General features: G+C 71.8%; 38 protein-coding genes (1 of these 38 cut by a window edge). 14 read left to right on the top strand and 24 right to left on the bottom strand.

Annotated elements, in window-relative coordinates; translation table 11 throughout:
- Positions 1-119: 119 nt before the first annotated feature.
- Genes ACIBK5_RS33845 through ACIBK5_RS33825 form a run of 5 tightly spaced genes read right to left on the bottom strand, consistent with a single transcriptional unit; the run spans position 120 to position 5,793 of the window.
- Positions 120-1,430 (bottom strand): DUF58 domain-containing protein, encoded by a 1,311-nt coding sequence (locus ACIBK5_RS33845; RefSeq protein WP_399025623.1) that lies wholly within the window; start codon positions 1,428-1,430, stop codon positions 120-122.
- Positions 1,430-2,419 (bottom strand): AAA family ATPase, encoded by a 990-nt coding sequence (locus ACIBK5_RS33840; protein ID WP_399025649.1) that lies wholly within the window; start codon positions 2,417-2,419, stop codon positions 1,430-1,432. The genes ACIBK5_RS33845 and ACIBK5_RS33840 overlap by 1 nt, the downstream gene beginning before the upstream one ends.
- Entirely contained in the window at positions 2,419-3,615 is a 1,197-nt protein-coding gene (locus ACIBK5_RS33835; protein ID WP_399025621.1) for a DUF4350 domain-containing protein, read from the bottom strand. Before ACIBK5_RS33835 ends, ACIBK5_RS33840 begins: the two co-directional genes overlap by 1 nt.
- Positions 3,612-4,382 (bottom strand): DUF4129 domain-containing protein, encoded by a 771-nt coding sequence (locus tag ACIBK5_RS33830; protein WP_399025620.1) that lies wholly within the window; start codon positions 4,380-4,382, stop codon positions 3,612-3,614. The genes ACIBK5_RS33835 and ACIBK5_RS33830 overlap by 4 nt, the downstream gene beginning before the upstream one ends.
- Before the next feature lie 4 nt (positions 4,383-4,386).
- On the bottom strand, positions 4,387-5,793 hold the full coding sequence (locus ACIBK5_RS33825) for a glycerophosphoryl diester phosphodiesterase membrane domain-containing protein (protein ID WP_399025618.1): 1,407 nt from the start codon (positions 5,791-5,793) through the stop codon (positions 4,387-4,389).
- 140 nt (positions 5,794-5,933) lie between these two features.
- Here ACIBK5_RS33825 and mtnA point away from each other — a divergent pair, with 140 nt between their 5' ends.
- The 7 genes from mtnA (at position 5,934) to ACIBK5_RS33790 (ending at position 15,199) form a co-directional block, all read left to right on the top strand.
- On the top strand, positions 5,934-7,085 hold the full coding sequence (gene mtnA / locus ACIBK5_RS33820) for an S-methyl-5-thioribose-1-phosphate isomerase (RefSeq protein WP_399025616.1): 1,152 nt from the start codon (positions 5,934-5,936) through the stop codon (positions 7,083-7,085).
- A gap of 200 nt (positions 7,086-7,285) precedes the next feature.
- A complete protein-coding gene (mtrA, locus tag ACIBK5_RS33815; protein WP_009188938.1) occupies positions 7,286-7,975 on the top strand; it encodes a two-component system response regulator MtrA in 690 nt (229 codons plus the stop codon).
- 1 nt (position 7,976) lies between these two features.
- Positions 7,977-10,250, top strand: coding sequence for an MtrAB system histidine kinase MtrB (mtrB, locus tag ACIBK5_RS33810; RefSeq protein ID WP_399025614.1), 2,274 nt, complete (start codon positions 7,977-7,979; stop codon positions 10,248-10,250).
- The gene (locus tag ACIBK5_RS33805) at positions 10,240-12,072 is read left to right on the top strand and encodes an LpqB family beta-propeller domain-containing protein (RefSeq protein WP_399025612.1); all 1,833 of its coding nucleotides are present in this window, start codon (positions 10,240-10,242) and stop codon (positions 12,070-12,072) included. Before mtrB ends, ACIBK5_RS33805 begins: the two co-directional genes overlap by 11 nt.
- Positions 12,073-12,344: 272 nt before the next feature.
- Complete coding sequence (locus ACIBK5_RS33800) at positions 12,345-13,238, top strand: ComF family protein (protein WP_399025610.1); 894 nt, start codon at positions 12,345-12,347, stop codon at positions 13,236-13,238.
- A gap of 313 nt (positions 13,239-13,551) precedes the next feature.
- On the top strand, positions 13,552-14,247 hold the full coding sequence (gene hpf / locus ACIBK5_RS33795; RefSeq protein ID WP_399025608.1) for a ribosome hibernation-promoting factor, HPF/YfiA family: 696 nt from the start codon (positions 13,552-13,554) through the stop codon (positions 14,245-14,247).
- A 205-nt stretch (positions 14,248-14,452) separates the two neighbouring features.
- Positions 14,453-15,199 (top strand): response regulator transcription factor, encoded by a 747-nt coding sequence (locus ACIBK5_RS33790; RefSeq protein WP_010039804.1) that lies wholly within the window; start codon positions 14,453-14,455, stop codon positions 15,197-15,199.
- A 34-nt stretch (positions 15,200-15,233) separates the two neighbouring features.
- Here the strand turns inward: ACIBK5_RS33790 and ACIBK5_RS33785 are convergent, their stop codons facing one another.
- Together ACIBK5_RS33785 and ACIBK5_RS33780 are read right to left on the bottom strand one after the other, a co-directional pair.
- Positions 15,234-16,406 carry a winged helix-turn-helix domain-containing protein gene (locus tag ACIBK5_RS33785; protein ID WP_399025605.1) on the bottom strand — a complete coding sequence of 391 codons (1,173 nt, stop codon included), beginning with the start codon at positions 16,404-16,406 and terminating at the stop codon, positions 15,234-15,236.
- A 242-nt stretch (positions 16,407-16,648) separates the two neighbouring features.
- A complete protein-coding gene (locus ACIBK5_RS33780) occupies positions 16,649-17,236 on the bottom strand; it encodes a GNAT family N-acetyltransferase (protein ID WP_399025603.1) in 588 nt (195 codons plus the stop codon).
- A gap of 280 nt (positions 17,237-17,516) precedes the next feature.
- Here ACIBK5_RS33780 and secA point away from each other — a divergent pair, with 280 nt between their 5' ends.
- Positions 17,517-20,363: a preprotein translocase subunit SecA gene (secA, locus tag ACIBK5_RS33775; RefSeq protein ID WP_399025601.1), complete on the top strand. Its 2,847-nt coding sequence runs from the start codon at positions 17,517-17,519 to the stop codon at positions 20,361-20,363.
- A 100-nt stretch (positions 20,364-20,463) separates the two neighbouring features.
- On the opposite strand, the gene ACIBK5_RS33770 is transcribed toward secA, so the two are convergent.
- On the bottom strand, positions 20,464-21,390 hold the full coding sequence (locus ACIBK5_RS33770; RefSeq protein ID WP_399025600.1) for an Rv3235 family protein: 927 nt from the start codon (positions 21,388-21,390) through the stop codon (positions 20,464-20,466).
- Between the two features lie 320 nt (positions 21,391-21,710).
- On the opposite strand from ACIBK5_RS33770, the gene ACIBK5_RS33765 reads away from it, so the two are divergent.
- The 4 genes from ACIBK5_RS33765 to ACIBK5_RS33750 all read left to right on the top strand — a co-directional run bounded on the left by ACIBK5_RS33765 (position 21,711) and on the right by ACIBK5_RS33750 (position 30,086).
- Entirely contained in the window at positions 21,711-22,226 is a 516-nt protein-coding gene (locus tag ACIBK5_RS33765; RefSeq protein ID WP_399025598.1) for a DUF6912 family protein, read from the top strand.
- A gap of 82 nt (positions 22,227-22,308) precedes the next feature.
- On the top strand, positions 22,309-22,977 hold the full coding sequence (locus ACIBK5_RS33760; protein WP_399025596.1) for an HAD family hydrolase: 669 nt from the start codon (positions 22,309-22,311) through the stop codon (positions 22,975-22,977).
- Between the two features lie 526 nt (positions 22,978-23,503).
- Positions 23,504-28,465 carry an NAD-glutamate dehydrogenase gene (locus ACIBK5_RS33755; protein WP_399025594.1) on the top strand — a complete coding sequence of 1,654 codons (4,962 nt, stop codon included), beginning with the start codon at positions 23,504-23,506 and terminating at the stop codon, positions 28,463-28,465.
- 127 nt (positions 28,466-28,592) lie between these two features.
- Positions 28,593-30,086 (top strand): hypothetical protein, encoded by a 1,494-nt coding sequence (locus tag ACIBK5_RS33750; protein ID WP_399025593.1) that lies wholly within the window; start codon positions 28,593-28,595, stop codon positions 30,084-30,086.
- 294 nt (positions 30,087-30,380) lie between these two features.
- Here the strand turns inward: ACIBK5_RS33750 and ACIBK5_RS33745 are convergent, their stop codons facing one another.
- The 4 genes from ACIBK5_RS33745 to ACIBK5_RS33730 form a co-directional block, all read right to left on the bottom strand.
- Positions 30,381-32,027: a glycosyltransferase family 2 protein gene (locus ACIBK5_RS33745; protein ID WP_399025591.1), complete on the bottom strand. Its 1,647-nt coding sequence runs from the start codon at positions 32,025-32,027 to the stop codon at positions 30,381-30,383.
- Positions 32,024-34,219 carry a CDP-glycerol glycerophosphotransferase family protein gene (locus tag ACIBK5_RS33740; protein ID WP_399025589.1) on the bottom strand — a complete coding sequence of 732 codons (2,196 nt, stop codon included), beginning with the start codon at positions 34,217-34,219 and terminating at the stop codon, positions 32,024-32,026. Before ACIBK5_RS33740 ends, ACIBK5_RS33745 begins: the two co-directional genes overlap by 4 nt.
- 80 nt (positions 34,220-34,299) lie before the next feature.
- Entirely contained in the window at positions 34,300-35,142 is an 843-nt protein-coding gene (locus tag ACIBK5_RS33735; RefSeq protein WP_399025587.1) for an ABC transporter ATP-binding protein, read from the bottom strand.
- Positions 35,135-36,061, bottom strand: coding sequence for an ABC transporter permease (locus tag ACIBK5_RS33730; protein ID WP_399025585.1), 927 nt, complete (start codon positions 36,059-36,061; stop codon positions 35,135-35,137). The genes ACIBK5_RS33735 and ACIBK5_RS33730 overlap by 8 nt, the downstream gene beginning before the upstream one ends.
- Positions 36,062-36,255: 194 nt before the next feature.
- On the opposite strand from ACIBK5_RS33730, the gene ACIBK5_RS33725 reads away from it, so the two are divergent.
- The gene (locus tag ACIBK5_RS33725) at positions 36,256-36,921 is read left to right on the top strand and encodes a TetR/AcrR family transcriptional regulator (protein ID WP_399025583.1); all 666 of its coding nucleotides are present in this window, start codon (positions 36,256-36,258) and stop codon (positions 36,919-36,921) included.
- Positions 36,922-36,949: 28 nt separating this feature from the next.
- Here the strand turns inward: ACIBK5_RS33725 and galE are convergent, their stop codons facing one another.
- The 3 genes from galE to ACIBK5_RS33710 are packed head-to-tail and all read right to left on the bottom strand — an operon-like array spanning position 36,950 to position 40,166.
- The gene (galE, locus tag ACIBK5_RS33720; RefSeq protein ID WP_399025582.1) at positions 36,950-37,930 is read right to left on the bottom strand and encodes a UDP-glucose 4-epimerase GalE; all 981 of its coding nucleotides are present in this window, start codon (positions 37,928-37,930) and stop codon (positions 36,950-36,952) included.
- 56 nt (positions 37,931-37,986) lie between these two features.
- The gene (locus ACIBK5_RS33715; protein WP_399025580.1) at positions 37,987-39,606 is read right to left on the bottom strand and encodes a glycosyltransferase family 2 protein; all 1,620 of its coding nucleotides are present in this window, start codon (positions 39,604-39,606) and stop codon (positions 37,987-37,989) included.
- A 56-nt stretch (positions 39,607-39,662) separates the two neighbouring features.
- The gene (locus tag ACIBK5_RS33710; RefSeq protein ID WP_399025578.1) at positions 39,663-40,166 is read right to left on the bottom strand and encodes a MarR family winged helix-turn-helix transcriptional regulator; all 504 of its coding nucleotides are present in this window, start codon (positions 40,164-40,166) and stop codon (positions 39,663-39,665) included.
- A 93-nt stretch (positions 40,167-40,259) separates the two neighbouring features.
- Here ACIBK5_RS33710 and ACIBK5_RS33705 point away from each other — a divergent pair, with 93 nt between their 5' ends.
- Positions 40,260-40,673, top strand: coding sequence for an Ohr family peroxiredoxin (locus tag ACIBK5_RS33705; protein WP_391109635.1), 414 nt, complete (start codon positions 40,260-40,262; stop codon positions 40,671-40,673).
- On the opposite strand, the gene ACIBK5_RS33700 is transcribed toward ACIBK5_RS33705, so the two are convergent.
- The 9 genes from ACIBK5_RS33700 to ACIBK5_RS33660 form a co-directional block, all read right to left on the bottom strand.
- Positions 40,663-42,243: a hypothetical protein gene (locus ACIBK5_RS33700; protein ID WP_399025647.1), complete on the bottom strand. Its 1,581-nt coding sequence runs from the start codon at positions 42,241-42,243 to the stop codon at positions 40,663-40,665. The genes ACIBK5_RS33705 and ACIBK5_RS33700 overlap by 11 nt on opposite strands.
- Positions 42,244-42,315: 72 nt before the next feature.
- Positions 42,316-44,121 carry a hypothetical protein gene (locus tag ACIBK5_RS33695; protein ID WP_399025576.1) on the bottom strand — a complete coding sequence of 602 codons (1,806 nt, stop codon included), beginning with the start codon at positions 44,119-44,121 and terminating at the stop codon, positions 42,316-42,318.
- The gene (locus ACIBK5_RS33690) at positions 44,118-46,358 is read right to left on the bottom strand and encodes a CDP-glycerol glycerophosphotransferase family protein (RefSeq protein WP_399025574.1); all 2,241 of its coding nucleotides are present in this window, start codon (positions 46,356-46,358) and stop codon (positions 44,118-44,120) included. Before ACIBK5_RS33690 ends, ACIBK5_RS33695 begins: the two co-directional genes overlap by 4 nt.
- Before the next feature lie 8 nt (positions 46,359-46,366).
- Complete coding sequence (locus ACIBK5_RS33685) at positions 46,367-48,577, bottom strand: CDP-glycerol glycerophosphotransferase family protein (protein ID WP_399025572.1); 2,211 nt, start codon at positions 48,575-48,577, stop codon at positions 46,367-46,369.
- 189 nt (positions 48,578-48,766) lie between these two features.
- Positions 48,767-51,025, bottom strand: coding sequence for a CDP-glycerol glycerophosphotransferase family protein (locus tag ACIBK5_RS33680; RefSeq protein ID WP_399025569.1), 2,259 nt, complete (start codon positions 51,023-51,025; stop codon positions 48,767-48,769).
- Positions 51,026-51,167: 142 nt separating this feature from the next.
- Entirely contained in the window at positions 51,168-52,028 is an 861-nt protein-coding gene (locus tag ACIBK5_RS33675) for a carbohydrate ABC transporter permease (RefSeq protein ID WP_399025567.1), read from the bottom strand.
- The gene (locus tag ACIBK5_RS33670; protein WP_399025565.1) at positions 52,025-53,371 is read right to left on the bottom strand and encodes an ABC transporter permease subunit; all 1,347 of its coding nucleotides are present in this window, start codon (positions 53,369-53,371) and stop codon (positions 52,025-52,027) included. The genes ACIBK5_RS33675 and ACIBK5_RS33670 overlap by 4 nt, the downstream gene beginning before the upstream one ends.
- Before the next feature lie 4 nt (positions 53,372-53,375).
- Positions 53,376-54,782: an ABC transporter substrate-binding protein gene (locus ACIBK5_RS33665; protein ID WP_399025563.1), complete on the bottom strand. Its 1,407-nt coding sequence runs from the start codon at positions 54,780-54,782 to the stop codon at positions 53,376-53,378.
- A gap of 199 nt (positions 54,783-54,981) precedes the next feature.
- On the bottom strand, positions 54,982-56,634 hold the 3' end of the coding sequence (locus tag ACIBK5_RS33660) for an FHA domain-containing protein (RefSeq protein WP_399025645.1). The gene runs 2,478 nt beyond the window's last position; the window shows 1,653 of its 4,131 coding nt (coding positions 2,479-4,131); its start codon lies off the right edge, out of view — the gene reads right to left on this strand; it ends in the stop codon at positions 54,982-54,984.

Raw genomic sequence — 56,634 nt, 5'->3', positions numbered from 1 at the left:
TGGTACTGCAGGGGGGACCCTGTGGGAGAGTAGGACGCCGCCGAACAATTTTTATAGGAAACCCCGCATCTTCGGATGCGGGGTTTTCTGCGTTTCAGGGCCCCGCAGGGCCCTGAATGTCATAGGCGGCCGGCTGCCTTCAATGCCAAGTACGCATCCGCGAGTGCCGGTGCCAGGTCGTCCGGGGTCGCGTCCACGACTGTGACGCCGTGACGGCGGAGCTGTTCTGCCGTGCGGTGGCGTTCGGACTGGGCCTGGGCTGCCGCTGCGGCCTCGTAGACGGCGTCGGTGCTTCCGCGTGCTTTGGCCATTTCGGTGATGTGCGGGTCTGCCACCGATGCCAGTAGGACTGTGTGGCGCTGGGTGAGCTGGGAGAGAACCGGGAGCAGGCCTTCTTCGATGGGGGCCGTGTCCAGGGTGGTGAGCAGGACGATCAGGGAGCGGCGGGGGGACGTACGGAGGGCGGTGGCCGTGAGGCCCCGGGCGTCCGTTTCTACGAGCTCCGGCTCCAGCGTGGCCATCGCGTTGACCAGGGACGGAAGGACGTCGCCTGCGGTGCGGCCCTGGACGAGGGCGCGGACCCTGCGGTCATAGGCGAGGAGGTCGACACGGTCGCCGGCTCGGGACGCGAGGGCCCCGAGCAGCAGGGCCGCGTCCATGGAGGCGTCGAGGCGGGGTGCGTCGCCCACGCGGCCTGCCGAGGTGCGGCCGGTGTCGAGGACCAGGAGGATGTGGCGGTCGCGTTCGGGGCGCCAGGTGCGTACGGCGACCGTGGACTGGCGGGCTGTGGCGCGCCAGTCGATGGAACGGGTGTCGTCGCCGGGGACGTACTCGCGGAGGCTGTCGAATTCGGTGCCCTCGCCGCGGGTGAGCACGCTGGTGCGGCCGTCCAGTTCGCGGAGGCGGGCCAGTTTTGAGGGCAGGTGCTTGCGGCTGGTGAACGGGGGCAGGACGCGAACCGTCCAAGGGACCTTGTGGGTGCCCTGGCGGGAGAAGAGGCCGAGGGGGCCGTAGGAACGGATGGTGACCCGGTCGGCTTGGCGGTCGCCTCGGCGGGTGGGGCGGAGGCGGGTCGTCACGCGTCGGCGTTCGCCTGCGGGGACAGTGAGGCGGTGGCGGGAGGCTGTCGATTCCGTGCCCTGCTGCCAGCTGCTGGGGGGCCAGGCGTCGCGCAGGTGGGTGCGCAGCGGGCGGCGGGACGGGTTGGCGATCGTGAGAGTCACATCTGCTGTGTCTCCCAGGCGTACCGAGGTGTCGCCGGAGCGGGTCAGGCCCAGGCGTCGTACGGGCGCGGCCAGCGCGAAGTCGCAGGCGCAGGCCACGGCCAGGGGTGCGTTGACGGCCAGGATGCCCGTCCATCCGGGTTCCCAGATGCCGATGGGGAGGGAGCCCAGGGCCGCGATGAGGGCGGCGCGTCCGGTGAGTGCCATCAGCGGGGGACGGGGACGTGGGTGAGGATCGCGTTGATGACGGAGTCGGCTGTCACGCCTTCCATTTCGGCCTCCGGGCGGAGTTGAACGCGGTGGCGGAGGGTGGGGAGGGCCAGGGCCTTCACATCGTCCGGGATGACGTAGTCGCGGCCGGTCAGCCAGGCCCAGGCGCGGGCGGTGGCCAGGAGGGCCGTGGCGCCTCGGGGGGAGACGCCGAGGGTGAGGGACGGCGACTCGCGGGTGGCGCGGCAGATGTCGACGACGTAGCCGGTGATCTCCGCGGAGATGGTCGTCTTGGCGACCGCCACGCGGGCTGCTTCCAGGTCCGCGGGGCCCGCTACGGGGCGTACGCCGGCGGCGTGGAGGTCGCGTGGGTTGAAGCCCTCGGCGTGGCGGGTGAGGACGTCGATCTCGTCCTGGCGGGAGGGGAGGGGGATGGTGAGTTTGAGGAGGAAGCGGTCAAGCTGGGCTTCCGGGAGCGGGTAGGTGCCTTCGTACTCCACCGGGTTCTGGGTCGCTGCGACCAGGAACGGGTCGGGGAGGAGGCGGGGGGTGCCGTCCACCGTGACCTGGCGTTCCTCCATGGCTTCCAGGAGGGACGACTGGGTCTTGGGGGGCGTGCGGTTGATCTCGTCCGCGAGGAGCAGGTTGGTGAAGACCGGGCCGGGCTGGAAGGAGAACTCGGCGCTGCGGGTGTCGTAGACCAGGGAGCCGGTCACGTCGCTCGGCATCAGGTCGGGGGTGAACTGGACGCGCTTGGTGTCGAGTTCGAGGGCCGAGGCGAGGGCGCGGACCAAGAGGGTCTTGGCGACGCCGGGGACGCCTTCGAGGAGGACGTGGCCGCGGCAGAGCAGGGCGACGACGAGGCCGGTCACGGCGGGGTCCTGGCCGACCACGGCCTTGGCGATCTCGGCGCGCAGGGCCTCCAGGGCGGCTCGGGCGGTGCCCGGGTCCCCGGTCTGCCCGGCGTTGTCAGTGGTCGGGTCCATCATGGACGGCGTACCTCTCTTTCGAGGGCGTCGAGTCGGTCGGCGAGTGCGATGAGTGCTGCGTCGGTGCTGGGCGCTGGGCCGAAGAGGAGGGCGTGCAGGTCCTGGCCGTCGCCGTGGAGGTGGGCGGACAGGGCGGGGAGCAGGGCCTCGGGCGTGTGTGCCTGGGTGACGGGGACGCCGGTGAGGGGGGCGAGGCGGGTGCGGGTCGTGGAGCGAAGAGCGTTTGCCGCGCGGTCGCGGGCGTCGGCCTTGCGGTAGAGGCGGGCGCGGCCTTCGGCGGTCTCGGAGGCGCGGATCGCCACGGGGAGTTTTTCGGGCACGAGGGGGCCGAGTCGGCGTGCCCGCCAGAGGGCGGCCAGGGCTGCGGCGATGAAGAGTTGCAGGGTGCCCCAGAGCCAGCCCGAGGGGAGCAGGTCGAAGAAGCCGCGTTCGTCGTCGGTGCCGGTGGCCGACGTGTCGGAGAGCGAGGGGAGGTACCAGACCAGATGGGGTCGGGAGCCGAGGAGTTGGAGGGCGAGCGAGGCGTTGCCCTGCTGGTCGAGGCGGTCGTTGAGGAGGATGTCGGGAGCGCCGAGGGCGACGGTGTCGCCGTTCCCGGTCGTGTCCGGGACGCGCAGCAGGGTGGCCAGGCGCTCGCTGGGGTAGCACTGGTCGGCGTCGAGGTGCGTGGTGCTGTAGCGGACGCCGCCCGTGTCGGCGGTGCCCGCGCGCTGGGCGGCGGGCAGGTCGCAGTCGGGGGCGAGCGTCGAGTCGAGGCTGGTGGCGGGGTCGGCGGTGACGCCGGGGGCGAGCCGTTCGACGGAGGCGCTGCCGGAGGCGACCAGGACGGTTCGGCCGCCGGAGTCGGCGAACGAGTCGTGCAGGCGGGACTGCTGACCTCGGGTCAGGAGGTCGGGGGCGGCGACCAGGAGGGTGGTGTCCGGGCCGGATGCGGCGGCGGCCTCGTCCAGGGTGGTCACCACTCGGGTGTCCACGCCGCGGTCGGCGAGGAGTTCGGCCACGGCGCGGCTGCCGCCCGGGTCGGCGGAGCGCGGGTCGAGTTCGCCGTGGCGGGCGTCGGAGCGGATCACGGCGATGGCGATTGCTCCCGCGACGAGCAGCACGAGGGCGAGCACGATGCCGCGCGTGCGGGTCCACATCTGGCGGGCGGTGGGCGAGGCCGAGGTGGACGGGAGCGTGGCCTCGGTGGTCATTCGGCGGCTCCCTGGCGGGTGTGGGGGGCCGTGCTCTGGGCGCTGCTGGTGGCGAGCTGGGGCTTGGTGCGTTCCAGGTCGCGGTCGAGTTCGGCGATGCGGTGGTACGACTGCTCGGTCGCCGAGCGGCCGCCGTACGTCACGTCGTCGAAGTCCCGGGCGGCGGCGCGCAGTCGGTCGGTGTGGGCGGGCAGGGCCCGGCCGGCTTCGGCGGCCGCCTCGTCGGCGGTGCGGCCGGGGCGAACGTCGAGGAGTGCGCGTTCCTCCAGGGCACGGACGAGGGCCCGCATGCGTTCCTGGACGGCCTGGTTCCAGTGGCCCTGGGCGGCGTGTGCCTCGGCGGCGGAGCGGTGGTCGGCGGCGCTGCGGGGGCGGTCGTCGAACAGGGCGGCGGACGAGGTGGGCCCGCGGCGCGGGGTGCCCAGGCGCCACCACAGGGCGCCCAGGACCGCGACGACGGCCAGGATGATGACGGCCAGGCCGAGTGTGCCGCCGGGTGTCGCGGACGAGGCGGCGTTGAAGAGTTTGTCGAGCCAGTTCCAGAAGGCGTCGAGGGCGCGCTGGAAGAGGCTGGGGTCGTTCTCGTGGTACATGCCCTTGGACAGCTCGCGTCGGGCCGCCTCGCGCGCGGGGTCGCGTGGGGTGGTGAGGGGCGGCTCGTCGGTGGAGCGCGCCGACGACAGTACGGAGGTGTCGCCGGCGCGCAGGAGCGTCCGTATGGCGGTGTGTGGCAGTGCCGTTGTGAGAGGTTCCCCCGCCCAGCTCACGGCATCAGCTCCCCGGGGTGGTGCCGGGGGCGTTGGGGCCGTAGCCCTGGACGCCTGCGGCGCGGGCCAGTTCGAGGTCGAGGGCCTCGCGGCGGATGCGCTGGTCGATGTAGAGGAGCACGGTGACGCCGGCTGTGATCGGGAAGGTGATCATGGAGCCGATCACCGCGCCGATGCCGCTGACGATGAGGAAGGTCCAGCCGAGGCCGGCGCCGCCGCTGTTGAGCCAGCCGGTCACGCCGTCGCCGCTGAGGGCCGCGGCGAGGAAGGTGAACGGGATGACGATGATCGAGGCGACGACGTTCGCGATGATCGTGGCGAGCAGCTGGATACCGAAGATCCGCCACCAGGTGCCCTGGACGAGCTTCGCGGAGCGGCTCATGGCCTTCTTGATGCCCTGCTTCTCCAGCATCAGGGGGGGCGAGGCCAGGGAAAAGCGGATCATCAGCCAGAGGGCGACGATGCCGGCGCCGATGACGCCCAGGACGGTGAGGGCGACGCCTGGCCCGGTGCTCCCGGAGGCGGTGATGAGAATGCCGGGCAGGGTGCCCACGGTGACGATGCCGGCGGTGATGAGCAGCAACAAGCAGATGAGGCCGAACAGTTTGACGACCTGAGGGCGTGCGTCCCGCCAGGCCTCGCCGATGGTCACCGGCTTGCCGAGTACGGCGCGGCTGGTGACGGTGGTGAGCAGTGCGGTCGCGATGACGGTGCCGACCAGGGAGATCACGAAGACGACGCTGGAGTTGAGCAGGGCGTCGCTCATGGCGCGGCTCAGCTCGCTGAGGGTGGCGCTCGGGTCGTTGAGGGCTTCGGTGCTGGAGTTGTCCAGGACGAGGCCCTGGAACAGGACGACGATGATCTCGGTGAGGACCGCGACGGTCAGGGAGATGCCGAGGACCGTGCGCCAGTAGGTGCGCATGGTGGAGACGGCGCCGTCGAGGATCTCGCCCACGCCGAGGGGGCGCAGCGGGATGATGCCGGGTTTGGCGGCGGGCGGGGGGCCGCCCCAGCCGCTTCCCCAGCCGCCGTAGGCGCCGGGGCTACCGGGGGCTCCGTATCCGCCGCCGTATCCGCCGGGGCCTGCGGGTCCGCCAGGACCGTATCCGGCCGGGCCGTGGCCGCCGGGGGGCTGGGTGCCCCAGCCCGGGCCGGGTGGCGGGGGCGGGGGAGCCTGGCCGGGGACGGTCGGGGCGCTGGGGGCGGACCACTGGGCGGGTGGCGGCTGGTCCTTGGACCACTGCGGGCCGGGGCCCTGCGGGGCCTGGCCAGGCTGGCCCGCTTGGCCGGGCTGGTCCGTGGGCTGTCCCGGGCCGGGGCGGTCGGTGGGCTCGGCAGTACCGGACGGGTCCGGCTTCTGCCCGTCGGACGGGGCGGATCCGGGCGAGGCCCAGCCCGGAGTGTCGTTCATCGTCGCTCCTTCACGGTGCCCGTCCGCGGTCGCGGCGGCAGGTTGGCAGCCATCGTGCCATGGGGTGGTCTTGGAATGACCGGCCGCGGTATGGGCTGCGTACCTTCAATTGTCCGCTCGATTGGGGGCAGACTGACCGCATGGCTGATCAGTACGCGTACAGCGGCGATGACAAGCGGCCGACCGAGATCTCCGCGATCCGTTGGGAGGAGCCACCGGAAGGACCCGTACTGGTCCTTCTCGACCAGACGAGGCTGCCGGCCGAGGAGGTCGAGCTGGTCTGCACGGACGCGCCCGCGCTGGTGGAGGCGATCCGCTCGCTCGCGGTGCGCGGGGCGCCGCTGCTCGGTATCGCGGGGGCGTACGGTGTCGCGCTCGCCGCCGTGCGGGGCTTCGACGTGGACGAGGCCGCGGCGGCGCTGGCGAGTGCCCGGCCCACCGCGGTGAATCTGGCCCTCGGTGTGCGCCGGGCGCACTCGGCCCATGAGGCGGCGCTCGCCAAGGGCGGTGATGTCAGGCAGGCGGCCTCGGCAGCGCTGGCCGCGGCGCGGCAGTTGCACCGGGAGGATGCCGAGGCGAGTGCGCGGATGGCCGAGCACGGGCTGACGCTGCTGGACGAACTGCTGCCCGGCGGTGGGCACCGGATCCTCACCCACTGCAACACCGGTTCGCTGGTGTCGGGCGGGGAGGGGACGGCGTTCGCGGTGGCGCTCGCGGCGCACCGGGTGGGCAGGCTCCGGCGCCTGTGGGTGGACGAGACGCGGCCGTTGCTGCAGGGCGCTCGCCTGACGGCGTACGAGGCGGCGCGCAGCGGGATGGCGTACACGCTGCTCACCGACAACGCTGCGGGGTCGCTGTTCGCCGCAGGGGAGGTGGACGCGGTGCTGATCGGGGCGGACCGCATCACGGCGGACGGCTCGGTCGCGAACAAGGTGGGGAGTTATCCGCTGGCGGTGCTGGCGCGGTACCACCATGTGCCGTTCATCGTGGTGGCGCCGGTGACGACGGTGGATCCGGACACCCCGGACGGGGCGTCCATCGAGGTCGAGCAGCGTCCTGGTCACGAGGTGACCGAGGTGGTGGCGCCGCAGGCGCCGGTGGCCGGTGCGTCGGAGGCGGGGGGTGGCATTCCCGTGGCGCCGCTGGGGACGCAGGCGTACAACCCGGCGTTCGATGTGACTCCGGCCGAGCTGGTGACGGCGATCGTCACGGAGGAGGGTGTGGTTTCGCCGGTGACGGCGGAGGCGCTGGCGGAGGTGTGTGCGCGGTCGCGGAGGGTGACGACGGGCTGAGTCGGACGGCTGTCGGAGCGGGTGCGGGGCGGGCGGGCTCCGGCGGTCGCGTCCCTCGCCCGTGTGCCGCGGGCCCGGTCGGCGGGCGCCGTGGAGATCAACTATGGGCGGGCGAGGGCAGACAGTAGCGCTTGCTGCGACTATGGTCACTGGCCGGTGACCTACCTCACCACTGCCTTCGCCACTGTTATGAGAATGGGATGATGTCGTTTATGAAGGGACGAGTCCTTGTCGTCGACGACGACACCGCACTGGCCGAGATGCTCGGCATCGTGCTGCGTGGTGAGGGTTTTGAGCCGTCTTTCGTGGCCGACGGTGACAAGGCGCTGGCCGCTTTCCGTGAGGCCAAGCCCGATCTGGTGCTGCTGGACCTGATGCTGCCCGGTCGGGACGGCATCGAGGTGTGCCGTCTGATCAGGGCGGAGTCCGGGGTGCCGATCGTGATGCTCACGGCGAAGAGCGACACGGTTGACGTCGTGGTGGGCCTGGAGTCGGGTGCCGACGACTACATCGTGAAGCCGTTCAAGCCGAAGGAGCTGGTCGCCCGGATCCGGGCGCGGCTGCGGAGGTCGGAGGAGCCCGCTCCGGAGCAGCTCGCCATCGGTGACCTGGTCATCGACGTGGCCGGGCACTCCGTGAAGCGGGACGGGCAGTCGATCGCGCTGACGCCGCTGGAGTTCGACCTGCTGGTCGCGCTCGCGCGCAAGCCGTGGCAGGTGTTCACGCGCGAGGTGCTGCTGGAGCAGGTGTGGGGCTACCGGCACGCGGCGGACACGCGGCTGGTCAACGTGCATGTGCAGCGGCTGCGCTCCAAGGTCGAGAAGGACCCGGAGAAGCCGGAGATCGTGGTGACCGTCCGTGGTGTCGGGTACAAGGCAGGACCGAGCTGACATGTCCGGCGACAGTGCCGCTTCGGCGCCCGGACGGTCCGGGGCCCGCCCGGGGCGGCCTGTCGGGCGGAAGAAGGCGGGTTCCCGCTGGGGACGGTTCCTGGAGAGCGGGCTGCTGCTCCAGGGCGGCGTTCAGGGCAGTCCGGTCATCCGCCTGTTCATGCGGTGGGTGCGCCGGCCCTTGCTGCCCGTCATGCGGCTGTGGCGGCGCAACATCCAGCTCAAGGTCGTCGTCACGACGCTGCTGATGTCGCTGGGTGTGGTGCTGCTGCTGGGCTTCGTCGTCATCGGGCAGGTGCGCAACGGCCTGCTGGACGCGAAGGTGAAGGCGTCCCAGAGTCAGGCCACCGGCGGGTTCGCGGTGGCCAAGCAGCGGGCCGACGAGGCGGCGAGCGGGACCGGCGACGATGTCGCCACGGCGGACGGCCGTCCCGCGCAGAACGTCATCCAGTGGATGAGTGATCTGGTGTCCTCGCTGTCCAGTGGCGGGCAGGGCGCGTTTGACGTGGTCACGCTTCCGGCTTCCGACGCCGATGGTGCGGGCGGGCGCGGTCCGCGTGCCTCCGGTGAGGTGGACTGGAGCAAGAGTGTGCCCGCGGCGCTGCGGGAGCGGATCGGCAGCAGTACGGCGGCCGCGCAGAGCTACAGCCGGGTCATCTACAACAACGACACCAAGGACTCCCAGCCCGCTCTGGTCATCGGCAAGCAGGTCAACGACCCGAACGGCGATCCTTACCAGCTCTACTACCTCTTCCCGCTCACCCAGGAGGAGAAGTCGCTGAGCCTGGTCAAGGGGACTCTGGCGACGGCCGGGCTGTTCGTCGTGGTGCTGCTCGGGGCCATTGCCTGGCTCGTGGTGCGGCAGGTCGTCACGCCGGTGCGGATGGCGGCGGGGATCGCCGAGCGGCTGTCGGCCGGGCGGCTTCAGGAACGTATGAAGGTCACCGGCGAGGACGACATCGCGCGGCTCGGCGAGGCCTTCAACAAGATGGCGCAGAACCTTCAGCTGAAGATCAGCCAGCTGGAGGACCTGTCGCGCATGCAGCGCCGGTTCGTGTCGGACGTGTCGCACGAGCTGCGTACGCCGCTGACGACCGTACGGATGGCGGCGGACGTCATCCATGAGGCGCGGGAGGACTTCGACCCGATCACCGCGCGGTCGGCGGAGCTGCTCGCCGACCAGCTGGACCGGTTCGAGTCGCTGCTCGCGGACCTGCTGGAGATCAGCCGTTTCGACGCGGGTGCCGCGGCGCTGGAGGCGGAGCCGATAGACCTCAGGGAGGTCGTGCGGCGGGTGGTCAGCGGGGCCGAGCCGCTCGCGGAGCGCAAGGGCACGCAGATCCGGGTGTCCGGAGACCAGCAGCCCGTCGTCGCCGAGGCCGACGCCCGGCGCGTGGAGCGTGTGCTGCGCAATCTCGTCGTGAACGCCGTGGAGCACGGTGAGGGCAGGGATGTCGTCGTCAAGCTCGCCGCTGCCGGTGGCGCGGTCGCCGTCGCGGTGCGGGACTACGGGGTCGGGCTGAAGCCGGGCGAGGCGACCCGGGTGTTCAGCCGCTTCTGGCGGGCTGACCCGGCACGCGCGCGTACCACGGGTGGTACGGGGCTCGGGCTGTCCATCGCCCTGGAGGACGCGCGGCTGCACGGCGGCTGGCTGCAGGCTTGGGGTGAGCCGGGCGGCGGTTCACAGTTCCGGCTGACGCTGCCCAGGACGGCGGACGAGCCGCTGCGGGGCTCCCCGATACCGCTGGAGCCCAAGGACTCACGGCGCAACCGGGGGCTCGACGACGCGGGTCTGCCGCGCGGCGGTAGGGACGGCGAGAAGCGGGCGACCGTGCCGGCGCAGCCGGCGAGCGGTCCGGTGCCGCCGGGTCAGGCGCGGAACCCGATACCGCCGCGGGCGGCCACGGTGGCTCCTACGGCCGATCCGACGGCGCTGCCCGGCAACGGCGCGCGCGTGGTGCCGCGGCCCGCCTCCGGCACGCGGCGGCCGGACGATCCGGCAGCGGAGCCGTCGGCTCGTGGCGGGAGTGCGGAGGGCCCGGCGGGCTCGGTCGGCACCGGCGGTGTGGGTGGTACGGCGGGGGCGGCTCGCGACGAGGATGCGGGCGATCCGGCCGGTACGGCTGGTGACGGGGCCGGCAGTGATTCTGCGGGGACGCCCCGGGAACCGGTCGCGAGCGAGCCGCGGCACAAGGACAACGGCTCCGCGGGCTCGGGCAGGGAAGTCGAGCCGGGACACGCGGACAGGCAAGGGGAGGCATCTCGTGGGCGCTGACCGCGAGGGGCGCGGTCGGCGTACGCCCGCGCGCGTGATGGCGTACGCCGCCGGTGGAGTGCTGGTGCTGGCGGGGTGTGCCTCGATGCCGGACAGCGGGGATCTGCGGGGCGTGGAGTCCACGCCGCGCCAGGACACCCAGGTGCGGGTGTTCGCCGTACCGCCGGGGGAGGACGCGCCGCCCTCGGAGATCGTGCAGGGCTTCCTGGAGGCGCTCACCAGCGACGATCCGCACTACAAGACCGCGCGCCAGTACCTGACCGGCGAGGCCGCGAAGACCTGGCGGCCTGAGCTGTCCACCACGGTGCTCACGGACGGGCCGGGTGCCAAGGCCGAGGGTGCCGGCGGCCGGGAGGACACGGGCGAGATCTCGTACACGCTGACCGGCACCAAGGTGGCCACCGTGGATGCGCAGCAGTCGTACGCGCCGGCGACCGGGGCCTACGGCAGGACCGTGCACCTGACGCAGGACGAGAAGACGAAGCAGTGGCGGATCGACGTGCTGCCCCAGGGTGTCCTGATGGGCCAGTCGGACTTCCAGCGCAACTACATGTCCGTCAACAAGTACTACTTCGCCTCGAACACCATGGCGGCCGGGGCGAACACGCAGCCCACGGCGGTCGCCGACCCCGTCTACGTCCGCCGGCGCGTGCAGCCCATGACGCAGATGGTGCGCTCCCTGCTCAACGGGCCCACGCGGTGGCTGGGGCCTGTGGTCAGGTCGAGCGTGCCCACGGGTGCGGCGCTGGCGAAGGACGCCGGCTCACTGACGCCCGACGAGCGGAACAAGCTCACGGTCCCGCTCAACGACAGGGCCGCGGGCATCGGCACCAACCGGTGCCAGGAGATGGCCGCCCAGATGCTGTTCACGCTGCGGAATCTCAGCCCGGCGGTGGACGAGGTCGAGCTGCGGGCCGGCGGGGCGGAGCTGTGCTCGCTCACGCAGGAAGCGGCCGATGCGGCGGCCTTCCGGACCACGGCGCGCCACCCCGACTACCTGTACTTCGTCGACGCCAAGGACCGGCTCGTACGGATCCCGGCGGGCAGCAGCGACACCAAGCCGGACACGGCGCCGGGGGCGCTGGGCGAGGGTGACACCGCGCTGCGGTCGGTGGCGGTGTCGCGGGACGAGCACACCGCGGCCGGTGTCGGCCTCGACGGCAGGTCGCTGTATGTGGGGTCGCTGGTCTCGGGCGGTTCGCTGGGCGAGCCGGTGCTGCGCAGCCAGGGCCGGACCGAGGAGGACCGGCTGACGACACCCAGCTGGGACGCGGACGACGGCCTGTGGGTGGCCGACCGTGACCCGGACGACCCCCGCCTGCTTCTGTTCCAGGAGGGCAAGGGCGATCCGCTGGAGGTGCGCACACCGCACCTGGACGGACGGATCCAGTCCGTGCGGGTGGCCGCCGACGGGGTGCGGATCGCGCTCGTCGTGGAGAAGGGCGGCAAGAAGACCCTGCTCATCGGGCTGATCGAGCGGGAGGAGAAGCCGGGCGGGAAGCCGGCCGTCCGGGTGGTCGAACTTCGCTCCGCGACGCCGGAGTTGGAGGAGGTCACGGCCATGTCGTGGGCCGGGGACAGCCGGCTCGTGGTGGTCGGGCGCGAGCACGGGGGCGTGGAGCAGATGCGGTACGTCCAGGTCGACGGCTCCACGCCGGACGTGCCGGCGCCCGCGGCGCTGACCGGCGTCAAGGAGGTGACCGCCGCCGAGGACGACCGGCTGCCGCTGGTGGCGTACTCGGTGGACGGGATCGTCCGGCTGCCGTCGGGCGCGCAGTGGCAGAAGGTGACCGAGGGGACGGCGCCGGTCTATCCGGGGTGAGCTCCGGTCCATGGTGCCGGTCTACCCGGGGTGAGCCCCGGTCCATGGTGCCGGTCTACCCGGGGTGAGCCCCGGTTCATGGCGCCGGTTTTTGTCCCGGGTGAGCGCCGGTTCATGCCGCCGGTTTGCCCTGGGTGAGGCGTCCCGGTGGGGATGCGGTGGGTGCTGGCGAGGGCCGGTGGAAGTCGGCCGTCGGCCTGGGGCGACGCGTTGTTCACAGGGAGTTGTCCACAGGGGTGGCAGGGGGTCCTCGCTGTTGGCACAGTGGTGCCATGCGGGGGTGGTGGCAGGACCTCACCGACCTGGTGCTGCCGGGCGAGTGCGGGGGCTGCGGGGCGCCTCGTACGGTGCTGTGCGCGAAGTGCCGTGCGGTGCTGAGCGGAGCCGTGGCGCATCGGGTGCGGCCGGTGCCGGAGCCACCGGGGCTGCCGGTGGTGCACGCGGCTGCTCGGTACGCGGACGAGGTCCGGGCGACGCTGCTGGCCCACAAGGAACGGGGGGCCCTGGTACTCGCCGGCCCGCTCGGGGCTGCTCTGGCGGGAGCGGTACGGGAGGGGCTTGCAGCAGTGCGGAGCGGGTCCAGGCGCGGAGGGGCGCGGTCGTGGGGCAGCGGGCCGCCTGTGCTGCTCGTGCCCGTTCCGTCCGGGCGGCGGGCCGTGCGGGCCCGGGGGCATGATCCGGCGCGGCGGATCGCGCTCGCGGCGGCGGGTGAGCTGCGGCGGAGCGGGGTGCCGGCCAGGGTGCTCGGCGTGCTGCGGCAGCGGCGGGCCGTGGCCGACCAGTCGGGGCTCAACTCCCGGCAGCGGCTGGACAATCTCGCGGGCGCGCTGGCGGTGGTGCCCGGTGGTGCCCGGCTGCTCTCCGAGGGCCCGGTCGTCCTGGTCGACGACGTGATGACCACGGGGGCGTCCCTGACGGAAGCCGCGCGTGCCGTGCGGTCGGTGGCGGGGCTGGTTTCGAACGCTGCGGGGACTGGGGCCGTGTACAGGGGAGAGACGTGGGAAAGCAGAGAAGAACAGAACGTCGGAACAAGGCGAGAGAGGACGGGCCGATGGCCCGCCCGGCAGGGAATCACGGGTGCGGGCGGCGCCAGTGCGGTCGTTGACGTGGTGTGCGCGGCTGTGGTCGCGGCATCGCCGGACTCTTTCGAAATAAACCGGAACTGACTGAGAACTTGCGTCGTTGCAGGTAACGAGAGGGCCTATTCACCTGAACGGAGGTACGCCGCAGTAGAGGGTGACGACATCCGTCCGGGCGAGATATGTTCGGTTGAGAGGGAAAGCCGCAGGCCACACCTCTCAAAACCGAATGCCGTGCTGCGGGTTTTTCTTCATCACTCGCGACGGTGGAGTGGAGATCTCGCTCACGGGGGAGGAGGTGGAAGTCACCGAGTGTCCGAGGTTCCGGGTCTCACCGGAACCTGGTGCAAAAGGGAGATGCTCCGCACCGAAGCGGAGTGATCCGGGAACGGAGTTCTGCGTGGACATCGTCGTCAAGGGCCGCAAGACCGAGGTGCCCGAGCGGTTCCGGAAGCACGTGGCCGAGAAGCTGAAGCTGGAGAAGATCCAGAAGCTCGATGGCAAGGTGATCAGCCTCGACGTCGAGGTGTCCAAGGAGCCCAACCCCCGGCAGGCCGACCGCTGTGACCGAGTGGAGATCACGCTCCGCTCCCGCGGTCCGGTGATCCGGGCGGAGGCAGCGGCGAGCGATCCGTACGCGGCGCTCGACCTGGCGGCGGAAAAGCTGGAAGCCCGGCTGCGCAGGCAGCACGACAAGCGGTTCTCGCGTCGTGGCTCGCGCCGGATCCCGGCCGCCGAGGTCGCCGACCACGTCCCGGGTGTGGCGACGCTCAACGGCAACGGCCTGGTGCCGACCGCGCAGGAAGAGCCGGAGGCCGTGCCCACGAAGAAGATCGGCTCGCTGGAAGTACAGGGTGACGGCCCCATCGTCGTCCGCGAGAAGACCCACGTCGCAGCGCCCATGACCCTCGACCAGGCTCTCTACGAGATGGAGCTGGTCGGGCACGACTTCTACTTGTTCGTCGACTCCGAGACCAAGGAACCGAGTGTCGTCTACCGACGGCACGCCTACGACTACGGCGTGATCCACCTCAGCACGGACACGATGGTCACGCAGGTGCACGCCCCCGATGCGGGTGGTGCGCTCGGCGGCTGACCGTGCCGGGTGACAGCGGAGCAGGTGCCCCTGGAGCGCGTGTGCGCCCCCAGGGGCACCCCTGTGCGACCACTGCGCGCCCCGCTCGGTCGCCCCGGTGCCGTCCGGGCATGAAATCATGGTGGCAGCGATCCAACCGGTGGGTCGTTGCTCTGGGTTGGCGATGGCTCAGGACCTCAGGCCACAGCCTTCAGGGGGAGGAACGATGGCGGACAGCTTCGGACCGATGCGTGACGAGGATGCCGACGACGGCGTCGTCGGCATGGGCCCGGACACGGACTCTCCACGCAAGGAGCCGATCAGAGTCCTTGTGGTGGACGACCACGCCCTGTTCCGCCGTGGCCTGGAGATCGTGCTCGCGGCCGAGGAGGACATCCAGGTCATCGGGGAGGCCGGTGACGGTGCCGAGGCCGTCGAGAAGGCTGCCGACCTGCTGCCCGACATCGTCCTGATGGACGTGCGGATGCCCAAGCGGGGCGGGATCGAGGCGTGCACCTCCATCAAGGAAGTCGCACCCAGCGCCAAGATCATCATGCTGACGATCAGCGATGAGGAAGCCGATCTCTACGACGCCATCAAGGCGGGTGCGACCGGCTATCTCCTCAAGGAGATCTCGACGGACGAGGTGGCCACCGCCATTCGCGCGGTGGCCGACGGGCAGTCGCAGATCAGCCCGTCCATGGCGTCGAAGCTGCTCACCGAGTTCAAGTCGATGATCCAGCGCACGGACGAGCGCCGGCTGGTGCCCGCGCCGCGGCTGACGGACCGCGAACTCGAAGTCCTCAAACTCGTCGCGACGGGGATGAACAACCGTGACATCGCCAAGGAGTTGTTCATCTCCGAGAACACCGTGAAGAACCATGTGCGCAACATCCTGGAGAAGCTGCAGTTGCACTCCAGGATGGAGGCGGTGGTGTACGCGATGCGGGAGAAGATTCTCGAGATTCGGTGAAGCGTGAAGCGGTGAATCGGTGATCCGGTAGAGCTCAGCCAAGGATGCGGGCAATCTCCTTCGTGAGGGGCTCGCGCAGAGCCGGAGTGTCGACCCGCTCCACGCGCACGTCCGTGCAGTTCACCCAGGTCGCCGCCTCGGCCAGGGCCTGGGCGACGGCCGGGACCGCCTTCGGGCCGTCGAGCGTGACCTGCCTGGCCACCAGCGTGCCGCCCTCGCGGGCCGGGTCCACGCGGCCGACGAGCCGGCCGCTGGCCAGGACCGGCATCGCGAAGTAGCCGTGCACCCGCTTCTGCTTGGGGACGTAGGCCTCCAGGCGGTGGGTGAAGCCGAAGATCCGCTCCGTGCGCGCCCGCTCCCAGATCAGGGAGTCGAACGGCGACAGGAGGGTGGTGCGGTGGCGGCCGCGCGGAGGTGTCTCCAGGGCCGCGGGGTCGGCCCAGGCCGGCTTGGACCAGCCCTCGACCGAGACCGGGACCAGGCCCGAGTCGGCGATCACCGCGTCGACCTGTTCGCCCTTGAGGCGGTGGTAGTCGGCGATGTCCGCGCGGGTGCCGACGCCGAGGGACTGACCCGCCAGGCGGACCAGGCGGCGCACGCACTCGGTGTCGTCGAGCTCGTCGTGCAGCAGGGGCTGCGGGACGGCGCGCTCGGCGAGGTCGTAGAGGCGCTTCCAGCCGCGGCGCTCCACGCAGACCACCTCGCCGTACATCAGGGCGCGTTCGACGGCGACCTTCGTGCCGGACCAGTCCCACCAGTCGTTCGTCTTCTTCGCGCCGCCCAACTCCGTGGCGGTGAGGGGGCCTTCGGAGCGGAGCTGCTTGATGACCTGGTCGTAGACACCGTCCGGGAGCTCGTGGTTCCAGTGCGGGCGGTTGCGGTAGGCGCGGCGGCGGAAGGCGAAGTGGGGCCACTCCTCGATGGGGAGGATGCAGGCCGCGTGGGACCAGTACTCGAAGGCATGGGTGTCCTGCCAGTAGGCGTTCTCGACTGTCTTCCGGCCTACCGCGCCCAGGCGGGCGTACGGGACGAGCTCGTGGGAGCGGGCCAGGACCGAGATGGTGTCGAGCTGTATCGCGCCCAGGTGGCGGAGGATGCCGCGGACGCCGGAGCGGCGGTCCGGGGCGCCGAGGAAGCCCTGGGCGCGGAGCGCCAGGCGGCGGGCCTCGTCTGCGGAGAGTTGTGCGGTGGGGCGCGGGGTGGTCATGGGTCCGCACGATAGGGGGTGGGACTGACAATCGGGCGTGACCTGCGGGGTTGGGTGTCCGGTGCTGGGTGTTGGTGCTGGGGGCGGGGCGATTCGCAGCCCGGCGTTGCGGGGTGCCTCCCCCACTCTCGGCTTCGCTCGAGCGGGGGGACCCCCACCGCCCACCCGTGCCGCCCCTAGCGGCACGCATGCCCGCAGCTAGGGCTCACTCGGGTTGCTCCTGGCGGCACGCATGCCCGCAGCTAGGGAGTGGGCGGGGTGCCGGGCGGTGCCGGGAGGTATGGGGCCGTTGAGGGGAGGCTCAGGTCTGAGGGGAGGAGGGAGCCTACCCAGGAGTCTCGGCGGACTCCCTTGTTATTGACGGCGGCGCGCAGGGTGCCTTCGATGGTGAAGCCGGAGCGTTCCGCCACGGCGCGGGAGGCGCGGTTGCCCACCTCGGCGCGCCATTCGATGCGGTCGAGCGCGGCGTGGACGAAGGCCCAGCGGCAGGCGGTGAGGACGGCCTCCGTGATGTAGCCGTTGGCGCGGTGCCGCTTCGTGGCCCAGAAGCCGATCTCGCCGACGCCCAGGGCGCGCATGGTGATGCCGAGCATGCCCGCCAGCTCTCCGGAGTGGAGGAAGACGCCGAGAGTGAACATGGACCCGTCCGTCCAGCCGTCCGGGACCATCTGTTCCGTGAAGCCCTGGGCGTGCTCGCGGAGGTAGGGCGAGGGGATCGTGGTCCAGCGCTGGATGTCGGGGTCCTGGCAGGCGTCGTACACCGCGTCGGTGTCCTGAGGGCCGACCGTGCGCAGCAGGAGGCGGTCCGTGGTGAGGGTGACGGGATCCATCGGCCGATTCTGCTCGGAGGTCGCCGAACGTGTCATCTGTTTGCTGTGGGTGAGTGCGTTGTCACGCTTCGCTTAATTCGGTCGGGGGATGCGGCACTATCCGCGGCGCCCGGACGTTGTCCCCTTTGAAGCAGACGTGAATCAGAATTGAAGCAGCGGACGGTCGCCGTCACGGCAGGCCCTCCCGGCGCGGTGGGGTCCTCGCATACGATGGCCGTTGCTCAGTAAGTCAAGTGGTAACCGACCGTCCCAGGCCCGACCGGCAAGGAGACCAACCCCCGTGTCCGTCCTCTCGAAGATCATGCGTGCAGGCGAAGGCAAGATCCTGCGCAAGCTGCACCGCATCGCGGACCAGGTCAACTCCATCGAAGAGGACTTCGTCGACCTCTCCGACGCCGAGCTGCGCGCCCTCACCGATGAGTACAAGCAGCGCTACGCCGACGGCGAGACCCTGGACGACCTGCTGCCCGAGGCGTTCGCCACCGTCCGCGAGGCCGCCAAGCGCGTCCTCGGCCAGCGTCACTACGACGTGCAGATGATGGGCGGCGCCGCCCTGCACATGGGCTACGTGGCCGAGATGAAGACCGGTGAGGGCAAGACCCTCGTCGGCACGCTGCCGGCGTATCTGAACGCGCTGTCCGGCAAGGGCGTCCACATCATCACGGTCAACGACTATCTGGCCGAGCGCGACTCCGAGATGATGGGCCGCGTCCACCGGTTCCTGGGCCTCGAGGTCGGCTGCATCCTCGCCAACATGACGCCGGCTCAGCGCCGCGAGCAGTACGCCTCCGACATCACGTACGGCACGAACAACGAGTTCGGCTTCGACTACCTGCGCGACAACATGGCGTGGTCCCAGGACGAGCTCGTCCAGCGCGGCCACAACTTCGCCATCGTCGACGAGGTCGACTCCATCCTCATCGACGAGGCCCGTACGCCGCTGATCATCTCCGGCCCGGCCGACCAGGCCACCAAGTGGTACGGGGACTTCGCCAAGCTGGTGAAGCGGCTCAAGCGCGGCGAGGCCGGTCAGCCGCTCAAGGGCATCGAGGAGACCGGCGACTACGACGTCGACGAGAAGAAGCGCACGGTCGCCATCCACGAGTCCGGCGTCAGCAAGGTCGAGGACTGGCTGGGCATCGACAACCTCTACGAGTCGGTGAACACCCCTCTGGTGGGCTACCTGAACAACGCCATCAAGGCCAAGGAGCTCTTCAAGAAGGACAAGGACTACGTCATCATCGACGACGAGGTCATGATCGTCGACGAGCACACCGGACGTATCCTCGCCGGCCGCCGTTACAACGAGGGCATGCACCAGGCGATCGAGGCCAAGGAAGCGGTCCCGATCAAGGACGAGAACCAGACGCTCGCCACGATCACCCTCCAGAACTTCTTCCGCCTCTACAAGCGCCACGACCACAACGAGAAGGAACAGCCCGGCCTGTGCGGCATGACCGGTACGGCCATGACCGAGGCAGCCGAGTTCCACCAGATCTACAAGCTCGGTGTGGTGCCGATCCCGACCAACCGGCCGATGGTCCGCAAGGACCAGTCGGACCTGATCTACCGGACCGAGGTCGCCAAGTTCGAGGCGGTCGTCGACGACATCGAGGAGAAGCACCGCAAGGGGCAGCCGATCCTCGTCGGCACCACCTCGGTCGAGAAGTCCGAGTACCTCTCGCAGCAGCTCAGCAAGCGCGGCATCCAGCACGAGGTGCTGAACGCCAAGCAGCACGACCGTGAGGCGACGATCGTCGCCCAGGCGGGTCGCAAGGGCTCCGTCACAGTGGCCACGAACATGGCCGGCCGTGGTACGGACATCAAGCTCGGCGGCAACCCCGAGGACCTCGCCGAGGCGGAGCTGCGCCAGCGCGGCCTCGACCCCGAGGAGCACATCGAGGAGTGGGCGCACGCCCTGCCCGAGGCGCTCAAGCGGGCCGAGAAGGCCGTCCAGGCCGAGAAGGACGAGGTCGAGAAGCTCGGCGGGCTCTACGTGCTGGGCACCGAGCGCCACGAGTCCCGGCGGATCGACAACCAGCTGCGCGGTCGTTCCGGCCGTCAGGGCGACCCTGGTGAGTCCCGCTTCTACCTCTCGCTCGGCGACGACCTGATGCGGCTGTTCAAGGCCCAGATGGTCGAGCGTGTGATGTCGATGGCGAACGTCCCCGACGACGTGCCGATCGAGAACAAGATGGTCACGCGCGCGATCGCCTCCGCCCAGTCGCAGGTCGAGCAGCAGAACTTCGAGACCCGCAAGAACGTCCTGAAGTACGACGAGGTCCTCAACCGCCAGCGTGAGGTCATCTACGGCGAGCGCCGCCGCGTCCTGGAGGGCGAGGACCTGCACGAGCAGGTGCAGCACTTCATGGACGACACCATCGACGCCTATGTGCAGGCCGAGACCGCCGAGGGCTTCCCCGAGGACTGGGACCTCGACCGGCTGTGGGGCGCGTTCAAGCAGCTCTACCCGGCCAAGGTGACGATCGAGGAGCTGGAGGAGGCCGCCGGCGACCGGGCGGGCCTGACCGCCGAGTTCATCGGCGACTCCATCAAGGACGACATCCACGAGCAGTACGAGGCGCGTGAGGCGCAGCTCGGCTCCGAGATCATGCGTGAGCTGGAGCGCCGGGTCGTGCTGTCGGTCCTGGACCGCAAGTGGCGCGAGCACCTCTACGAGATGGACTACCTCCAGGAGGGCATCGGCCTGCGCGCGATGGCGCAGAAGGACCCGCTGGTCGAGTACCAGCGCGAGGGCTTCGACATGTTCACCGCGATGATGGAGGGCATCAAGGAGGAGTCCGTCGGCTACCTGTTCAACCTGGAGGTCCAGGTCGAGCAGCAGGTCGAGGAGGTCCCGGTCGAGGACACCAAGCCGGTGGCCGACCTGGAGAAGCAGGACGCGGTGCCGGCGCAGGCGGGCTCCCGGCCGGAGATCCGTGCCAAGGGGCTCGACGTCCCGCAGCGGCGCAACCTCCACTTCTCCGCGCCGACGGTCGACGGTGAGGGCGGCACCATCGAGGGCGACTTCACCGAGGACGGCGAGCCGGTGCGTTCCGAGTCCGACGGCCTCACGCGCGCGGAGCGCCGGAAGCAGGCGAAGGGCCGGGGGCGCCGTAAGAAGTGACGGCGGCTGCGGCACCGTAGCGGCTTGAAGGGCCGGGCACCCGAGGGTGTCCGGCCCTTCGGTTTGCCTGTGGCGGTCGTGGCTCGGCTCGGCTTGGGCCTCAGCAGGCCTCTGGGCGGGGTGGGCGGGGGCCGCCCAGTTCCACCGCCGTGCAGCGCCAGCGGAGGTCCTGACCGAGTTCCAGGCGGAAGGCCATGGCGCGGAGCCGGTCGCCGGCACCGATGCGGGCGAACGCCTCGATGGCGCCGGGGCGGGGCTCGTACCAGCCGATGTCCCGGACGACGGGGTGGGCGCCGCGGGTGCGCAGGGGGCCGCGTTCGGCGAGCCAGGCCAGTTCGTCGTAGGCGCGGCCCCGGGTGTGGCGGAGCATCGAGTGGACGGGGCGCCGGCCGCTGAGGACGGCGAGCAGGAGGTCGGCGAAGCGGTCGGTGGGGAGAAGCGGCTGGGGGACCGGCTGGGGAATCGGCCGGCGGGGGCTTTGGGCCGGGACGCGGGGCTTGGTGTCCGTGGGGGTGCCGGGTGTCGGGCGGGGCACTGTGCGCGTGCCGGGTGTCGGGCGGGGCGCTGTGCGGGTGTGGGAGGGAGTCGGCGGGCGGGTGTCGGCGGGGCGGGTGCGGGGGGTCTTGGCGCGGCCGGGGGCCGGGGGACGGTCCCCGGCGGCCGTGGTGCGGGCGGGGCCTCCGCCGGGGGTGCGGGGAGGGGCTGCGCCGCCGGGGGTGCGTGAGGTGGTGTTGCTGGGGGTGTGCGGGGTGGTTTGGCTGGAGTTGCGCGGGGTGGTCTTGCTGGGGGTGTGCGGGGTGGTGCCGCTGGGAGGGCGTGAGGCCGTGTTGTTGGGGGTGCGTGGTGCGGGGCCGGCAGGGGTGCGTGGTGCGGGGCCGGCAGGGGTGCGTGGTGCGGGGCCGGCAGGGGTGCGTGGTGCGGGGCCGGCAGGGGTGCGTGAGGTGGTTCCGCCGGGGCGGCGGGGGTCGCGGCGGGCCGGGGGGCGGCTTGCCGGGCGGTGCTGTGCCCTGGTCATGACCTTGTTCATGGGGGTCCCCGTTTCGTGGGCCGGTGGATACCGGTGAGTAACTTCGGGTTGGTGATCTTGTACGGGGCGCACGGGGGCAGAAGCAAGGAAGCGGGCCTCGGGCCGCGGGCGCCGGAATGTTCACCTATCCGGGTGATCGCGGGAGTGAGGAGCCCGTCAGCGCCGGGGTGCACGGGGTGAATTCCGGGCCCGGGGTGGACGCGTCGGGCGTCACGGGCCGGAACTCGAAAGGGGACCCCCGCACGTATCCTGGAGGCCCTCCGGGGCCCTCCTGAGCTCCTGGGCCCCCGGCCATGAACCGACCACGAAAGCGGCCAGCCATGCGTGTCTACGTGCCCCTGACCCTCCCCGGTCTCGCCGAGGCGTACAAAACGGGTGAGCTGGGAGCCGGGCCGTTCATGGCGTACGCCGTGACGCCCGCACTGCGTGAGTGGTACGTCTCCGAAGACATCGAGGAGCTGGAGTACGCGGCGCTGAACCGGGCGGCGCTGGCCTCCCTGCGGCTGCTGGCGATCGAGCCGGGGGTGCCGCGGCGCCGGGTCGTGGTGGCCGTGGACGTGCCGGACCGGGTCGCGAGTGCCGATCCCGACCGGGGGCTCGATCAGGCGGCGCTGGGGGAGGTGCGGGTTTCCGCTCCCGTGGCGCTGGCCAGGGCGGCGGCGGTGCATGTCGACGCGGATGACGCGGAGGCGGATGTGACGGCGGCTGCCGCGGCGCTGGGGGCGGCGGATGCCGGGGACGACGACGCGCAGTTCGTCGTGGACGGGGCCGAGGACCACGAGCTGCTGTGGTTCGCCACGCAGGAGATCCCGAACCTGGTGGGGCAGGGGGACTGAGCGACCCGGGTCCGGGCGCCGCCGGGGGCGCGTTGGGGCGCTGTTCTCTTGATTGTCAGTGGGGCCGGGTACGTTTTCAGGCATGGGGACGAAGACGGGCGCGCACATTGTCTGGGACTGGAACGGGACGCTGTTCCATGACATCGACGCGATCATCGGGGCGACGAACGCGGCCTTCGCCGAGCTGGGGCTGGAGTCGCTGACGCTGGAGAAGTACCGGGAGCTGTACTGCGTGCCGGTGCCGAAGTTCTACGAGCGGCTGCTGGGGCGGCTGCCGACCGAGGCCGAGTGGGAGGCCATGGACGAGATCTTCCACCGGTACTACGCCGAGCACCGGGGAGCGTGCGGGCTGACGGTGGGGGCCGTGGAGCTGCTGTCGGGGTGGCGGTCGGCGGGGCGCAGCCAGTCGATTCTGAGCATGTACGTGCACGAGGAGCTCGTGCCGTTGGTGCGGGGGTTCGGGATCGAGCCGCACTTCATACGGGTGGACGGGCGGACCGGGCCGTCGGGGGGCAGCAAGGCCGAGCACATGGTGCGGCACCTCGCGTCGCTGACGGGGGTGGAGGCGGGGCGGACCGTGGTGATCGGGGATGCGGCGGATGATGCGGTGGCTGCGCTGCATGTGGGGGCTCGGGCTGTGTTGTACACCGGGGGGTCGCACAGCCGGGTGAGTCTTGAGCAGGTGGGCGTGCCGGTCGTGGACACGCTGGAGGAGGCCGTGGCGGAGGCTGAGCGGCTCGCGGCGGCCTGACCGGAGCTGGCCCGCAGCTGAAGGGCACGCGTGCCCGCAGCTGAGGGGTGCGCGTGCACCTCAGCGGGGTGGCGCGGGTGCTCGGCGAAGAGGGGCGCACTGTGCAGAACGTCAAACTTCTTGGCCTGGTTTTGTACACATACGGCTCATGACGGGGCCCCTGTAAGGAGCGATAGCCTTGGTGGCGTGATCAGCGCGATAGTTCGCGGGGACGTCGTCGTCCCTGCCCTGCGCCCGGAGAGCACGGACCACATCCGTGACCGGGCGGCGGTCGCTGGTCTTCGCGGGCGGTACGGGGCATCGATGACTCCCGGGACGCCGAGCACCACCGGGACCGAGGCGTCGCAGAGAGCAGCGTCACACCCGTGGGGCAGCTCAAGAATGGCTCAGACACCCCCGCTCCTCTCGCCTGGCGGCATAGCGTCGGAACAGACCGGATACCCCGTGTCACGGCGTGACGTGGTCAGCGCAGAGACCGTACTTCCTTCTACGTCACGCAACGGCGCGCGACAGGAGCCAGAGGACAATGCAGACCAAGCTGGACGAAGCCAAGGCCGAGTTGCTCGAGAGGGCCGCCCGGGTTGCTGAGAACAGCCCGGTCGGGGGGCACCTACCGACCGGGTCGACGGGCGAGGAGACCCCAGACGCCCAGGAAGCCCCGGACCGCGAGTCCCTGATCTCTTTCCTCCAGCGTTACTACCTGCACACGGCACCGTGGGACCTCGCCGACCGTGACCCGGTCGATGTCTTCGGAGCCGCCGTATCCCACTACCGGCTGGCCGAGAACCGCCCCCAGGGAACGGCCAACGTGCGGGTCCACACTCCCACCGTGGAAGAGAACGGGTGGACGTGCAGCCACTCCGTCGTCGAGGTCGTCACCGACGACATGCCCTTCCTCGTCGACTCCGTCACCAATGAGCTGACCCGGCAGGGGCGCGGGATCCATGTCGTCATCCACCCGCAGTTCGTGGTGCGGCGCGATGTGACCGGCAAGCTCATCGAGGTGCTGCCCACGCCCGCGACCGGCGCCGGCGACCTCCCGCACGACGCGCACGTCGAGTCCTGGATCCACGTGGAGATCGACCGCGAGACGGACCGGTCCGATCTGAAGCAGATCACCGCCGACCTGCTGCGCGTGCTCTCCGACGCCCGTGAGGCCGTCGAGGACTGGGGCAAGATGCGGGACGCGGCGACCCGGCTGGCGGAGGGGCTGCCGGACGAGTCCATCCCCGGTGACCTGCCCGGACCGCAGGTCGAGGAGGCCCGCGAGCTGCTGCGCTGGCTGGCCGACGACCACTTCACCTTCCTCGGCTACCGCGAGTATCAGCTGCGCGACGACGACTCCCTGGCCGCCGTCCCCGGCACCGGGCTCGGCATACTGCGCTCGGACCCGCACCACGCCGCCGAGGAGAGCCACCCGGTCAGCCCGTCGTTCGAGCGGCTGCCCGCCGACGCCCGGGCCAAGGCGCGCGAGCACAAGCTGCTCGTCCTGACCAAGGCGAACAGCCGGGCGACCGTGCACCGGCCGTCGTACCTGGACTACATCGGGGTGAAGAAGTTCGACGCCGACGGCAATGTCGTCGGCGAGCGGCGCTTCCTCGGGCTGTTCTCCTCCGCCGCCTACACCGAGTCCGTGCGCCGGGTCCCCGTCATCCGGCGCAAGGTCGAGGAGGTCCTGGAGCGGGCCGGGTTCTCGCCCAACAGCCACGACGGGCGCGACCTGCTCCAGATCCTGGAGACGTACCCGCGCGACGAGCTCTTCCAGACCCCGGCCGACGAGCTGCGGTCCATCGTCACCTCCGTCCTCTACCTCCAGGAGCGCAGGCGGCTGAGGCTCTACCTGCGCCAGGACGAGTACGGGCGCTACTACTCCGCCCTCGTCTACCTCCCGCGCGACCGCTACACCACCGCCGTGCGCCTCCGGATCATCGAGATCCTCAAGGAGGAACTGGGCGGCATCAGTGTCGACTTCACGGCCTGGAACACCGAGTCGATCCTCTCCCGGCTGCACTTCGTGGTCCGGGTCCCGCAGGGCACCGAGCTGCCGGAGCTGTCCGACGCCGACAAGGACCGCATCGAGGCCCGGCTGGTGGAGGCCGCCCGCTCCTGGGAGGACGCCTTCGCCGAGGCGCTCAACGCCGAGCTCGGCGAGGAGCGCGCGGCCGAACTGATGCGCCGGTACGCGCACGCCTTCCCCGAGGGCTACAAGGCCGACCACAACCCGCGCGCCGCGGTCGCCGACCTCGTCCACCTCGAGCAGCTGAACGCCGAGGAGGGCAAGGACTTCGCGCTCAGCCTGTACGAGCCGGTGGGTGCCGCCCCCGAGGAGCGCCGCTTCAAGATCTACCGCACGGGCGACGCCATCTCCCTCTCGGCCGTGCTGCCGGTCCTCAACCGGCTCGGCGTCGAGGTCGTCGACGAGCGACCGTACGACCTGCGCTGCCCGGACCGCAGCGTGGCCTGGATCTACGACTTCGGCCTGCGCATGCCCCGCTCGCAGAACGGCAGCGGGGACTACCTCGGTGACGACGCCCGCGAGCGCTTCCAGGACGCCTTCTCCGCCACCTGGACCGGCAAGGCCGAGAACGACGGCTTCAACTCCCTCGTGCTGAGCGCCGGGCTCACCTGGCGCCAGGCGATGGTGCTGCGGGCGTACGCGAAGTACCTGCGCCAGGCGGCTTCGACGTTCAGCCAGGACTACATGGAGGACACCCTCCGCAACAACGTCCACACCACCCGGCTGCTCGTCTCCCTGTTCGAGGCGCGGATGTCGCCGGACCGGCAGCGCGCGGGGCACGAGATCGTGGACGCGCTGCTGGAGGAGGTCGACGCGGCCCTCGACCAGGTCGCGAGTCTGGACGAGGACCGGATCCTGCGGTCCTTCCTCACCGTCATCAAGGCGACCCTGCGCACCAACTTCTTCCAGGAGGCGGCGGGCGGCAACCCGCATGACTACGTCTCCATGAAGTTCGACCCGCAGGCCATCCCCGACCTCCCGGCGCCGCGCCCGGCGTTCGAGATCTGGGTGTACTCGCCGCGGGTCGAGGGCGTGCACCTCAGGTTCGGCAAGGTCGCGCGCGGTGGTCTGCGCTGGTCCGACCGGCGTGAGGACTTCCGCACCGAGATCCTCGGCCTGGTCAAGGCGCAGATGGTGAAGAACACCGTCATCGTGCCGGTCGGCGCCAAGGGCGGCTTCGTCGCCAAGCAGCTGCCCGACCCGAGCGTCGACCGGGACGCGTGGCTGGCCGAGGGCGTCGCGAGCTACAAGACCTTCATCTCGGCGCTGCTCGACATCACCGACAACATGGTCGCCGGCGAGGTCGTGCCCCCGGCGGACGTCGTCCGGCACGACGAGGAGGACACCTACCTCGTCGTCGCCGCCGACAAGGGCACGGCGACCTTCTCCGACATCGCCAACGGGGTCGCCGAGAACTACAACTTCTGGCTCGGCGACGCCTTCGCCTCCGGCGGCTCGGCCGGCTACGACCACAAGGGCATGGGCATCACCGCCCGGGGCGCCTGGGAGTCCGTCAAGCGGCACTTCCGGGAGCTGGGCGTGGACACCCAGACCGAGGACTTCACGGTCGTCGGCATCGGCGACATGTCCGGTGACGTGTTCGGCAACGGCATGCTGCTCTCCGAGCACATCCGGCTGGTGGCCGCCTTCGACCACCGGCACATCTTCATCGACCCGAACCCGGACGCCGCCACCTCCTACGCCGAGCGCCGCCGTCTGTTCGAGCTGCCCCGCTCCAGCTGGGAGGACTACAACAAGGAGCTGTTGTCGGCCGGCGGCGGCATCTTCCCGCGTACGGCCAAGGCGATCCCGGTCAACGCGCACATCCGTGAGGCCCTCGGTATCGAGGCCAAGGTCACCAAGCTGACCCCGGCCGACCTGATGAAGGCGATCTTCCAGGCCCGGGTGGACCTGCTGTGGAACGGCGGCATCGGTACGTACGTCAAGTCCTCGGCCGAGTCGAACGCGGACGTCGGTGACAAGGCCAACGACGCCATCCGCGTCGACGGCAAGGACCTGCGCGTCAAGGTCGTCGGCGAGGGCGGCAACCTGGGCCTGACCCAGCTCGGCCGGATCGAGTTCGCGCTGCACGGCGGCCGGATCAACACCGACGCCATCGACAACAGCGCGGGCGTGGACACCTCCGACCACGAGGTGAACATCAAGATCCTGCTCAACGGCCTGGTCGCGGACGGCGACATGACCGTCAAGCAGCGCAACAAGCTGCTCGCCGAGATGACCGACGAGGTCGGCCGCCTGGTGCTGCGCAACAACTACGCGCAGAACACGGCGATCGCCAACGCCCTCGCCCAGTCCGGCTCCATGCTCCACGCCCAGCAGCGCTTCATGAAGCACCTGGTCAGGGAGGGCCACCTCAACCGGGCGCTGGAGTTCCTGCCCACCGACCGGCAGATCCGCGAGCGGCTCGCCCAGGGCCAGGGCCTGACCGGCCCGGAGACGGCCGTGCTCCTGGCGTACACGAAGATCACGGTCGCCGAGGAGCTGCTGCACACCTCGCTGCCGGACGACCCGTATCTGAGCACCCTGCTGCACGCGTACTTCCCGACCGAGCTGCGCGAGCAGTTCCCCGAGCACCTCGTCAGCCACCCGCTGCGCCGTGAGATCACCACGACCGTCCTGGTCAACGACACGGTCAACACGGGCGGTACGACGTATCTGCACCGGCTGCGGGAGGAGACCGGGGCGTCGCTCGAGGAGATCGTGCGGGCGCAGACCGCGGCCCGGGCGATCTTCCGCCAGTACCCGGTGTGGGACGGGGTCGAGGCGCTCGACAACAAGGTCGAGGCCGAGGTCCAGACCCGCATCCGCCTGCACTCGCGCCGTCTGGTGGAGCGGGGCACACGCTGGCTGCTCAACAACCGGCCGCAGCCGCTGGAGCTCGCCGAGACGGTCGACTTCTTCGCCGACCGGGTCGAGCAGGTCTGGGGGCAGCTGCCGAACCTGCTGCGCGGCGCCGACCTGGAGTGGTACCAGAAGATCTTCGACGAGCTGACGGGCGTCGGTGTCCCGGACGAACTCGCCACCCGGGTGGCCGGTTTCTCCTCCGCCTTCCCGACGGTCGACATCGTCTCGGTCGCGGACCGTATGGGCCGGGAGCCGCTGGACGTCGCCGAGGTCTACTACGACCTCGCCGACCGGCTGCGCATCACCCAGCTCATGGACCGCATCATCGAGCTGCCCCGCGCCGACCGCTGGCAGTCCATGGCCCGCGCGGCGATCCGTGAGGACCTCTACGCGGCGCACGCGGCGCTGACCGCGGACGTCCTGGCGGTGGGCAACGGCACCTCGACGCCCGAGCAGCGCTACAAGGCGTGGGAGCAGAAGAACGCGGCGATCCTCGGCCGTGCCCGCACCACACTGGAGGAGATCCAGGGCTCCGACGCGTTCGACCTCGCCAACCTGTCGGTGGCGATGCGCACGATGAGGACGCTGCTGCGGACGCATTCGTAGGGCGTATGTCCTCTTGGGCGCCCCGGGCCGGTTTCGGTCCGGGGCGCCTTTCGCATGCCTCAGGTTCCTCGCGGGTCTCCGGGCGGTTCGAGTGGAGGACTGACCGTTTCGGGCTGAGGCTTGTGCCGTGAGACCCGCCCTCGCCGCGCGGGCCGCCGTCGTCGTGGTCGCCGCGGCTGTCGTCGTGCTGCTGCTCCTCGTGATCGTCCGGCTGCCCTGGGCCGGGGATCTCGGTGTGCACGCGGCGACCGTCCAGCGGCTGCGGCACAACCTCCTCGACCCCGGCAATCCGCTCGTCGACGCGGACACGCCGAGTCCCTACTACTCGCCCTGGATGGTGGTGCTCGGCTGCGTCGCGCGGGTGAGTGATCTGTCGGTCTTCTGGGTGCTGCGGATCGGGGCGTTCGTCGGGCTCGGGCTGCTGGTGACAGGGGTGTGGCGGTATGTGCGGACGCTGAGCGGCCGTGGTGCGGCGCCCGCCGTGGCCTTGCTGAGCCTGCTGTTCCTGTGGGGGACGGTGCTCTTCACCTGGAGCGGCTTCTACGGGCTCAACTCACTCGCGCTGACGGTGTCGTATCCGAGCGTGTTCGCCCTGGGGCTGGCGTTTCACCTCTGGGCCTGGCTGGGGCGGGCGGTACGGGAGGACGGGGGGTGGGGGGTGTGGCTCGGGCTGGGGGTGCTGTGGGCGGTGATCCTGCTGTGCCATCAGTTCTCGGGGGTGGTGGCCTCGTTGGGGGCGGTCGCGACGGTGCTCGCCGCGCGGCCGGGCCGGGCGGTGTGGGGGCGGCTGGGGTGCGGGGTGGTGCTGGGGCTTGTGGTGCTGCTGATGTGGCCGTACTACGACTTCTTCGCGCTGGCCGGGGCGTGGGGCGGGCTGGAGTCGGTGCATCGGCCGCTGTACGAGGACCTGTTCGGGCGGTACTGGCTGGTGCTGCTCGGGGTGGTGGCCCTGGGGGCGCGGTGGTGGCGGGATCGGTGGGATCCGCTGGTGCTGTTCTTCGTGCTGGGGTTTGCCGTGGTGGCGGTGGGTGGGGTGAGCGGGCAGTACGCGTGGGGGCGGGTGTTGCCGGCGGTGTTGATTCCGGCGCAGGTGGCGGTGGCGGTGGAGGTGGGGGAGGCCGGGCGGCGTGCGGTGCGGGTGGGGTGGGGGTGTGTGCTGGGGGTGGCGCTGGCTGTGGGGGCGTGGACGCAGGTGGGGACGGTGGGGTACGTGGTGAGGCCGGGGGATCTGCCGGGGGCTGTGTCGGGGGCTCTGTCGGGGGTCGTCGCGGAGAAGTACCGGGAGCCGTGGGTGGGGTACCAGTGGATGACGCGGTGGGTGAGGTACGGGGATGTGGTGATGGCGCGGTTGGGGCGGCCTTCTGCGCAGATTCCGGCGTATGGGGCGTACACCGTGGCGCCTGGGTATCCCGACTTCTTCCTGCCGGATGAGGGGCGGCGGGAGGAGGCGGTGCGGAGGTATTTCGGGGTGGGGGTGTCTGAGGGGGAGCGGGGGGCGATTTTGCGGGAGTACGGGGTGCGGTGGGTGATGGGTACGGGGGCGGATGGGCGGCGGGGGGTTGGGTTGCGGGAGGTGGGGCGGGGGCCTGGGGGGCAGGTGTTGTACGCGGTGGTGCGGTGAGCTTGAGGGGGTTGTCCAACTCCGCGTTGAGGTGCGGGTGGCGTTGGTGCTGGGGGCGGGTGGCTGCGCAGCCCGGCGGTGCGGGGTGCCGCTGCGCCCACCCGTGCCGCCCCTAGCGGCACGCATGCCCGCAGCGGGGGAGGGGGCGGCACGCATGCTCGCAGCGGGGGAGGGGGGCGGCACGCATGCTCGCAGCGGGGGAGGGGAGCGGGGCGCATGGCTCGCAGCGGGGGAGGGGAGCGGGGCGCATGCCCGCAGCGGGGGAGGGGCGGGACGCATGGCCGCAGCTAGGGCTCAGCGCAGGGCGCTTGCCAGCAAGCGGGCTGCCCGTTTTACCCGGGGGCGGGCCAGGCGGCGGACTGTGGGGCGGATCAGTTTGGCTGTGGCTCCTGTGGGTTCCCAGCGGATCTGGAGGCGGCCGGGGTTGTGGCCCTCGGGTTCCAGGGTGAGCTGGTGGTGGGGGACCTGGATGGTGAAGGCCGGGAAGGTCAGGGGGGCCAGGAGGAGGCCGGTGTGGGAGACGCCCTCGTGTTGCAGGCGGAGCAGGGGGTGGCGGACTCCGGAGAAGCCGTAGAACGGGAGCAACGCCGCTCCGAGGTCCAGGTGGGCGTGGCCCTCGAAGACGCCGGGGCCGACGGGGGAGAGACGGAAGTGGACATGGACGCGGTGGCCGCCGGGGGCGATGAGGAGCGTGGCGCGCCGGGGGCCGACGGGGAGGCGCAGGGCCGGGTCGTACGTGCGGATCGCGAGGTCGACGGAGGAGCCAGGGCCTCGGGTGATCTCCGTGATCTCGTGGCGGAACTGGGCGCTGGGGAAGGGGCGGGTCTCCAGATCCAGGTCTGAGATGTCCAGTTCGCGGCGGGCCTCTTCGGAGGCGGGGATCCGGTCGCCCCAGTACGTGCGGCCCGCCCCGTCCGTCGTGATCTGCCGCGGCCCCACGCCGTGGCCCAGGCCCCGGGCCGCCACCCGGGCCTCCGGCAGGCGGCGGTCGCGGATCAGCCGGAGGACGACGCGTTCGGCGCGCGGAAGCCGGGCGAACGCGCCGGGGGCGAGTGTGTCGAGGTACGGGGTGACCAGGTCAGCGAAGGAGGACAGCCATGCCTCGTCCCGGTAGGGCAGGTCACCGGCGTACATCCGGAAGTCGTGCTTGAGGAACTTGTAGTCCTTGTCCTCACGCAGCGCCTCGTGCCCGTTCTCGGCCAGGAACGTGTCGATGAGGTGCTGGACGTGGATACGGTCGCGGACGTTGGCGAGCTTGTGCCGCTGGTTCGATATCGAGGCCGCCTCGGAGGCCGCGTAGGGCGCCACGTACCAGCGGTAGACCGGCTCCGGGACGATCGTGAAGCTCTTGGCCAGGCAGTACGCCTGCGCCGAGAACAACTGGTCCTCGTAGTGGATGCCCTCCGGGAAGCGCAGGCCGTGCCGGTCGAGGAAGGCGCGGGCGAACATCTTGCTCGTCGACAGGTGCTCGAAGAGCAGGCGCGGGTCGGCCTCGACGCCGTCGAGGGTGCGGCGCTCGGCGACCAGGTGCGGCATCCAGGTCGAGCGGCGGCCGTTGTCCACCCGGACCCGCTGCACCGCCCCCATCGCGAAGTCGATCTCGCGTTCGCGGTGCGCGGCGAGCAGCAGGGCGACGGCGTCGTCGGGGAGTTCGTCGTCGCTGTCGAGGAACATCAGGTACGGCGCCCGGGCGATGTCCAGGGCGCGGTTGCGGGGGACGCCGCAGCCGCCGCTGTTCTGCTCCAGGCGGAGGTGGCGGACGCGGGGGTCCTGGGCCGCGAGACGCCGTGCCACCTCGGCGCTTCCGTCCGTGGAGTGGTCGTCGCTGATGATGATCTCGATGTTCGCGTGGGTCTGCCGGCGGACCGAGTCGACCGCGCGCGTGAGGCGCTCGGCGTCGTTGTAGACGATGACCGTCACGGTGACGTCGGGGGTGCTCATGCGGTCGCCTCCTGCGGGGTCGGGGCCGGGGTGCGTTCCTCGATCGGCAGTACCGGCGGCAGGGAGCGTTCGTCCTGGCCGAGGAAGACCCGGCGTACGACGCGCTCGGCCGCGCGTCCGTCGTCGTACTCGCAGAACCGGCGCCGGAACACGGCGCGGGTCTTCGCCGCGCTCTCGTCACGCCAGGCCTCGGTGGTGAGGATCTCCGTCAGCTCCTGCTGGGTGCGGGCGATCGGGCCCGGGGCCTGGTCCATCAGGTCGAAGTAGACGCCGCGGGTGGTGCGGTACGTCTCCCAGTCGTCGGCGTGGATCACGATCGGCCGGTCGAGGTTGGCGTAGTCGAACATGATCGAGGAGTAGTCCGTGACCAGGGCGTCCGCCGCCAGGCACAGATCCTCGACCGGGTCGTAGGAGGAGACGTCGATGATCCGGCCCGTGCGGCGCAGGTTGGTGAGCGGGGAGGCCGCGCCGCCGTAGAAGTAGTGGCCGCGCACGAGCAGGACGGTGTCATCGCCGAGGCGGTCGGCGAGGGCGGCCAGGTCCAGGCGCGGGGTCCAGCCTGCCTCGTAGTCGCGGTGGGTCGGCGCGTAGAGGACGGCCCGGCGGCCCGGGTCGATGCCGAGGCGGTCGCGGACGGCGCGGATGTCGTCGGCCGTGGCCGTGTAGTAGACGTCGTTGCGCGGATAGCCGTGGTCGAGGGAGACGTAGTGCGAGGGGTACGCGCGCTCCCACATACGGGTGGTGTGGCTGTTGGCGGAGACGCTGTAGTCCCACTTGTCGATGCGCTCCAGCAGCGCCTTGAAGTCCAGGCCCTGCGCGGCGGCCGGGTACGCCATCTGGTCCAGGCCCATGCGCTTCAGGGGCGTGCCGTGGTGGGTCTGGACGTGGATCGCGTCCGGGCGTTTGACCACCGCGCCCGGGAAGTTGACGTTGTTGACGAGGTACTTGGCCGTCGCCAGCACCTCCCAGTAGCGGCGGCTGCCGGGCACGACATGGTCGGTGCCGGGCGGGAGGAGGGCCTCGTTCTCCTGGGTGACCACCCACACCGGGTGGATCTGCGGGGCGAGTTCGGAGAGCTCGGCGGCGATCGCGGCGGGGTTGCAGGCGACGCCGCGGTTCCAGTACGCCGCGAACACCGCCAGGTGGGGGTTGACCGGGCGGGCGAGCGCCCTGCGGTACTGGTGGTCGCGGAGCTTGGCGCCGACCTGGCGCTTGCGGCTCCGTACGGCCGACTTGGCGGTGCGGCGGGTGCGGTTGACGGCCTGGAAGGCCCGGTACCTGGCGTAGGCGCCCTCCTCGAGCAGGGAGCGGCGGACGCCTTCGAGACCGGCGGGGCGGCTGTAGCCCTCGGGGCGGCGGCGCAGGGCGGCCAGGGACGCCCGGCGGAAGAACTCCCGCGCGACCTCCTCCTCCATGCCGCCGCGCGCGAAGACGCGCAGGCAGTCGCGGACCATGACGTCGTAGAGCACGGCGTGGGCGGCGGGGCGGCCCCGGGTGAGGTCGAGGAGGGACTCGTAGCGCTCGACGAGGTGGTAGCGCTGTTCGGGAGTGACCGGCGGCAGACTCGCCGGGCGCAGGGCGCGGTCCTCGTAGGCGACGTGCGGCAGGCAGGCGACGCGGTCGGCGAGCAGCAGGGCGGCCAGGGCGGCGTGCGGCTCGTCGTCGGTGGTGAGCTGCTGCTCGTGCGCCCGCCAGAAGTCCGCGCGCAGGACGCGGGTGCCGAGCAGCGGGGTGAGGCGCAGCAGGGGCGCGCAGACGTCGAGGGCGACATCGGCGCGGCCCGCCCGGGCCAGCAGGGAGCCGTTCGGGGAGGGCATGCCGGAGGTGTGCCAGGTGCTGCGGACGTGGTCGAGCAGCAGGACGTCCACCTCGGCGGGCAGTTCGGCCACCCGCTCGGCGACCGTGCGCGGGGCGCCGGCGGGCAGGCCGTCCTTGGCGTGGACGAAGTGCAGCCAGCGGCCCGAGGCCCGGGCCGCGCCCGCCGCCCGGGCCGCCGCGTCGCCCATGCCGTTCGGCACCGGCAGCACCTGGACGTCCGGGGTGTGCCGCTCGGCCGTCTCCCGGGCCCAGTCGCCGACCGCGGCCACGATCACCTCGGCGTCGGGGAGGGGGTGCGCGGCGAGGGAGTCGAGGAGCTCCGTCAGATGGTCCTGAACGTTCGCCCCGTGGACGATGAGGCTGAGCTCGGCCATCGCGAGGGCTCCTTCTCACTGATGCGTCGTATTCGGTCATGGTTTCATCAATAGGACAAAACGGCCGACCGGAGTACGCCTCACGAGCGAACAGGAACCTTCGGCTCCGGCTTGGGCTTGGGCTTGGGCTTCGCGGACTTGTCCCCGGTGAACGCCTCGTACTCCTTGAGGACGTCCTCCGTCGGCCCGTCCATGAGCAGTTCGCCGCGCTCCAGCCACAGCACCCGGTCGCAGGTGTCGCGGATCGACTTGTTGTTGTGGCTGACCAGGAACACCGTGCCCGCGTGCTTGCGCAGCTCGCGGATGCGCTGCTCGGAGCGCTTCTGGAAGGAGCGGTCGCCGGTGGCCAGCGCCTCGTCGATCAGCAGCACGTCGTGGTCCTTGGCGGCGGCGATGGAGAACCGCAGCCGCGCGGCCATGCCGGAGGAGTACGTGCGCATCGGCAGGGTGATGAAGTCGCCCTTCTCGTTGATGCCGGAGAAGTCGACGATCTCCTCGTAGCGCTCCCTGATCTGCTCGCGGGACATGCCCATGGCCAGGCCGCCGAGGTGCACGTTGCGTTCGCCGGTCAGGTCGTTCATCAGGGCCGCGTTGACGCCGAGCAGGGAGGGCTGGCCGTGGGTGTAGATGCGGCCGTTCTCCACGGGGAGGAGCCCGGCGACGGCCTTCAGCAGGGTCGACTTGCCGGAGCCGTTGGTGCCGATCAGGCCGATGGCCTCGCCCTTGTACGCGACGAAGGACACGTTCCGCACGGCGTGCACCCGGCGCACACCGGCCGCCTTCTCGGTCTTCTTACGGCGCACGATGCGGTTCAGGGCGGCGGTCGCGGAGCCGCGTCCGGCGCCGGTGCCGTTGACGCGGTAGACGATGTCGACGCCGTCGGCGACGACGGTGGGGACCTTTTCGTTGGTGTTGTCAGCCACGGCCGTACGTCTCCTCAGCCTTCCAGAAGTAGATGAAGCCACCGACACCGGCGACCAGGGCCCAGCCGACGGCGAGCGCCCACACATGGGCCGGGAGCTGGCTCGCGTGGAAGCTGTCGATCAGGGCGAAGCGCATCAGGTCGATGTAGATCGCGGCCGGGTTGGTCTCCAGCAGGACCGTCACCACACGCGGCAGGCTGTCCTTGTCGGCCAGCTTGTCGATGCTCCACATGACACCCGAGACATACATCCAGGTGCGCAGCACGAACGGCATCAGCTGGGCGATGTCCGGGGTCTTGGCGCCCATCCTGGCCATGACCATGGAGACGCCCGCGTTGAACGTGAACTGCAGGAACAGCGCCGGCAGCGCCAGCAGCCAGGACACGCCGACCGGCACCCCGAAGCAGAGCAGGATGACGACCAGGGCGCCCATCGAGAACAGCAGCTGCTGGAGCTGCTGGAGGCAGAACGACAGGGGCAGGGCGGCGCGCGGGAAGTGCAGGGCGCGCACCAGGCCCAGGTTGCCGGAGATGGCGCGGGTGCCCGCCATGATCGAGCTCTGCGTGAACGTCCAGATGAACACGCCCGTGACCAGGAACGGGATGTAGTCCGGCACACCGTGCTTGGTGCCGAGCAGGACGCCGAAGATGAAGTAGTAGACCGCCGCGTTCAGCAGCGGGGTCATCACCTGCCAGACCTGGCCCAGCTTCGCCTGGCTGTACTGGGCGGTGAGCTTGGCGGTGGCGAACGCGGTGATGAAGTGGCGGCGGGCCCACAGCTGGCGGACGTACGCGGGCAGCGAGGGCCGGGCGCCGCTGACCGCGAGGCCGTGACGGGCGGCGAGGGCCGCGAGGTCGTCGCCGGCGGGTGCCGGGGCCGGGGCCGGTGGCTGGGGCGGTGTGTCGAGGACCTGGCTCACATCCGCTGCTTTCGTTCGGGGGGTTCGGGGGAGGGGTGTGGGCCCCAGGGTCGTGAGGAGCGGGAAAGTGGGGTTTTTACCAGACTCTTCACGAATTCTTACGTCGGGACGGGACCGTATCGTCGCAACGCGAGCGTAGGCCTTTCGAGCGTCGGAACGCAACCGTTTCGTCGTGACGCCCCTATGCTGTCGGCATGACGACGAACGCGAACGCCGACGAGCCGCCGCCGCAGAAGTCGCAGCCGCAGTCGGAGCCGCAGCCACGTCCGCGCCGCCGGGCGCCCGCGGGGGCGGCCGTGCTGCGGGAGGACGTGACGGACGCGATCCGGGCGGCCGTGTTCGAGGAGCTCGCGGCCGTCGGCTACGCGCGGATGTCCATCGAGGGGATCGCGCGCCGGGCGGGCGTCGGGAAGACGGCGGTGTACCGCCGCTGGCGCTCGAAGCTGCACCTCGTGCTCGACATCGTCTCTGCGCTCGCCGTGCAGGGCCTGCCCGCGCCGGACACCGGCTCCCTGGAGGGCGATCTGCGGCTGCTGTACGAGGTGACGTCCCGCGCCCTGCGCCACCCCGTCGCCTCGCAGATCATCCCCGACCTCCAGGCCGAGGCGGCGCGCAACGCCGAGATCGCCGAGGCGCTCCAGAAGGCCCTGCGTGAGGGCCAGGACGGCGTCGCGACCGGCATCGTCACGGCGGCGGAACGCCGCGGCGAGCTCCGCGAGGGCCTCGACCACGACCTGGCCCTCGACCTGATCTCGGGCCCGCTGTACTGGCGCTCGGTGGTGATCCGCAGCCCGAAGCTCCCGAAGGGCTACCTGGGATCACTGGCCCGGGCAACGGCGGGGGCGTTGCGGGCGTTGTGAGGGGGCTCGCCGACAGGTGAAGCGGGGTTCAGCCCCGCACCGCCTCCGGGTGCAGCCGCACCCACCCCTCCCACGCCGACGCGATCATGTCCTGGACGTCGTGCCTGGCCTTCCAGCCCAGCTCCGTGGCGGAGCGGTCGGCCGAGGCGACGACGCGGGCCGGGTCGCCGGGGCGGCGGGGGCAGACCGTGGGCGGGCGGTCGTAGCCGGTGATCGCGTTGATGCGGTCGATCATCTCGCGCACGGAGACGCCCTCGCCCCGGCCGATGTTGAGCGTGAGGTCGCGGCCGGGGGAGGAGCGCAGCGCCCGGGCCGCCGCGACATGGGCCTCGGCCAGGTCGACGACGTGGATGTAGTCGCGTACGCAGGTGCCGTCCGGGGTCGCGTAGTCGTCGCCGAAGATCCGCGGCGGCGCGTCCTCCGTGAGCTTCTCGAAGACCATGGGCACGAGGTTGAAGACCCCGGTGTCCGCGAGTTCCGGGCTCGCAGCGCCCGCCACGTTGAAGTAGCGCAGGGACGCCGTCGACAGGCCGCTCGCCCGGCCCGTCGCGCGGACCAGCCACTCACCGGCCAGCTTCGTCTCGCCGTAGGGCGACATCGGCACGCAGGGCGTCTCCTCCGTGACCAGGTCCACGTCCGGCATGCCGTACACCGCCGCCGAGGAGGAGAACACGAAGGACGGCACCTTCGCCGCCGTCACCGCGTCCAGCAGGATCCGCAGGCCCTCGACGTTCTCCCGGTAGTAGCGCAGCGGCTGCTCGACCGACTCGCCCACCTGCTTCTTCGCCGCGAGATGGACGACACCGGTGACCGAGTGGTCCGCGAGGGCGCGCGCGAGCCGCTCGGCGTCCAGCGTCGAGCCCACCACCAGCGGCACCCCCTCGGGCACGCGCTCGGCGATACCGGTGGACAGGTCGTCGTAGACCACCGCCCCTTCTCCCGCCGCGGTCATCGCCCGTACGACGTGCGCGCCGATGTAGCCGGCGCCGCCGGTGATCAACCAGGTCATGTGCGACCGTCCCCTCGTCAGCTGTCCCGTCGTGTTCCAAGTGAAGCAGGCGGCTTTCAGGTAAGCAGGCGCCGCACTCGAGCGCGTACGACGGAGAGCACGCCGCGCACGCCGGGCGCCACCCGCAGCGCCAGCGCGCCGGAGTGGGTGGCGTACGGCTGCACGAGCACCACGCCGTACCGGGCGCTCGGAACGGCACTGCGGCGCAGCAGACCAGTGCCCGCGAGCGCGTGCGCCGTGACCTCGCGGCTCACGCCGTCACGGAAGCGGAGGCGGAGGCGCAGGTCCCAGGTGGCCGTACCGAGCGCCGCCAGCGTGGGGAGGTCGAGGTCCGTCTCGGCCGACCAGCCGTCGGCGGATGCCGCGAACTCCGTCGCGACGACGGGGGCGACGGCGTCCCCGTCGTCCCGGTGCCGCCACTCCACCTCCACCGCCGCCGGGCCCGCCCGCCCCACCCGGCCGTACAGCTCGTGCAGGCGCAGCCGCAGCCGGGCGCCCCGCGCGCGTGGCCGAAGCTCCGCGTCCACGGCGAGGGGCAGCGCGCGCACCGGCCGGGTCAGCAGGGGCTCCAGGGAGACCTGCGGGAGGTCCTCCGACCAGACGGGCGTGCCGTCGGCGGCCCGGGCGTACGGCGGACAGAGGCGGGCCGGACGGGCCGCCAGTTCCCGCAGCCGGGGCAGGTCGCGCGGCTCCGGGGAGGCCAGGACGACCCGCCCGGCCAGCCGGCCCGGAGCGGCCGGGTCGAGCGCCCAGTCGTCGGCGTCGTACTCCGCGAGATGCGCCCGGGTCAGTTCCCACCACGCGCGCCGGTAGGCGGCGTCACGCAGCCCCAGCTCGCGCACGTAGATCCGCAGCTCGTGGTCGAGGAACCTGGCGCGCGCGGCCCGCGCGAGTGCCTTCTGCCCGGCGCCCAGCAGGGTCTCGTACGCCTGTCGGCAGGCTTCCGTCCGGGCCCGCCAGTTGCCGACGCCGGCCCGGTCCAGGGAGATCGACAGCCGCTCGGCGGACCAGCGCACGTGCCAGACGTACACCAGGTCCGGGACCAGGGCGATACGTGGGTCCGCGGCCAGCACACGCGCGCTGAAGACGATGTCCTCGTACGGGAAGCGGCCCTCGGGGAAGCGAATGCCGTGCTCGCGCAGGAAGTCGGTGCGGTAGAGCTTGTTGACGCAGAGCGGGTCCTGGACCAGCTGCGGTCGCAGCGCGGGGCGCGGTACCACGGCGTGGAGTGCGTAGAGGCGCGCCTGCCAGGGCACTTCACGCCCCGACGGCAGCTCCCGGCGTACGCACAGACCGCCCGCGACCTCCGCGTGCGCGCCCGTCGCGGCCCCGAGCAGCGCGTCGACCGCGCCGGGCGGCAGGACGTCGTCGCTGTCCAGGAACATCACGTACGGCGAGGTCACCGCGTCGAGCCCGGTGTTGCGCGGGGTGCCGCAGCCGCCGCTGTTGACCCGGCGGCGGATCACCCTCAGACGGGGCTCCGACGCGGCGAGCCGGTCGAGGAGGTCGGCGCTGCCGTCCGCCGAGCAGTCGTCGACGGCCACGACCTCGCGCACGGCCGGGCCCTGCGCGAGCGCCGAGCGCACGGCGTCCGTCACATGGGCGGCGTCGTCGTAGCCGATGACCACGACGGCGACCTGGGGGTGAGGCCTGTCGGCATCCACAGCGGCATTCATTACTACGGATCGTAAATCGGGTGAATGCCGTGAAAGCGATAAAACGCCCTAGGTGACTACGACTGCCGGTCGCCCGGCACCTCCGAGAGCGCGGCCGCGTCCAGTGCGGAGGTGAGCTCGTCGAGGCGGGCCCGCAGGGCGCGGACCTCGGTCGCGTCGAAGCCGGTCGCCCCGGCGATCCGGCGCGGCACCTGGAGCGCCCGCGTCCGCAGCGCCGTGCCCTCCTCGGTCAGCCGCACCTCCACCGACCGTTCGTCGCGAGCGCTGCGCTCCCGGCGCACGAGGCCCGCCGCCTCCAGTCGCTTGAGCAGCGGCGACAGGGTGCCGGAGTCGAGGCGCAGGTACTCCCCGAGCTTCTTCACGGGCAGTTCGCCCTGCTCCCAGAGCACCAGCATCACCAGGTACTGCGGGTAGGTGAGCCCGAGGTCCTTGAGGATCACGCGGTAGACGCCGTTGAAGGCGCGGGAGGCCGCGTGCAGGGAGAAGCAGATCTGCTGGTCCAGGCGGAGCCAGTCGTCGTCCGGCGTGTTCATGCCTCCAGGGTAGCTCGGACCCGCCATTCAATTGCACACAACTTAATTGTGTGCTCTAATCATGGATGTCAGGCGGCCCGGAAGCGGGCCGCCGGAACGTGATGCGAGAGGGAGATTTCCATGGACGCGCTCTACACCGCTGTCGCCACCGCCACCCACGGTCGCGAGGGCCGCGCCGTCAGCTCCGACGGCACGCTGGACCTCGCGCTGGGCATGCCGCAGGCGCTGGGCGGCAACGGCCAGGGCACCAACCCGGAGCAGCTCTTCGCCGCCGGTTACGCCGCCTGCTTCGGCAGCGCCCTCGGCCTCGTCGGCCGCGGGGCCAAGGTCGACGTCAGCGACGCCGCCGTGACCGCCGAGGTCTCCATCGGCAAGCAGGGCGAGGGCTTCGGTCTCGCCGTCACGCTCCGCGTCGAGCTGCCCGACAGCGTGGACGAGGCGACCGGCCGCAAGCTCGTCGAGCAGGCCCACCAGGTCTGCCCCTACTCCAACGCCACCCGCGGCAACATCGAGGTCGACCTCGTCATCGAGTAACCACCGGCACGTCACTCCCGACCCGCGCCAGCACCTCCCCCGTCTCCCCGCTCCACGCCACCACCACGGCCTCCTCGGGCACCCGGTGCCAGCGCGTCAGCAGCAGCCAGCGCACGTGGTAGCGGCGGATCACGGCGGCACGCTGGGCGCGGGTCGAACCGGGGGACAGACAGGCCCGGACATCGGCCGCCCGGCGCTCCCGCTCCCGTTCGTCCAGGGCCGGGTCGGGCCGGACGGGGGCGGCGAGGTTCGGCCCGTACCCGGCGAGGGAGTGGCCGGCCTGATACCCGTCGGTGATCACCACCTCGCCCGGCCCGATGTGCCGTGCCGCCCAGTCGTACGCCGGCCGGCGCACGGGCTGTGCGAACCCCACCGGGTCGACCGAGCGCGGCACCACCGCCCCTGCGTGCACGGTGACGAACCCGGCGCACGCCCCGGCCGCCGCCGCCCCGCCCAGCACCTTCCGGGCCCGCCGCCAGGGCCGGGGCGCCGCCAGCTCCACCGCGAGCGCGCACTGAAGCGGGACCAGGACGGCCCACAGGGCCATGGCATACGTGTAGTGCCCGCTCACCCAGCCGTACGCCACCAGCGGGCACTCCAGCAGGAACATCAGCACCAGCGGATCACGTGAGGACCCACGCGCCCGCACCCACAGCGCGGGCACCCCGAGCAGCGCCAGCCAGGAGCCGGCGAACATCTCCTCGTACGGCCGCCGGTCCCTCGCGTCCCCGCCGGTCCCGCCCACCAGATCCAGCACGTCGTAGTACGGCCACGACACCGCGACCGCCCCGCAGACGGCCCCGGCGAGCGCCCAGCGCGCCACGACCGGCCGGCGCCACCCGCGCTGCCGGGACGCCACGATCGCCACCGCGCCGATGAGCGCCGAGGCGGCCGTGACGAAGTGGGTGAGCAGGATCAGTCCGTACAGGGCGCCGAGCCCCGCGTACCCCGGCCGGCCGCCGAGCCCGCTCGGACCGACGAACCGCACGGCGGGGGCGTCGTCACGCGCACGGGTCGCCGTCCAGGCCCACGCCCAGAGCGTCAGCCCGATCGCGAGCGCGGAGGGATAGCCCAGGTTCGTCGTCATCGGCAGCAGACCGAGGCCGTCGCTCCACGGGATCCTCGCCGTGCCCCACAGCAGCGTCATGAACAGCAGGGCCAGCACCGGCGCCCAGGGGCGCGGGGTCAGGGTCCGGACGAAACGGCCGAGCCCCGTCAGCAGCACCAGCAGATGCACCGGCCCCGCCAGCTTCACGACTCCCCAGCCGGACAGCCCCGTCAGCCGGGCCAGCATGCCCTGCGCGACGGCGTAGGGGCCGTAGGAGGGGCTGCCCTCGCCCGGCAGGTCCGCCATGGGGTGGGCCGGGTGGAGCAGATCGGCCCTGAGCCGTTCCACGACCGCCGCGTGCAGTCCGGCGTCGCAGCACAGCGGGACCCGCCAGTACGCCAGCGTCATCACCAGCCAGAACACGGTGCCGAACAACTGGTACGGGGTGAGCCGGCCCATCGGCCCGCCGCGCAGCGCCGTCGCACCGCGCACGGTCCGCCGGACCAGGACCGAGGCGCTCACAGAAGTGGGGGCGGGCATGCGCCAGATGTTCCCGCCCGCACGCGTGCCCTGACCCTGGGTCACCTCATCGGGTCAGTCGCAGAGTGCCTTCTCCGCCGTCGCGGGCCAGCGCGCGAACCGGAACCCCGTCCGCTCGACGGACCCCGTGAGATTCCGCCAGAAACGCTCGGCGGTGAGCGGCGCGCGCACCGACTCCTTCAGCTCTGCCAGTTCACCGCAGTCCAGCGCGGCCCGGGCCGCCACGACCGTCTCCAGTGAGGCCCCGGCCCGCAGCAGATCGCGCTGCGGCGGGTGCCGCGGCGCCCACTCCGCGAAGACCCAGTGGTTGCGCAGGAACTTCTCGTGCCCGGGCCAGCTCCACCGCTCCAGCGCGAGATGCGCGCCGACGGGACTGGCCAGCCCCCAGGCGTCGTTGACATAGGCGTCGAGAGGCGCCGCGGCTCCCGTGACGCCGAGATGACGGCCCACGATCACCACGTGGTACCGGGAGTCCGGCCGCATCGGCGTGGCGTGCAGCCGCCGCCCGGAGTCGAAGTACAGCAGCGTCGGCCCGGGCGCGCGCACCGCTTCCGCCAGCATGCCGCGCCCCTCCGGCAGGGCGGGCCAGTTGCCCACCCAGGTGGCGGTGCGCACCGGGTTGTGGTCGCCGAGGGCCTCCACGTCGGAGCTGCGCACATTGAACGACCCGGGCGTGCCGCGCACGTCGAACGGCGTCCGCAGCGGGCTGACCGCGGCGCACAGCCACACCAGCAGCAGCGCGCTCGCGACGCCGGTGAATCGGTTCGCCGGCACGACCAGCACCGGCAGGAGCAGCAGCAGAAGGGCGGGCAGGATCATGCGCGCGTGCATGTAGTCACCGCCGACGCGGATGACGTACGCGGACAGCAGCAGGCCAGCGGCCAGGGGAGCCAGCACCACGGCGAGCGAGGTCCGCCCGGGGGCGCGGTACCGCCGCTCCCGGCGGGTGCGCCGCACCAGCAGGACGGCCAGCGCGCCCAGCACGGGGACGACGGGCCACAGCCAGTAGGGCCCGACCGTCTCCTGCACATAGCCGGCTCCCCGACCCCAGTCGCTGGCGCTCGCCTCCTTGGCGATGGCGGGCAGCGGCACCAGGATCCCGTAGTACCCCGCCCGGAAGACCTCGTACGCCAGCGGCAGGGCTCCCGCCGAGGCCAGCATCGCGGCGGTGCCCCGCCGGGAGGGGCGCAGCACCCACCACTGCGCCGCCAGGAAACACGCCGTGACGACCGCGAGGTCGGGCCGGACCAGCGGACCGAGACCGAACACGAAGGCGGCCGTGTACACCGGCCGGGACGGCTGCCCGCGCCGGGTGCGCGTCAGCAGCCACCACGACAGGCCGGTCCAGAAGGCGCCCAGGCCGCTCTCCAGGCCCGAGGTCATGTACGACCAGAACGGCGGCACGGCCAGCAGCACGCACACACCCGCCGGGAGCAGCAGCCGGGCGCCCCGGTGCAGCCGGCACGTGGCGTACAGGGCGAGCCCGAACCCGGCGGTGCTCAGCAGCAGCCCGAGCCCGACCGCGAGGAACGCGGGGTCCTCGCCGGTGACCCAGGCGGCGAGCGCGAGCAGCCACTGCCACAGGGTGCCGGTCGAGCTCTCCGCCCGCTCTCCCACGTTGAACACGGGCCCGTTGCCCGCCAGGATCTGCCGGACCGGCCGCAGATAGATCAGCCCGTCGTCGCAGATCCAGCGGCGCCGGTAGCCCAGCACGAACAGGGCCGCGGTGGGCACGGCGACCAGCGCCGCGTGCCACCAGTGCACCGGCCGCGGCCGCTCCGCGGCGGCCGGCGGACGGGCCGAGGCGGCCCGCTGGCCGGGCAGGGAGGGGACGGCCTCGGGAGTGGCGGGAGTTCTCATCGCTCGACCAGCGCCCCGGACCTCGAACCGGCACCGGGGGTCCGGCGGGCCGCGGGCAGCAGCCCACCGCTCCCTTCGCCCAGCATCAGCAGGCGTACGACCCGCTCGGCGGCCCGGCCGTCCTCGAACTCGCAGTACCGCTCCCGGAAGCCCGCCCGCAGCCGCGCCGACTCCCCGTCCTGCCAGGTGCCGGAAGCGAACAGCCAGGCCAGCTCACGGTAGGAGCGCGACACATGCCCCGGCGCGTCGGCCGTGATGTCGAAGTAGGCGCCCCGGCTGGCCGCGAACGCGCCCCAGTCGTCGGCGTGGACCACGATCGGCCGGTCGAGGAGGGCGTAGTCGAACATCAGGGCCGAGTAGTCGGTGACCAGCACGTCGGAGGCGAGCAGCAGGTCCTCGACGTGCGGCTCGTCGGTCGCGTCCACCAGCACGCCCCGCCGGTGCAGCTCGGCCAGCCCCAGGCCACGTGCCACGCCCCCGGCCAGCGAGGGGTGCAGCCGGACGACGAGGGCGTGGCCGGGGCCCAGGTCCTCGGCGAACCGGGCCGGGTCGAACCGCTCGACATGGCCGCCCTTGCGGTAGTCGCGCCGGGTCGGCGCGTACAGCACGACCGTGTGACCGGCGGGGACGCCGAGGCGCTCGCGCACCTCCTGGCCCCGCTCCGGGCCCGCGCCGACCAGGACGTCGTTGCGCGGACTGCCCGTCCGCAGCGAGGCGAAGTGGCAGGGGTAGGCCCGCTCCCAGGCCCGCTCGGCGTGCAGGCCGGCGACCAGGCTGTAGTCCCAGCGGTCAGCCCGGCGCAGCATCTGAGGCACGTCGAAGCCGTGCCGGGCGCCCGGCTTGGTCAGCAGATCGGCGCCCATGTACTTGAGCGGGGTGCCCTGGTGGGTGTGGATGTGGACGCTGCCGGGCCGCTTGGCGAGGGTGCCGGGCCAGTTGACGTTGTTCACCCAGTACGTGGCCCGCGCCATGACCTCGTGGTAGCGCCGCGAGCCCGGCGTCACATGGTCGATGCCGGGCGGCAGCGCGTCCACCGCCTCCTCCCGGACCACCCACACGCCCCGGATGTGCGGGGCGATCTCGCGCGCCTTCTCGTAGATCGCCGCCGGATCACCGCTCACGCCCCGGTGGTGGGTCGCCGAGTAGACGGCCAGCTGCGGATCGAGCGGGCGCTTCGACTGGGCCGCGTACCAGGTGCGCAGAGCGGTCCCCGAGGCCTTCCGCACCACCCGCCGCTTCTTTCCCAGGGCACTCGCACGCAGGTCCCGCAGACGCCGCACCGCCGCGTACGAGGCGTAGGGCGCCGAGGCCAGCAGCCGCATCTCGACCCCGCGCCAGCCGTCCGGCTCCGGGAAGCCGCCCTCGGGGAGGTGACGGCGGTGGAAGGAGCGGATCTCGCGGTAGAAGTCGCCCCGGTCCGCGGGCCGCACCCGGTCCTCGCGGGCCAGCACGAACAGCATGTGGTCAAGGGCCCGCTCGAGCAGCGGCGGCCGTGCCCAGTCGAGGTCGGGGCGCTGCTCCAGGAACGCGAACAGGCCCTCGTACTGCGGGAAGATCTCGAAGTGCCGGCGCCCCGGCGTCCTGGTGATCGCGCCCTGCCTGCGCTGCCGGTACTCCACCCCGATCCGGCCCAGACAGGCGATGCGGTCCGCCAGCACCATCGCCCGGTAGGTGACCGGCGCGTCCTCGTACAGCCCCGGCGCGTACTCCAGGCCGTGCTCCTGGAGGAAGGCGCGCCGGTAGGCCTTGTTCCAGGCGACCAGGAACAGGTTCAGATACCGCGGGCTCTCCCGGATGCCGAAGGTCTCCGTGCCCGCCTCGGCCAGCAGGTCCGCCGCCTCGCTGCGCCCGCCCCGGCCCCACCAGTGGGTGCGCACATGGTCGAAGACCAGGATGTCCGGGTCGCCGGTCGCCTCCAGTCGCGCGGCGACGGCGGCCAGCAGACCCGGCGTGTAGCGGTCGTCGCTGTCGAGGAACAGGACGTAGTCGCCGGCCGCCCGCTCCCGTCCGGCGTTGCGGGCCCGGCCGAGGCCCACGTTCTCGGGCAGGTGCAGCACCCGCACCCGGGCGTCGCGGGCGGCGTACTCGTCGAGGATCGCGCCGCTGCCGTCGGGGGAGCGGTCGTCCACGGCGATCACCTCGAAGTCGCCGTACGACTGGGAGAGCACCGAGTCGAGACACTCGCGCAGGAAGCCCTGCACCTTGTAGACGGGGACGATGATGCTGAAGCGGGGCACTTCTTCGGTCAGCTCCTTACGAGGGTGGCGGCGGGGGCCGGGACGCGCTCCGCGAGCGGGATCACGGGCGGGAGCGACTCGGGCGGCTCCCCCAGCAGCACCCGGCGTACGACGCGCTCGGCGGCCCGACCGTCGTCGAACTGGCAGAAGCGCTCCCGGAACGCGGCACGCAGGGCCGTCGCGGACCCGTCCGCGTAAGTGCCGTCGACGAAGGCCGCCGCCAGTTCCCCGGGCGTACGGGCGACCCGGCCGGGCGGGAGCTCCATCAGGTCGAAGTAGACGCCCCGGGTCTCCCGGTAGACGTCCCAGTCGTCGGCGTACACGACGATCGGCCGGTCCAGGTTGGCGTAGTCGAACATGATCGACGAGTAGTCGGTGATCAGCGCGTCGGCCGCCAGGCACACATCCTCGGACGAGCGGTGCCCCGTGACGTCGATGATCCGGCCGCCGCCCCGGCCGGGCCCCTGGTCGTAGAAGTAGTGGGCGCGCAGCAGCACCACGTACTCGTCGCCGATCGCCTCGCAGAACTCGGCCAGGTCCAGGCCGGACGCGAAACCGGTGGCGTAGTCGCGGTGCGTGGGGGCGTAGAGGATCGCCTTCTTGCCCTCGGGGACGCCGAGTTCCTTGCGGACGCGGGCGACGTCCTCGGCGGACGCCGTGCAGTAGACGTCGTTGCGCGGATAGCCGTACTCGAGGGTCTCGTGCGCCCCGGGGAACGCCTTCTCCCACATCTCGGTGGAGTGCCGGTTGGAGGTGAGGTTGTAGTCCCAGCGGTCCACCCGGGCCAGCAGCCTGGCGAAGCTCCCCGTCGCCGCGGCCACCACGGGATACGTCGCCTGGTCCGCGCCCATCGTCTTCAGCGGGGTGCCGTGCTGGGTCTGGAGGTGCGTGCTGCCGGGGCGCTTGACCACGGCGTCCGCGAAGTTGGCGTTGTTGACCAGGTACCGGGCGCGGGCCAGCGCCTCCCAGTACTTCCGGCTTCCGATGACCGCGTACTCCACGTCCTTCGGCACGGCGTCCACCGCGTCCGGCTCCACAAGGAACACCGAGCGCAGATGCGGGGCGAGTTCGCGCGCCTTGGCGTGGATCGCGGCCGGGTTGCAGACATAGCCCCGGCCCCAGTACGCGCAGTACACGGCGAGGTTCTTGTCGAGCGGGAGGCGCAGGCTCGCCGCGTAGCGCAGTCGGGTGCGCAGCCCGCGGGGGCGCGGGAGCAGGGCGGCGGCCCGCATCGCCCTCCGGTTGGCGGCGCGCAGGGTGCGGAACGCCGGGTACGAACCGGCCGCCAGCAGCCGGTGCTGGACGCCGACGCTGCCGCCGGGCACCCGGTAGCCGGCGGGGCGGTGCCGCCGGTAGAGCGCGCTCGCCCGGCGGAAGAAGGCGCGGCGCCCGTCCGGCAGCCGCCGGGGGTGGGCGGCCGTCTTCAGTACGGCGGCGAAGAGCTGGGTGAACAGCGGCTTCAGCCGGTCCGCGGACAGCCCCTGCTCCGCGGCCCGCGTCAGCACCAGCTCGGTCTGGTCCAGCAGTTCGGCGTGGTGCTCGCCCGGAAGGTTCAGCCGGTTGCCCTGCCGGCGCAGCAGATGCCGGACGACGACCGCGCGCAGGGCCGCCACCCGCTCCGCCCGCAGAGCGACCAGGGCGCCGAACCCGACGTCGGTGAAGTGGTCCCCGGGAAAGGTGAGGTCCCGCTCGGTGAGGAAGGCCCGGCGGTAGACCGCGCTCCACGCCGGGAGCGTCACGCCCGTCAGCTCCGGGGCCCGGTCGGGGGAGAAGACTCCGTCCGGGGTCCGGGCCAGCAGGGGCGCGGCCGGGTTGGCCGGCTCGCCCTCCCACCAGGGGGTGCGCTCGTGCTCGAAGTACAGGACATCCGCCGGCGCGTCCCCGTCGCCCACCGCGCTCAGCCGGGCGTCCAGCGCCGCCAGCGCCCCCGGGACCAGGACGTCGTCGCCGTCGAGGAACAGCACATGGCCGCCGACGGCCGCCCGCAGCCCGGTGTTGCGCGCCCCGGCCAGACCGGCCGAGGGCGGGGAGTGCACCGGCGTCACCCGGGAGTCCCGCTCGGCGTACCCGGCGACGACGTCGGCCGCCGGTGCGTCGGGTGCGTCGCACACCGGGATCAGCTCGAAGTCGCCGAACGACTGGGCGAGGACCGAGTCCAGCGCCAGGGACAGCCGGCCCGCGACCCCATGGGACGGGACGACGATGCTGAAGCGGGGCATTCTGCTCTTTCTGTAGAGGGGCGTTGAGGGGCTTCGGGGTCTTCGGGGGTTTGGTCTACGAGGTGCTGCGGACGCTCTCAGGAGCGCGGCCCCCCCGACGGACGCCAGGACGGCGGCCGGCTGGGGGTCGGCCGCGACGGGCTGGAGGGCATGCGGACTCCCCGGCGTGAGGACCGTGGTCAGAGGTGGTCAGAGGTGGTCGGTGATGTTCGGGGGGCCGGCCGGGCGCGGCACCGTGGCGAGCGGCTCACGCGCCAGCGAGGCCGCCGCCGACGGCACCGGACGGCGTTCGTCGAGCGGGACGACCGGCGGCAGCTCCGACTCCCCGAGAACGACGCGGCGGACGACCCGCTCGGCGGCCCGTCCGTCGTCGTAGGCGCAGAACCGCTCGCGGAACGCCGCGCGCAGCTGGGTCGAGCGGGAGCCACGCCAGTGGCCGGTGGCGAAGATGTCGATCAGCTCGTCCTCGCCGCGCGCGAGGGCGCCCGGAGGTGAGGCCCGCAGGTCGAAGTAGGTGCCGCGGGCCGCCTCGTACGCCTCCCAGTCGTCGGCGTGGATCACGATCGGCCGGTCCAGGTTGGCGTAGTCGAACATCAGCGACGAGTAGTCCGTGACCAGGGCGTCCGAGGCCAGGCAGAGCGACTCCACGCTCGGGTGGTCGCTGACGTCGACGACCCGGCCGCGGGTGGTGGTCAGCGGGGCGCCGTAGGCGTGGTGGGCGCGGGCCAGGACGACGAAACGCGGGCCGAGGCGCCGCACGATCCGCTGGAGGTCGAGGGTGCGGTGCTGGGAGCGGCGGTAGTCGCGGTGGGTCGGCGCGTAGAGGATCGCCACCGTGCCCTCCGGGATGCCCAGTGAGGCGCGCAGCCGGGTCACGTCCGCCGGGGTCGCCGTCCGGAACACGTCGTTGCGCGGGTAGCCGTACTCCAGCGTGGTGTAGCGCCCGGGGTGGACGCGCTCCTGGGTCAGGGTGGTGTGGCGGTTGGCGGACAGCACGTAGTCCCACTGGTCGACGCCCTTGAGCAGCCGGGCGAAGTCCCTGCCGCGCGCCGCCGCCGGGCGTTCCTGGAGGTCCAGGCCGATGTGCCCCAGCGGGGTGCCCTGCCCGGTCTGGATCAGGACCTGGCCCCGGCGCTTGACCAGGCGGTGGTCGAAGTCGGTGTTGCTGACCAGGTACCGGGAACGGGCGAGCGCCGTCCAGTAGGCGGCCGTGCCGGGGACGAGGCAGCGCGGGCCCGGCGGACTGGCGTGATGGTGCTCCGGACGGGCGATCCACGCCGTCCGGATGTGCGGCGCGAGGTCGCGGACCGTGGACTCCAGCGCGCCCGGGTTGCAGCCGTGGCCGCGGCCGTCGTGGGCGGCGAAGACGGCACGGTCGCGCACGGGGAGGCAGCGCTGGGAGCCGTAGTGGACCCTGAGCACGGCGGACCGCAGGCCGTGCAGCAGCTTCCTGGTGGTCCGGGCGGTGGCGCGGTGCAGGGCCGCCGCCAGTTGCAGCGTGCGGTAGGTGCGGTGCAGGCCGAAGCGGATCAGGGTGTGGTGCACCCGGGCGCGCAGGGGGACGGGCGGGCCCGGGACGCGGTAGCGGCGGTAGTGGGCGCGGGCCCGGCGCAGGAAGTCCGCCCGTGAGCCGCGCGGCAGCCGGTCCCGCCGGGAGTACACGATCGCCAGGTGGTGGACCATGCGGCGGAACAGCGCCGACCGCCACCGGTCCAGCCCGGGGCGCTCGTCGAGATACGCGAACACACGGTCGTACTGGTCGAAGACGTCGAAGTGGCGCTCGCTGGTGGTGCGCAGGATGCTGCCGATCCGGCGCTGCCGGTAGTGCACGCAGACGCGGTCGAGGGTCGCGATCGACTCGGCCGTCATCAGCACCGGGTACGTCCACGGCGTGTCCTCGTAGTAGCCGGGCGGGAAGGCGAACCCCTTCTCCTCGACGAACTCCCGCCGGTAGGCCTTGTTCCAGGCGACCATCAGCAGCTTCAGCAGGCCCGGCCGGTCCTCCAGGCGGAACGGGGCCGGGCCCCCCTCGGAGAGCTGCAGGGCCGCCTGGTTGCGGACCGCCTCGCCCGTCCAGTACGTCCGCGCGTAGTCGAAGACCAGGACGTCCGGCTCGCCGGTCTCCTTCAGCCGGTCGGCGATGGAGCGCAGGGCGTCCGGCGTGAGGGTGTCGTCGCTGTCGAGGAACAGCAGGTAGTCGCCGCTCGCGTGCGCCACTCCGGCGTTGCGGGCGGGGCCCAGGCCGACGTTCTCGGGCAGATGGACGGGCTGTACACGCGCGTCGCGGGCGGCGAACTCGTCGATGATCGCGCCGCACGCGTCCGGCGAGCAGTCGTCGACGACGATCAGTTCCAGATCGGGACAGGACTGGGAGAGCACCGACTCCAGACACTCGTGCAGGTACGCCTGAACCTGGTACGCGGGGACAATGACACTGAACCTGGGCAAGAGGCCATCCATCGGTCGGCGCGGGCGTTCGGCCCGGGAACGGCCGGGAGGGCCACTTGGTTACGGCGGCTACGTCATCCGGGGGAATGCCGAAGGGGCGGCCCGCCACCGGCCCGCCCCTCCAACTCCCTTGCTACTACGACTACTTGACCGCCCCAGCCATCACGCCGGATACGAACTGCCGCTGGAACGCGAAGAAGACGGCCAGCGGGATCACCATCGAGATGAACGCGCCGGGTGCCAGCACGTCGATGTTGTTGCCGAACTGCCGTACCTGCGTCTGGAGCGCGACCGTGATCGGCTGGCTCCCGGAGTCCGAGAAGATCAGCGCGACCAGCAGGTCGTTCCACACCCAGAGGAACTGGAAGATGCCGAGGGCGGCGATGGCCGGGCCGCCGAGCGGCATCACGACACGGAAGAACAGCCGCAGTTCACCCGCCCCGTCCAGGCGGGCCGCCTCCAGCAGCTCTCTCGGGATCTCGGCGAAGAAGTTCCGCAGCAGGAACACCGCGAAGGGCAGACCGAAGCCGACGTGGAAGAGCACCACGCCGAGCACCGTGCCGAAGATGCCGATGTTGCCGAAGAGTTCGGCGATCGGGATCAGCGCGACCTGCACCGGTACGACCAGCAGGCCGACCACACCGAGGAACCACCAGTCCCGGCCCGGGAACTCCATCCAGGCGAAGGCGTAGCCCGCCAGCGAGCCGATGATCACGACCAGCAGGGTCGCCGGGACGGTGATCCACACCGTGTTCAGCAGGGAGCTGGTGATGTCGTCGTTCTCCAGCAGCTTCGCGTAGCTGTCGAAGGTGATCTGCGACGGCTCCGTGAACACCTTCCACCAGCCGCTCGCCGCGATGTCCTCCGGCGAGCGCAGACTGGACAGCAGCAGACCGATCGTCGGCACCAGCCAGAACAGGCCGACCACGATGAGGAACACCCGCAGCAGCCCACCGCTCACCCCCTCGGCGAGCCGCGCCCCCAGCGACTGCTTGGCCTTCATCGCCGCACCTCCCGCCGCAGCCGACGCACGTTGAACCACATCACCGGGATCACGAGCAGCAGCAGGAACACCGAGATGGCGCTCGCGACGCCCGGCTGGTCCTCGGAGAAGCCCTTGCGGTACAGCTCCAGGGCCAGGACGTTCGCGTCGTCCTGGGAGGAGCCGGGGGCGATGATGAAGACCAGGTCGAAGACCTTCAGCACGTTGATCATCAGGGTGACCATGACGACCGCGAGGACCGGCGCCAGCAGCGGCACCGTGACCCGTCTGAACACCTGCCACTCGGACGCGCCGTCGACCCGGGCGGCCTCCAGCAGCTCCCGGGGCACGCTCGCCAGCCCGGCCGCGATCAGCACCATCGCGAAGCCCGCCCACATCCAGATGTACGAGCCGATGATGGACGGGGTGACCAGGGACGGGCCGAGCCAGTCCAGGCCGTTGTACGGCTCCTTGAAGTTGCTTTCCGGCAGCCGTAGTTGAGCCCCGTCGGCCGAGGCCGGCAACGTGAAGGTGCCGTCGTCGGCGGCCGTCGCCGACGCCACGACCCTGCCGTCCTTCACGGCCTCGACCTTCATGCCCGCATAACCCAGTTCGGCCGGGTCGACCCCGTTGAGCTTGCCGACGCCCTTGCCGCGCGTGAAGTCCTGCCAGGTCGTGCCGGTGACCTTGTCCGGCTCGGGCTTCGGCGCCACCGCGGCCTTCGCGTCGTCGGGCATCAGATCGGGCGCCACACCCACCAGGGGCAGCGAGACGGCCTCGCCCGCGCGCACGGGCGACTTGGTGATGAACGCGCCGCCGCCGGCCGGTTCCAGCGGCGAGTCCCGGCCCGGGTGGGCCTTCGGGAACGCCGACGACGGGGCGAACGTGTCGTGCACGCCCACCCACACCGCGTTCGCCACGCCCTTGTCCGGATCCTGGTCGTACACCAGGCGGAAGATGATGCCCGCCGCCAGCATCGAGATCGCCATCGGCATGAAGACGACCAGCTTGAACGCCGTACCCCAACGCACCCGTTCGGTCAGCACCGCGAAGATCAGGCCGAGCGCCGTCGCGACCGTCGGCGCGAACACCACCCAGATGATGTTGTTCTTCAGCGCGGTGCGGATGCCCTCGTCGGTGAAGAGCGACTTGTAGTTGTCTATTCCGGCGAAGCCGTCACCGGACTGGTCGTAGAAGCTGCGCACGACCGAGTACCCGATCGGGTACACCACGAGTGCGCCGAGCAGGACGAGCGCGGGCAGCAGGAAGAGCGCCGCGACGGTCCTGCGGGTGCCGGTCACACTCTTGCGCGTCTTGGGAGCGGCAGGGGGCTCGCTGCCCCCTGCCGCCGTGGCAGACGTCATGGCATCAGTTCCCGTAGGCCGCTGCCGCTTCGGCCTCCAGCTTCGCCTGCGTACCCGCGATGTCCTTCGGGTTCTTCAGGAAGTCCTGGAGGATCTTCCACTCGCCCTTGCCGGGCGTACCGCCGAAGGCCTGCGGGGCCTGGTCGGACATGTCGAAGCGGAAGTCGTCACCGGCGTCGATGAGCGCCTTGGCGATCTTCTGCTGCACCGCGTTCGGGTACGCGGAGTTCGGCACGTTCTTGTTCGGTGAGAGGTAACCGCCCAGCTTGGCCTGGATCTCCGCCGCGTCGGGGGAGGCGAGCCAGGTGGCCAGGGCCTGGGAGCCCTTCGAGTCCTCCAGGATCACGGCCGCGTCACCGCCCGAGACCACCGGGCCGTTGTCACCGACCGCGGGGAACGGGAACACCTTCGCGTCCGTCCCGATCTTCATACTCGACGGGATGTTGACCTGCGCGAAGTCACCCGCGGAGACCATGGCCGCCTTGGGCTGGTCCCCGCCGGTGAAGACCTGCGTGACGGAGGCCGGGAAGTCGGTCTGCAACGCCCCGTTCGCCCCGCCCGCGATGTAGTCCGGCTTGCCCCAGATCTGCGCGAGCGTGGTCAGCGCGTCCTTCACGGACGGGTCCGTCCACTTGATCTCGTGCTGGGCCAGCTGGTCGTACTTCTCCGGTCCCGCCTGGGAGAGGTAGACGTTCTCGAACCAGTCGGTCAGCGTCCAGCCCTCGGCGGCGCCGATGGAGAACGGGGTGACGCCGGAGTCGAAGACCGTCTGCGCGGTGTTGAGCAGATCCGGCCAGGTCTCGGGCTCACTCGCCCCCGCGTTCTCGAAGACCTGGTTGTTGTACCAGATCAGGGACTTGTTGGCGGCCTTGTAGTAGACGCCGTACTCCTTGCCGCCCACCTTGCCGATGTCCTGCCAGCCCTGCGAGTAGTTCTCGCCGAGCTCCTTGAGGGCGTCGGAGCCGAGAGGCTTGGCCCAGCCCTTGTCGACGGCCTGTTTGATGGCGCCGGGCTGCGGCAGCATCGCGATGTCCGGCGGCTGCCCGCCGGCCACCTTCGAGCCGATGAAGTTGATGATCGGGTCCTGCGCGGGCACGAACGTGACCTTGGCGCCCGTGCGCTTCTCGAACTCCTCCAGGACCTTCTTGAAGTTGGCCTGTTCGGTGCCGCTCCACACGGCGGCGACCTCCAGGCTCGTCCCGTCCAGCTTCGGAAGGGTGACGTTGTCGGCGGTCTGCTGGGTGTCGCCCGTGCTTCCACCGCTGTCGCTGTCGCTGCTTCCGCAGGCGGTGAGCGAGAGCGCGAGCGCTCCCGCGGCGACCGTGGCCGCGGCCTTGGCGGCTCTGCGGTGCTGGGGGGTCGCCTTCTCGGGCGACCAGCGTGTCCGGATGGTGCTGCTCGTCATGCGCATGACTGCCCCGTTCTTCGTTCCTCGTCGAACGTCGAGCGCGCTCCCGTGCGATCTGGTCTACGCCCGGGTGTGCGGGGGCGGCAAGATGGCGTCGGCTGTCAAGCGGGGGATCGTGACCCCCTCGTGACCAGGGGCTGAACCTCTGATCATCGGACGGGGTCGGCTTCCGGCCAGCACCACGTACGCGTGCTGGCGAGTGCTACAGAAGTGACGGCACCTCCACCGCCGAGACCTCCCTCGCCGCCCTTTCCAGCGCGCTGGCCAACAGTGCCAGGTCGGTCGGGCCGTTTCCGAGCTCCCGCACCGGGCGCCGGGCCGGAGGGTCACCCATGCGGTGCCATTCCAGCGGTACGACCGTGGGGCGCAGGGTCGCCGTCCGGGGGATGCGGCCGGTGACCCGCCCGCCCTGGAGCGGTGTGACCCGCCCGTCCGCGCACGTCAGGCTGCCCCGGCCGGGCGCCGGCTCGTCCGGTCCCGGTGCCGGGGCGTCGAGCGCGACGCGCAGGGTGGCCCGGCGGGCCGGTTCGGTCTCCGCCGTACGGGGGCACGGGCCGGACGCCGTCACCAGGTGGACGCCCAGCCGCTCTCCCTCCCGGGCCACGGCCTCCAGCGCGCGCATCACCGAGCCGGCCGCGGGCCGCCCGGTCGAGCCGAGCGCGGGGGAGACCAGGGCGTCCAGATCGTCGACGACCACGACGAGCCGGGGCAGCGGCGGTGCCGCCTCCGTCCGCCGCCTGGCCGCTCCGGGCCGCAGCCGCATGGTCGAACTGGACGGGGAGTCGAGATCCCCGGCACCGGCCCCGGCGGCCGTCTCGCCCTGGACACCGCCCCGGGCCGTGGCCGTGCGCTGGGCGACCATACGGCCCGACAGCTCACGGCCGCTGTGCCACTCGGCGAAGTCGGACCGGCCCAGCAGCTCCGCGCGCCGCTTCAGCTCGGCGCTCAGGGACTGCGCGAACTCCCTCATCCGCACCGGGTCGTGCGCCGAGAGGTGCGTGGTGACATGCGGTACGTCCGTACACACCCGCAGGCCCTCGCCGTGTCCGCCGCCCGCGCCGGAGCCGGGGCCGGCGCCGCCCCGGCCGTCGACCAGCACGATGCCCAGCCGGTCCGGCCGCTCGGCGGCGGCCAGGGACGCGACGACCGCCCGCAGCAGTTCGGTGCGGCCGCTGCCCGGCGGGCCCTCGATCAGCAGATGCGGTCCCTGGACCGCGAGGTCCGCGCAGACCGGCCCGCGCGGCCCGGCGCCCAGCACCGCGCGCACCCGGCCGCCCAGCGCGTCCGCGTCGTCGGCCGCGTCCGCCCAGCGCGCCATCAGCGACGCCGGGGTGGCCCGGGCCAGGCCCAGCTCGTCCAGCAGCCGGGCCGCCTGGGGCAGCGGCGCGGAGACCCGCGGCTGCCGCTCGCTCGTCGCCGCGTCCGTCCGCAGGGGCGCCAGCGCCCGCGCGAAGCGCTCGGCCCAGGCCGGGGAGACCGCGTCGACGGTGGCGACCGTGCCGTGACCGGCCGGCGCGGAGCCCGCTCCGGCCCGGGCCACGCGCATCAGCCGCAGCGCCGTCGCCACGTCCCCGCTGAGCAGCGCGACCGCGCCGCACTGCCGGAACGTCGGCGACACCGCGCAGGCCGCCTCGTACGTCTCCGTCACCGGCGAGGCCGGGGAGGCGGCGGCCGTCTCGGCCAGACACACCACGTGTATTCCGGCCCGCGGGCCCTCCGACGCCAGCCGCGCCACGGCCTCGCGCAGATCGGCCCCGCCGGGGTCGCCGTCCACGACGAGCACGGTGAACGGGCCGGGGAAGGGGACGGAATCGCCGGTACCGGGGGCGTCGCCCGAGGGCCGGTGGCCTGGGAG

This window comes from Streptomyces sp. NPDC050546 (genome assembly GCF_044457425.1).
Lineage (GTDB): Bacteria > Actinomycetota > Actinomycetes > Streptomycetales > Streptomycetaceae > Streptomyces.
The sequence above is the reverse complement of the archived record's forward strand: the minus strand, read 5'-3'. Positions and strand labels throughout refer to the sequence as shown.

Bases quoted from the DNA above. Each gene is read 5' to 3' on its own strand.
- ACIBK5_RS33670 (WP_399025565.1), bottom strand. From the start codon at position 53,371: ATGACGTCTGCCACGGCGGCAGGGGGCAGCGAGCCCCCTGCCGCTCCC.
- ACIBK5_RS33695 (WP_399025576.1), bottom strand. From the start codon at position 44,121: ATGAGAACTCCCGCCACTCCCGAGGCCGTCCCCTCCCTGCCCGGCCAG.
- ACIBK5_RS33745 (WP_399025591.1), bottom strand. From the start codon at position 32,027: ATGAGCACCCCCGACGTCACCGTGACGGTCATCGTCTACAACGACGCC.
- ACIBK5_RS33790 (WP_010039804.1), top strand. From the start codon at position 14,453: ATGGCGGACAGCTTCGGACCGATGCGTGACGAGGATGCCGACGACGGC.
- ACIBK5_RS33675 (WP_399025567.1), bottom strand. From the start codon at position 52,028: ATGAAGGCCAAGCAGTCGCTGGGGGCGCGGCTCGCCGAGGGGGTGAGC.
- ACIBK5_RS33685 (WP_399025572.1), bottom strand. From the start codon at position 48,577: ATGCCCCGCTTCAGCATCGTCGTCCCGTCCCATGGGGTCGCGGGCCGG.
- ACIBK5_RS33760 (WP_399025596.1), top strand. From the start codon at position 22,309: ATGGGGACGAAGACGGGCGCGCACATTGTCTGGGACTGGAACGGGACG.
- ACIBK5_RS33770 (WP_399025600.1), bottom strand. From the start codon at position 21,390: ATGAACAAGGTCATGACCAGGGCACAGCACCGCCCGGCAAGCCGCCCC.
- ACIBK5_RS33715 (WP_399025580.1), bottom strand. From the start codon at position 39,606: ATGAATGCCGCTGTGGATGCCGACAGGCCTCACCCCCAGGTCGCCGTC.
- ACIBK5_RS33710 (WP_399025578.1), bottom strand. From the start codon at position 40,166: ATGGCGGGTCCGAGCTACCCTGGAGGCATGAACACGCCGGACGACGAC.
- ACIBK5_RS33705 (WP_391109635.1), top strand. From the start codon at position 40,260: ATGGACGCGCTCTACACCGCTGTCGCCACCGCCACCCACGGTCGCGAG.
- ACIBK5_RS33780 (WP_399025603.1), bottom strand. From the start codon at position 17,236: ATGGATCCCGTCACCCTCACCACGGACCGCCTCCTGCTGCGCACGGTC.
- ACIBK5_RS33835 (WP_399025621.1), bottom strand. From the start codon at position 3,615: ATGACCACCGAGGCCACGCTCCCGTCCACCTCGGCCTCGCCCACCGCC.
- ACIBK5_RS33785 (WP_399025605.1), bottom strand. From the start codon at position 16,406: ATGACCACCCCGCGCCCCACCGCACAACTCTCCGCAGACGAGGCCCGC.
- mtrA (WP_009188938.1), top strand. From the start codon at position 7,286: ATGATGTCGTTTATGAAGGGACGAGTCCTTGTCGTCGACGACGACACC.
- ACIBK5_RS33845 (WP_399025623.1), bottom strand. From the start codon at position 1,430: ATGGCACTCACCGGACGCGCCGCCCTCATCGCGGCCCTGGGCTCCCTC.
- ACIBK5_RS33665 (WP_399025563.1), bottom strand. From the start codon at position 54,782: ATGCGCATGACGAGCAGCACCATCCGGACACGCTGGTCGCCCGAGAAG.
- ACIBK5_RS33800 (WP_399025610.1), top strand. From the start codon at position 12,345: ATGCGGGGGTGGTGGCAGGACCTCACCGACCTGGTGCTGCCGGGCGAG.
- ACIBK5_RS33740 (WP_399025589.1), bottom strand. From the start codon at position 34,219: ATGGCCGAGCTCAGCCTCATCGTCCACGGGGCGAACGTTCAGGACCAT.
- mtnA (WP_399025616.1), top strand. From the start codon at position 5,934: ATGGCTGATCAGTACGCGTACAGCGGCGATGACAAGCGGCCGACCGAG.
- ACIBK5_RS33755 (WP_399025594.1), top strand. From the start codon at position 23,504: ATGCAGACCAAGCTGGACGAAGCCAAGGCCGAGTTGCTCGAGAGGGCC.
- ACIBK5_RS33825 (WP_399025618.1), bottom strand. From the start codon at position 5,793: ATGAACGACACTCCGGGCTGGGCCTCGCCCGGATCCGCCCCGTCCGAC.
- ACIBK5_RS33765 (WP_399025598.1), top strand. From the start codon at position 21,711: ATGCGTGTCTACGTGCCCCTGACCCTCCCCGGTCTCGCCGAGGCGTAC.
- ACIBK5_RS33840 (WP_399025649.1), bottom strand. From the start codon at position 2,419: ATGGACCCGACCACTGACAACGCCGGGCAGACCGGGGACCCGGGCACC.
- galE (WP_399025582.1), bottom strand. From the start codon at position 37,930: ATGACCTGGTTGATCACCGGCGGCGCCGGCTACATCGGCGCGCACGTC.
- mtrB (WP_399025614.1), top strand. From the start codon at position 7,977: ATGTCCGGCGACAGTGCCGCTTCGGCGCCCGGACGGTCCGGGGCCCGC.
- ACIBK5_RS33725 (WP_399025583.1), top strand. From the start codon at position 36,256: ATGACGACGAACGCGAACGCCGACGAGCCGCCGCCGCAGAAGTCGCAG.